This is a genomic window from Streptomyces sp. NBC_01463, assembly GCA_036227345.1.
Classification (GTDB): Bacteria; Actinomycetota; Actinomycetes; order Streptomycetales; family Streptomycetaceae; genus Streptomyces.
Genome location: CP109468.1, coordinates 1,783,018 through 1,839,162, shown reverse-complemented (window position 1 = coordinate 1,839,162; position 56,145 = coordinate 1,783,018). Strand labels below are relative to the sequence as shown.

General features: G+C 71.7%; 57 protein-coding genes (1 of these 57 only partly in view). 26 read left to right on the top strand and 31 right to left on the bottom strand.

From position 1 onward, the window contains the following. Positions 1-136, top strand: the final stretch of a protein-coding gene (locus OG521_08040; protein ID WUW20744.1) for a TerD family protein. 449 nt of this gene lie to the left of the window's left edge; the window shows 136 of its 585 coding nt (coding positions 450-585); its start codon lies beyond the left edge, outside the window; its stop codon occupies positions 134-136. 90 nt (positions 137-226) lie between these two features. Here the strand turns inward: OG521_08040 and OG521_08035 are convergent, their stop codons facing one another. Beyond that, positions 227-1,108 carry a DMT family transporter gene (locus OG521_08035; GenBank protein WUW20743.1) on the bottom strand — a complete coding sequence of 294 codons (882 nt, stop codon included), beginning with the start codon at positions 1,106-1,108 and terminating at the stop codon, positions 227-229. A 131-nt stretch (positions 1,109-1,239) separates the two neighbouring features. Between OG521_08035 and OG521_08030 the strand changes: the two genes are divergently transcribed. Beyond that, the gene (locus OG521_08030; GenBank protein WUW20742.1) at positions 1,240-2,397 is read left to right on the top strand and encodes a winged helix DNA-binding domain-containing protein; all 1,158 of its coding nucleotides are present in this window, start codon (positions 1,240-1,242) and stop codon (positions 2,395-2,397) included. A gap of 57 nt (positions 2,398-2,454) precedes the next feature. Here the strand turns inward: OG521_08030 and OG521_08025 are convergent, their stop codons facing one another. Continuing rightward, positions 2,455-3,297, bottom strand: a complete 843-nt coding sequence (locus OG521_08025) for a helix-turn-helix transcriptional regulator (protein ID WUW20741.1) — start codon at positions 3,295-3,297, stop codon at positions 2,455-2,457. A 130-nt stretch (positions 3,298-3,427) separates the two neighbouring features. Between OG521_08025 and OG521_08020 the strand changes: the two genes are divergently transcribed. Beyond that, a complete protein-coding gene (locus OG521_08020; protein WUW20740.1) occupies positions 3,428-5,104 on the top strand; it encodes an AMP-binding protein in 1,677 nt (558 codons plus the stop codon). After that, positions 5,101-6,708, top strand: coding sequence for an AMP-binding protein (locus tag OG521_08015; GenBank protein ID WUW20739.1), 1,608 nt, complete (start codon positions 5,101-5,103; stop codon positions 6,706-6,708). The genes OG521_08020 and OG521_08015 overlap by 4 nt, the downstream gene beginning before the upstream one ends. A gap of 69 nt (positions 6,709-6,777) precedes the next feature. On the opposite strand, the gene OG521_08010 is transcribed toward OG521_08015, so the two are convergent. The 3 genes from OG521_08010 to OG521_08000 form a co-directional block, all read right to left on the bottom strand. Beyond that, positions 6,778-6,957, bottom strand: a complete 180-nt coding sequence (locus tag OG521_08010; protein ID WUW26607.1) for a hypothetical protein — start codon at positions 6,955-6,957, stop codon at positions 6,778-6,780. Between the two features lie 157 nt (positions 6,958-7,114). Continuing rightward, a complete protein-coding gene (locus OG521_08005; GenBank protein WUW20738.1) occupies positions 7,115-7,651 on the bottom strand; it encodes a GNAT family N-acetyltransferase in 537 nt (178 codons plus the stop codon). 46 nt (positions 7,652-7,697) lie between these two features. Further along, on the bottom strand, positions 7,698-8,420 hold the full coding sequence (locus OG521_08000) for a hypothetical protein (GenBank protein ID WUW20737.1): 723 nt from the start codon (positions 8,418-8,420) through the stop codon (positions 7,698-7,700). 295 nt (positions 8,421-8,715) lie between these two features. On the opposite strand from OG521_08000, the gene gcl reads away from it, so the two are divergent. Then, entirely contained in the window at positions 8,716-10,491 is a 1,776-nt protein-coding gene (gene gcl / locus OG521_07995; GenBank protein ID WUW20736.1) for a glyoxylate carboligase, read from the top strand. A gap of 531 nt (positions 10,492-11,022) precedes the next feature. Here the strand turns inward: gcl and OG521_07990 are convergent. The 8 genes from OG521_07990 to OG521_07955 all read right to left on the bottom strand — a co-directional run bounded on the left by OG521_07990 (position 11,023) and on the right by OG521_07955 (position 20,942). Continuing rightward, positions 11,023-12,480, bottom strand: a complete 1,458-nt coding sequence (locus tag OG521_07990; GenBank protein ID WUW20735.1) for a catalase — start codon at positions 12,478-12,480, stop codon at positions 11,023-11,025. A gap of 269 nt (positions 12,481-12,749) precedes the next feature. Beyond that, positions 12,750-13,649 (bottom strand): 2-hydroxy-3-oxopropionate reductase, encoded by a 900-nt coding sequence (locus OG521_07985; GenBank protein WUW20734.1) that lies wholly within the window; start codon positions 13,647-13,649, stop codon positions 12,750-12,752. Positions 13,650-13,693: 44 nt separating this feature from the next. After that, entirely contained in the window at positions 13,694-14,536 is an 843-nt protein-coding gene (locus OG521_07980; protein WUW20733.1) for a TIM barrel protein, read from the bottom strand. Positions 14,537-14,706: 170 nt separating this feature from the next. Further along, positions 14,707-16,149: a hydrolase gene (locus OG521_07975; protein WUW20732.1), complete on the bottom strand. Its 1,443-nt coding sequence runs from the start codon at positions 16,147-16,149 to the stop codon at positions 14,707-14,709. Between the two features lie 40 nt (positions 16,150-16,189). Next, positions 16,190-17,782, bottom strand: a complete 1,593-nt coding sequence (locus OG521_07970; protein ID WUW20731.1) for a beta-N-acetylhexosaminidase — start codon at positions 17,780-17,782, stop codon at positions 16,190-16,192. 30 nt (positions 17,783-17,812) lie between these two features. Next, a complete protein-coding gene (locus OG521_07965) occupies positions 17,813-18,652 on the bottom strand; it encodes a carbohydrate ABC transporter permease (protein ID WUW20730.1) in 840 nt (279 codons plus the stop codon). Next, positions 18,652-19,632 (bottom strand): sugar ABC transporter permease, encoded by a 981-nt coding sequence (locus tag OG521_07960; GenBank protein WUW20729.1) that lies wholly within the window; start codon positions 19,630-19,632, stop codon positions 18,652-18,654. The genes OG521_07965 and OG521_07960 overlap by 1 nt, the downstream gene beginning before the upstream one ends. Before the next feature lie 41 nt (positions 19,633-19,673). Beyond that, positions 19,674-20,942: an extracellular solute-binding protein gene (locus OG521_07955; protein ID WUW20728.1), complete on the bottom strand. Its 1,269-nt coding sequence runs from the start codon at positions 20,940-20,942 to the stop codon at positions 19,674-19,676. A 258-nt stretch (positions 20,943-21,200) separates the two neighbouring features. Here OG521_07955 and OG521_07950 point away from each other — a divergent pair, with 258 nt between their 5' ends. From OG521_07950 to OG521_07905, 10 genes are all read left to right on the top strand, one after another. Beyond that, a complete protein-coding gene (locus OG521_07950; GenBank protein ID WUW20727.1) occupies positions 21,201-22,040 on the top strand; it encodes a GntR family transcriptional regulator in 840 nt (279 codons plus the stop codon). Positions 22,041-22,195: 155 nt separating this feature from the next. Further along, entirely contained in the window at positions 22,196-23,368 is a 1,173-nt protein-coding gene (locus OG521_07945; protein ID WUW20726.1) for a lactonase family protein, read from the top strand. A gap of 72 nt (positions 23,369-23,440) precedes the next feature. Then, the gene (locus tag OG521_07940; protein ID WUW20725.1) at positions 23,441-23,692 is read left to right on the top strand and encodes a hypothetical protein; all 252 of its coding nucleotides are present in this window, start codon (positions 23,441-23,443) and stop codon (positions 23,690-23,692) included. Beyond that, on the top strand, positions 23,689-24,066 hold the full coding sequence (locus OG521_07935) for a helix-turn-helix domain-containing protein (GenBank protein WUW20724.1): 378 nt from the start codon (positions 23,689-23,691) through the stop codon (positions 24,064-24,066). Before OG521_07940 ends, OG521_07935 begins: the two co-directional genes overlap by 4 nt. Before the next feature lie 176 nt (positions 24,067-24,242). Then, positions 24,243-24,752, top strand: coding sequence for a 2-oxo-4-hydroxy-4-carboxy-5-ureidoimidazoline decarboxylase (uraD, locus tag OG521_07930; protein ID WUW20723.1), 510 nt, complete (start codon positions 24,243-24,245; stop codon positions 24,750-24,752). A 29-nt stretch (positions 24,753-24,781) separates the two neighbouring features. Beyond that, complete coding sequence (uraH, locus tag OG521_07925; protein ID WUW20722.1) at positions 24,782-25,174, top strand: hydroxyisourate hydrolase; 393 nt, start codon at positions 24,782-24,784, stop codon at positions 25,172-25,174. Between the two features lie 7 nt (positions 25,175-25,181). After that, a complete protein-coding gene (pucL, locus tag OG521_07920) occupies positions 25,182-26,105 on the top strand; it encodes a urate oxidase (GenBank protein ID WUW20721.1) in 924 nt (307 codons plus the stop codon). Between the two features lie 67 nt (positions 26,106-26,172). Next, on the top strand, positions 26,173-27,570 hold the full coding sequence (locus OG521_07915; GenBank protein ID WUW20720.1) for a purine permease: 1,398 nt from the start codon (positions 26,173-26,175) through the stop codon (positions 27,568-27,570). A 42-nt stretch (positions 27,571-27,612) separates the two neighbouring features. After that, entirely contained in the window at positions 27,613-29,010 is a 1,398-nt protein-coding gene (locus tag OG521_07910) for an 8-oxoguanine deaminase (GenBank protein ID WUW20719.1), read from the top strand. Positions 29,011-29,237: 227 nt separating this feature from the next. Beyond that, a complete protein-coding gene (locus OG521_07905) occupies positions 29,238-30,686 on the top strand; it encodes a purine permease (GenBank protein ID WUW20718.1) in 1,449 nt (482 codons plus the stop codon). Positions 30,687-30,770: 84 nt separating this feature from the next. Here OG521_07905 and OG521_07900 read toward each other — a convergent pair whose 3' ends face one another. The 3 genes from OG521_07900 to OG521_07890 all read right to left on the bottom strand — a co-directional run bounded on the left by OG521_07900 (position 30,771) and on the right by OG521_07890 (position 33,092). Further along, on the bottom strand, positions 30,771-31,634 hold the full coding sequence (locus tag OG521_07900) for a chitosanase (protein WUW20717.1): 864 nt from the start codon (positions 31,632-31,634) through the stop codon (positions 30,771-30,773). A gap of 172 nt (positions 31,635-31,806) precedes the next feature. Continuing rightward, positions 31,807-32,118: an SH3 domain-containing protein gene (locus tag OG521_07895; protein ID WUW20716.1), complete on the bottom strand. Its 312-nt coding sequence runs from the start codon at positions 32,116-32,118 to the stop codon at positions 31,807-31,809. Positions 32,119-32,306: 188 nt separating this feature from the next. Beyond that, on the bottom strand, positions 32,307-33,092 hold the full coding sequence (locus tag OG521_07890) for a chitosanase (GenBank protein WUW26606.1): 786 nt from the start codon (positions 33,090-33,092) through the stop codon (positions 32,307-32,309). Between the two features lie 120 nt (positions 33,093-33,212). On the opposite strand from OG521_07890, the gene OG521_07885 reads away from it, so the two are divergent. After that, positions 33,213-33,896 carry an alpha/beta hydrolase gene (locus OG521_07885; GenBank protein WUW20715.1) on the top strand — a complete coding sequence of 228 codons (684 nt, stop codon included), beginning with the start codon at positions 33,213-33,215 and terminating at the stop codon, positions 33,894-33,896. Between the two features lie 19 nt (positions 33,897-33,915). Here OG521_07885 and OG521_07880 read toward each other — a convergent pair whose 3' ends face one another. Together OG521_07880 and OG521_07875 are read right to left on the bottom strand one after the other, a co-directional pair. After that, positions 33,916-34,521 carry a TIGR03086 family metal-binding protein gene (locus OG521_07880; protein ID WUW20714.1) on the bottom strand — a complete coding sequence of 202 codons (606 nt, stop codon included), beginning with the start codon at positions 34,519-34,521 and terminating at the stop codon, positions 33,916-33,918. A 37-nt stretch (positions 34,522-34,558) separates the two neighbouring features. After that, the gene (locus tag OG521_07875; GenBank protein ID WUW20713.1) at positions 34,559-35,620 is read right to left on the bottom strand and encodes an amidohydrolase family protein; all 1,062 of its coding nucleotides are present in this window, start codon (positions 35,618-35,620) and stop codon (positions 34,559-34,561) included. A 129-nt stretch (positions 35,621-35,749) separates the two neighbouring features. On the opposite strand from OG521_07875, the gene OG521_07870 reads away from it, so the two are divergent. Further along, on the top strand, positions 35,750-36,742 hold the full coding sequence (locus OG521_07870; protein ID WUW20712.1) for a fibronectin type III domain-containing protein: 993 nt from the start codon (positions 35,750-35,752) through the stop codon (positions 36,740-36,742). 174 nt (positions 36,743-36,916) lie between these two features. Beyond that, positions 36,917-39,205, top strand: coding sequence for a glycoside hydrolase family 18 chitinase (locus OG521_07865; GenBank protein ID WUW20711.1), 2,289 nt, complete (start codon positions 36,917-36,919; stop codon positions 39,203-39,205). A 64-nt stretch (positions 39,206-39,269) separates the two neighbouring features. Here the strand turns inward: OG521_07865 and aceB are convergent, their stop codons facing one another. From aceB to OG521_07850, 3 genes are read right to left on the bottom strand one after another with little or no spacing between them, the layout of a single operon-like run. After that, the gene (gene aceB / locus OG521_07860; GenBank protein ID WUW20710.1) at positions 39,270-40,889 is read right to left on the bottom strand and encodes a malate synthase A; all 1,620 of its coding nucleotides are present in this window, start codon (positions 40,887-40,889) and stop codon (positions 39,270-39,272) included. 38 nt (positions 40,890-40,927) lie between these two features. Then, positions 40,928-41,131 (bottom strand): hypothetical protein, encoded by a 204-nt coding sequence (locus OG521_07855; protein ID WUW20709.1) that lies wholly within the window; start codon positions 41,129-41,131, stop codon positions 40,928-40,930. Then, on the bottom strand, positions 41,124-41,756 hold the full coding sequence (locus OG521_07850) for a nucleotidyltransferase family protein (GenBank protein ID WUW20708.1): 633 nt from the start codon (positions 41,754-41,756) through the stop codon (positions 41,124-41,126). Before OG521_07850 ends, OG521_07855 begins: the two co-directional genes overlap by 8 nt. Positions 41,757-41,974: 218 nt before the next feature. Here OG521_07850 and OG521_07845 point away from each other — a divergent pair, with 218 nt between their 5' ends. Further along, positions 41,975-42,277, top strand: coding sequence for a DUF5955 family protein (locus tag OG521_07845; GenBank protein WUW26605.1), 303 nt, complete (start codon positions 41,975-41,977; stop codon positions 42,275-42,277). A gap of 18 nt (positions 42,278-42,295) precedes the next feature. Here OG521_07845 and OG521_07840 read toward each other — a convergent pair whose 3' ends face one another. Both OG521_07840 and OG521_07835 read right to left on the bottom strand, forming a co-directional pair. Continuing rightward, a complete protein-coding gene (locus tag OG521_07840) occupies positions 42,296-42,940 on the bottom strand; it encodes a response regulator transcription factor (protein ID WUW20707.1) in 645 nt (214 codons plus the stop codon). Beyond that, entirely contained in the window at positions 42,937-44,151 is a 1,215-nt protein-coding gene (locus OG521_07835; protein WUW20706.1) for a sensor histidine kinase, read from the bottom strand. Before OG521_07835 ends, OG521_07840 begins: the two co-directional genes overlap by 4 nt. 110 nt (positions 44,152-44,261) lie before the next feature. On the opposite strand from OG521_07835, the gene OG521_07830 reads away from it, so the two are divergent. Both OG521_07830 and OG521_07825 read left to right on the top strand, forming a co-directional pair. Beyond that, positions 44,262-45,353, top strand: coding sequence for an ABC transporter permease (locus tag OG521_07830; protein ID WUW20705.1), 1,092 nt, complete (start codon positions 44,262-44,264; stop codon positions 45,351-45,353). Next, positions 45,350-46,030, top strand: coding sequence for an ABC transporter ATP-binding protein (locus tag OG521_07825; GenBank protein ID WUW20704.1), 681 nt, complete (start codon positions 45,350-45,352; stop codon positions 46,028-46,030). Before OG521_07830 ends, OG521_07825 begins: the two co-directional genes overlap by 4 nt. Before the next feature lie 78 nt (positions 46,031-46,108). On the opposite strand, the gene OG521_07820 is transcribed toward OG521_07825, so the two are convergent. Then, positions 46,109-46,909 (bottom strand): IclR family transcriptional regulator, encoded by an 801-nt coding sequence (locus OG521_07820; GenBank protein ID WUW20703.1) that lies wholly within the window; start codon positions 46,907-46,909, stop codon positions 46,109-46,111. A gap of 326 nt (positions 46,910-47,235) precedes the next feature. On the opposite strand from OG521_07820, the gene allB reads away from it, so the two are divergent. The 3 genes from allB (at position 47,236) to OG521_07805 (ending at position 50,120) form a co-directional block, all read left to right on the top strand. Beyond that, positions 47,236-48,585 carry an allantoinase AllB gene (allB, locus tag OG521_07815; GenBank protein WUW26604.1) on the top strand — a complete coding sequence of 450 codons (1,350 nt, stop codon included), beginning with the start codon at positions 47,236-47,238 and terminating at the stop codon, positions 48,583-48,585. Next, positions 48,582-49,697, top strand: coding sequence for an allantoicase (alc, locus tag OG521_07810; protein WUW20702.1), 1,116 nt, complete (start codon positions 48,582-48,584; stop codon positions 49,695-49,697). The genes allB and alc overlap by 4 nt, the downstream gene beginning before the upstream one ends. Positions 49,698-49,790: 93 nt before the next feature. Next, complete coding sequence (locus tag OG521_07805) at positions 49,791-50,120, top strand: antibiotic biosynthesis monooxygenase (protein ID WUW20701.1); 330 nt, start codon at positions 49,791-49,793, stop codon at positions 50,118-50,120. A 31-nt stretch (positions 50,121-50,151) separates the two neighbouring features. Here OG521_07805 and OG521_07800 read toward each other — a convergent pair whose 3' ends face one another. The 3 genes from OG521_07800 to OG521_07790 all read right to left on the bottom strand — a co-directional run bounded on the left by OG521_07800 (position 50,152) and on the right by OG521_07790 (position 52,083). Continuing rightward, positions 50,152-50,982: an aldo/keto reductase gene (locus OG521_07800; GenBank protein ID WUW20700.1), complete on the bottom strand. Its 831-nt coding sequence runs from the start codon at positions 50,980-50,982 to the stop codon at positions 50,152-50,154. Positions 50,983-51,043: 61 nt separating this feature from the next. Beyond that, on the bottom strand, positions 51,044-51,283 hold the full coding sequence (locus tag OG521_07795) for a hypothetical protein (protein ID WUW20699.1): 240 nt from the start codon (positions 51,281-51,283) through the stop codon (positions 51,044-51,046). A 53-nt stretch (positions 51,284-51,336) separates the two neighbouring features. Beyond that, positions 51,337-52,083 (bottom strand): 3-oxoacyl-ACP reductase FabG, encoded by a 747-nt coding sequence (locus OG521_07790; GenBank protein WUW20698.1) that lies wholly within the window; start codon positions 52,081-52,083, stop codon positions 51,337-51,339. Between the two features lie 186 nt (positions 52,084-52,269). On the opposite strand from OG521_07790, the gene OG521_07785 reads away from it, so the two are divergent. After that, complete coding sequence (locus tag OG521_07785; protein WUW20697.1) at positions 52,270-52,893, top strand: dihydrofolate reductase family protein; 624 nt, start codon at positions 52,270-52,272, stop codon at positions 52,891-52,893. A gap of 25 nt (positions 52,894-52,918) precedes the next feature. Here the strand turns inward: OG521_07785 and OG521_07780 are convergent, their stop codons facing one another. The 3 genes from OG521_07780 to OG521_07770 form a co-directional block, all read right to left on the bottom strand. Further along, positions 52,919-53,521 (bottom strand): TIGR03086 family metal-binding protein, encoded by a 603-nt coding sequence (locus tag OG521_07780; protein ID WUW20696.1) that lies wholly within the window; start codon positions 53,519-53,521, stop codon positions 52,919-52,921. Positions 53,522-53,571: 50 nt separating this feature from the next. Continuing rightward, positions 53,572-54,009, bottom strand: a complete 438-nt coding sequence (locus OG521_07775) for a hypothetical protein (GenBank protein ID WUW20695.1) — start codon at positions 54,007-54,009, stop codon at positions 53,572-53,574. 125 nt (positions 54,010-54,134) lie between these two features. Further along, the gene (locus OG521_07770; GenBank protein WUW20694.1) at positions 54,135-54,779 is read right to left on the bottom strand and encodes a TetR/AcrR family transcriptional regulator; all 645 of its coding nucleotides are present in this window, start codon (positions 54,777-54,779) and stop codon (positions 54,135-54,137) included. A gap of 151 nt (positions 54,780-54,930) precedes the next feature. On the opposite strand from OG521_07770, the gene OG521_07765 reads away from it, so the two are divergent. Then, positions 54,931-55,848: a DMT family transporter gene (locus tag OG521_07765; protein WUW20693.1), complete on the top strand. Its 918-nt coding sequence runs from the start codon at positions 54,931-54,933 to the stop codon at positions 55,846-55,848. A gap of 5 nt (positions 55,849-55,853) precedes the next feature. On the opposite strand, the gene OG521_07760 is transcribed toward OG521_07765, so the two are convergent. Then, positions 55,854-56,057 (bottom strand): hypothetical protein, encoded by a 204-nt coding sequence (locus OG521_07760; protein ID WUW20692.1) that lies wholly within the window; start codon positions 56,055-56,057, stop codon positions 55,854-55,856. Positions 56,058-56,145: the final 88 nt, after the last annotated feature.

Genomic DNA, 56,145 nt, shown 5'->3' with positions numbered 1-56,145 from the left:
CAGCAACGACAACGGCTGCGCCGTGGCCAAGGCCATGCGGGCCGGTGCGAGCTGGAAGCTCGAGGTGATCAACGAGACGGGGAAGATCAAGCAGGGCGACGAGCAGGCCCTCATGCGCTTCGCGGTCAGCAAGTAGTACGCAGACGGCGGCCACCGGCCACGAACAGGCGGCAGGCAGCAGCGGCACGGTGCGAGTGCATCCGCCCCGGCCCGTACGCGCGGCGTTTCAGTCGACCCGCCGCGTACGGCCCGGGGCCGTCGCGTTCCCGGACGCCAGCGGCGAACGCGCCAGCTCCACGCACCCCACGGCGATCAGCCCGAGCGCCAGCAGTTCGGGGAGCAGCCACCAGCCGGTGCGCAGACCCTCGCCGAACAGGGTCACCCCGTACAGGACGCTGATCAGCGCGTCGCCCAGGGTCAGACAGGGCTGGACCGCGACCAGCGTGCCTGCCTGGAGGGCGTTCTGAAGGAGGAACAGGGCGCCGACGCCCGCCGCCGCGGTGGCGTACAGCTGCCAGGACGTGAAGAGCGCCACCACACCGTGGCCGTCGCTCAGCCGGGCCATCGCGTCCTTCATCAGGGCGGCCGTGAGCGCGTACGCGCAGGCCGCCGCGAGCCCCAGCAGCGCCGCACGCGGATTGCCGCGGGTGGCCAGCGCGCCCGCGATCAGGGCCGCCTCGAACAGGGCCGTCAGGATCAGGGCCGGAATCCACGCCGCCCCCCGCACCATGTCGCTGCCGCCGCCCGGCGCGGCCGAAGCCATCCCGAGGGCCAGGCCGGCCGTCACCGCGGCCACCCCGAACCAGACCGGCCGCGGCAGCCGCACCCGCATCACGAACCCGGCCATCAGCAGCGTCGCCGGAAGCTCGATGACGAAGATCGGCTGCACCACCGCGATCGGCCCGGTGGCCAGCGCCACGGCCTGGCAGACGGCCGCGACGATCACCAGGCCGATCCCGGCCAGCCACACCTTCTGGCGCAGCAGATGAGCGATCAGCGACGGCCGCATCGCCTTGCTGTCGGGCACGGTGAGGGCCGCGCGGCGCTGGAGGACGGAGGCGGCGCCGTTGCTGAGAGCGGTCAGGACGGCGAACAGGACGCTGATCACCGGTCCATGATGCGGGCGGCCGGTGCGTAGTCCCGGGTCCCGCCGCCCGACGGCATGGCGTCGGCGGACGGGCCGCGGCAATCGTCCCGTCAGGATCGATGCCGGCCGCACGGCCGCGTAGCGTGCCGTCCATGGCCGTGAAGAAGAAGACCTCCGCCGCCGCACCGCCGGCCGTGCTCTCGCCGCGCGCGCTGGGCCGCGCGACCCTGGAGCGCCAACTCCTGCTCCGCCGCGCGGAGATGAGCGCCGGGGACGCCGTCAGGCACCTCGTCGGCCTCCAGGCGCAGAACACCAAGCCGCCGTACTACCAGCTCCTCGCGCGGCTGGAGGGCTTCGAACCGGCCGAGCTCGCCGGGCTGATGGAGTCGCGCGAGGTCGTCCGCATCGTCACCCTGCGCTCCACGATCCACACCCACACGGCGGACGACGCCCTCACCCTGCGCCCCCTCGTCCAGGAGGCCCGCGACCGGGAACTCAGGATCTTCCGCAAGGGCCTCGTGGGCGTGGACCTGGACCGGCTCAGGGACGTCAGCAGGGCGTACGTCGAGGAGGAGCCCCGCACCCCGAAGGAGATCCGCGAACGGCTGCTCACCGAATGGCCCGACGCCGACCCGCAGGCGCTGGGCACGGCCGCCCGCTGTCTGCTGCCGCTGGTCCAGGTCACCCCGCGCGGCGTGTGGGGACGGAGCGGCCAGGTCGCGCTGACCACCGCGGAGCACTGGCTCGGCAGACCCTCGGCGCAGGTCCCCGCACCCGACGCGACGGTGCTGCGCTACCTCGCCGCCTTCGGCCCCGCGTCGGTCAAGGACCTTCAGGCGTGGGCCGGGCTGACCCGGATGCGGGAGGTCTTCGACCGGCTGCGCCCGCGGCTGCTCACCTTCCGCGACGAGAACGGCGTCGAGCTCTTCGACCTGCCCGACGCCCCGCGCCCCGACGAGGACACCCCCGCACCGCCGCGCTTCCTGCCCGAGTTCGACAACGTCCTGCTCGGCCACGCGGACCGCACCCGGGTCATCCCGCCACGGTTCAAGGGGCGCAACGGGGTGGGCAACCAGGCGTACGGATCCGTCCTGGTCGACGGATTCCTCGCCGCGGTCTGGCGGCTGGAGACCGCGCGCGGCGGCGGCCCGACGACGGTCACCGTGCAGGGGCTGCGCCCGCTCACCCGGGCGGAGCGGGACGCGGTGACGGACGAGGCGTCGGCCCTGCTCGCCGTGATGACGGACGAGGCCGCCGACGGCCACGGCCACGACGTCAGGTTCGCCGCGTTCATCGACTTCGACAGCTGAAGGGCTCGCACGCCCCGGAAGGGCCGGGTACGGGTACGCCCCACCCGTGACCCGCGACTACGGCAGCAGCCCCGCCCGCCGGGCCGCGACGACGGCCTCCAGCCGGGTGTGCGCACCGAGCTTGCGCATCGCGGAGCGCAGATAGCCCTTCACGGTCTCCGGCCGCAGCCCCAGCCGGTCCGCCGCCACCGCGTTCGTGGCGCCCGCCGCCACACACGCGAGGACGTCCAGCTCACGCGGGGCGATCTGGACCCCGCGGTCCCGGGGCACCCGCGCACCGGCCGCCGCGGCGAGCCGCCCGCACACCGCGAGCAGCTCGTCGCGCAACGCCGGATCGACGACCTTCGGCGCCAGGGCGCGCAGCTCGCGGTGCGCCTCCCGGACGTCCTCCCACGCCCCGGGCACGGCCCTGGGGTCGGTGACCTCCTCCCGGGTCACGGCGAGCAGTTGCTGCACCTCGTCCCGGACGGCCAGGGCCTGCTCCACGTCCCGGGCCGCGGCGACCGCCGCGTCGAACGTGCGGTCCCCGAGCGTGAGCGGCTCACGCAGCGCCCCGTACAGCACGCCCCGGACCTTGCGGCGGACGACGACGGGCACGGCGACCACCGAGCGCAGGCCCTCCGCCGCCACGGCCGTGTCGTACTCGTGGCTGATGTGGCGCGAGGAGTGGTAGTCGGTCACCGCGCACGGCCGGGACAGGGCGATCGACTTGCCGCCGAGACCGCTGCCGGCCGAGATCACGAGGCCGCGCAGGGCCGTGGTGTGCGCCCCGTTCAGCTCGGCGATCCTGGCGTGCCGGGTGTCGGAGAGCAGTCCCCCGAACGCCACGGGCAGCCCGCTCGTCCGGCGCAGCCGCAGCAGCGCCGCTTGCATCTCGACCGCATCGACCGATTCCGGCACGCTGACGCCTCTCCGCCCGGCTCCGCGGAACACGGCATTCCCCGCATCACCCCCGTTCGGGGGTGGTGAGAGCTGGGTCACTGTTTACATCATGTTAAGAGACCGGTCCGGTCCGCAATGAGGAGGGCACATGTCGGCATCCAGTGCGACGGAGACGTTCCGGGCCGCCCGGGACTTCCTGCTGCAGCACCGCGAGGACTACACCGCGGCCTACGAGGGCTTCCGCTGGCCCCGGAGCGCCCACTTCAACTGGGCGCTCGACTGGTTCGACGTCATCGCGGAGAACAACGACCGCACCGCCCTGCACATCGTGGAGGAGGACGGCGGGCGCACCGAGGTGTCCTTCGCCCGGATGTCCGCCCGCTCGAACCAGGCCGCGAACTGGCTCCGCGCCCAGGGCGTACGGGAGGGCGACCGCATCCTCGTGATGCTCGGCAACCAGACCGAGCTCTGGGAGACCGCCCTGGCCGCGATGAAACTGCGGGCCGTCGTCATCCCCGCGACCCCGCTGCTGGGCCCCGCCGACCTGCGGGACCGGGTCGAGCGCGGCCGGGTCCGGCACGTCCTGGTCCGGGACACCGACACCGCCAAGTTCGACGAGGTGCCCGGCCGCTACACCCGGATCTCGGTCGGCGCCGAGACCGACGGCTGGCTCTCCTACTCCGGGGCCGACGAGCAGCCGGAGACCTTCACCGCGGACCGCGAGACCGACGCCGACGAACCCCTGATGCTCTACTTCACCTCGGGCACCACCGCCAGCCCGAAGCTCGTCGAGCACACCCATGTCTCCTACCCCGTGGGCCACTTGTCGACGATGTACTGGATCGGGCTCAAGCCCGGCGACGTCCACCTCAACATCTCGTCGCCCGGCTGGGCCAAGCACGCCTGGTCCAACCTCTTCGCCCCGTGGAGCGCCGAGGCGACGGTCTTCATCTTCAACTACACCCGCTTCGACGCCGGCCGGCTCATGACCGAGATGGAGCGCTCGGGCATCACCAGCTTCTGCGCCCCGCCCACCGTGTGGCGCATGCTCATCCAGGCAGACCTGTCCCAGCTGAAGACCCCGCCGCGCGAGGTCGTCGCGGCCGGCGAACCGCTCAACCCCGAGGTCATCGAGACCGTCAGGCGCGCCTGGGGCGTCACCATCCGCGACGGCTTCGGCCAGACGGAGACCGCCGTGCAGGTCGCGAACACCCCCGGCCAGGTGCTGAAGACCGGTTCGATGGGCCGCCCCAGCCCCGGCTTCCAGGTGGTCCTGCTGGACCCCGTCAGCGGCGAGCCCGGCGCGGTCGAGGGCGAGATCTCGCTCGACCTGTCCGGCCACCCGGTCGGTCTGATGACCGGCTACCACGGCGATCCGGAACGCACCGCCGAGGCCATGGCGGGCGGCTACTACCGCACCGGCGACATCGGATCCCTCGACGAGGACGGCTACATCACCTACGTCGGCCGCGCCGACGACGTCTTCAAGGCCTCCGACTACAAGATCTCGCCCTTCGAGCTGGAGAGCGCCCTGCTGGAGCACGAGGCCGTCGCCGAGGCGGCTGTCGTACCGGCCCCCGACCCGGTGCGGCTCGCCGTCCCGAAGGCGTACGTCGTGCTCGCCGAAGGCTGGGAGCCGGGACCGGACACCGCCAAGGTGCTCTTCGCCCACTCCCGGGCCGTGCTCGCCCCGTACAAACGGGTCCGCAGGCTGGAGTTCGCCGAGCTGCCCAAGACCGTCTCGGGGAAGATCCGCCGCATCGAGCTCCGCGAGCGCACCGCCCGGGGCACCGGCACCGAGTACAGCGAGGGGGACCTGACATGACCGAGCCGTCCTACGCCCACGGCACCGGCACCACCCCGCTCCTCGGCGACACCATCGGCCGCAACCTCGACCGGGCGGTCCAGGCGTACCCGGACCGCGAGGCGCTCGTCGACGTGCCGTCCGGGCGGCGCTGGACGTACGCGGAGTTCGGCGCGGACGTCGGGGAACTGGCCCGCGCGCTGATGGCATCGGGCGTGGCCAAGGGCGACCGGGTCGGCATCTGGGCGGTCAACTGCCCCGAGTGGGTGCTCGTCCAGTACGCCACGGCGCGCATCGGCGCCGTGATGGTCAACATCAACCCCGCCTACCGGGCGCACGAGCTGGAGTACGTGCTCAAGCAGGCCGGGATCTCGCTGCTGGTCGCCTCGCTCGCGCACCGCACCAGCGACTACCGCGCCCTGGTCGACCAGGTCCGGGCCGACTGCCCCGCCCTGCGGGCCGTCCACTACATCGGCGACCGCTCCTGGGACGAGCTGCTCGCCGCCGCCGGACCGGTGACCGCCGCCGAACTCGACGCCCGCGAGGCCGGGTTGTCCTGCGACGACCCGATCAACATCCAGTACACCTCCGGCACCACCGGCTTCCCCAAGGGAGCCACCCTCTCCCACCACAACATCCTCAACAACGGCTACTTCGTGGGCGAGCTGGTCGCGTACACGGAACAGGACCGGGTCTGCCTGCCGGTGCCCTTCTACCACTGCTTCGGCATGGTCATGGGCAACCTCGGCATCACCTCGCACGGCGCCTGCATCGTGATCCCGGCCCCCGCCTTCGAACCCGCCGCGGTGCTCGCCGCCGTCCAGCGGGAACGCTGCACCTCGCTGTACGGCGTCCCCACCATGTTCATCGCGGAGCTGAACCTCCCCGCCTTCGCCTCGTACGACCTCTCCTCGCTGCGCACCGGCATCATGGCCGGATCGCCCTGCCCGGTCGAGGTGATGAAGCGGGTCGTCGCCGAGATGCACATGGACGAGGTGTCCATCTGCTACGGCATGACGGAGACCTCACCCGTCTCCACCCAGACCCGCCGCGACGACGACCTGGAGCGCCGTACCGGCACCGCCGGCCGGGTGCTTCCGCACCTGGAGGTCAAGGTCGTCGACCCGGCGACGGGGGTGACGCTGGAGCGCGGCACCTCGGGCGAACTGTGCACCCGTGGCTACAGCGTGATGCTCGGTTACTGGGACCAGCCGGAGCGGACCGCGGAGGTCATCGACGCGGGGCGCTGGATGCACACCGGGGACCTCGCGGTGATGCGCGAGGACGGCTACGTGCAGATCGTCGGCCGGATCAAGGACGTGATCATCCGCGGTGGCGAGAACGTGTACCCGCGGGAGGTCGAGGAGTTCCTCTACCGGCACCCCAAGATCGCGGACGTGCAGGTGGTGGGGGTGGCGGACGAGCGGTACGGCGAGGAGATCCTGGCCTGCGTGATCCCGGCCGACCCCGCGGACCCGCCGAGCCTGGAGGAGGTCCGGGCGTTCTGCCATGAGCAGCTCGCGCACTACAAGGTCCCGCGCCTGCTGCGGATCATGGAGACGTTCCCGATGACGGTCAGCGGCAAGGTCCGGAAGATCGAACTGCGGGAGACCTACGCCCGGTAGGCGAAGATCCCCCGCGGGGAACGAGCGAGAGGTCCGGCGAGGACGAAGGAGACGGGCGCCGGGGCGCTGTCAGGCGGCTTCGATGATGTCGCCGGCGGTGCCCTGGGTCGCGGCCGCCCACTCGATCAGCAGGACCTCGTACGCGGCGGACTCGGTCGGGGACCAGTCCTGGCCGGCGCGCGCGTCCACGAGTGCGCGGATGGCCTCGTTCGCCGAGACGGCCGCGGGGTGGGCCGGCTGGGCGGGAATGCTGTGCGACGCGGAGACGGTCGCGGATGCTGCGGGTGCCACAGGTGTCGGGGGTGGAGAAAGCCGTGGAGTTAAGACCATGCGCCCCACTCTAGGCCCCGCCACTGACAAGGGACCGAACATCTGTGGCCCCTGGCTCGAACGTGACCGATACCACTCACTGTGGCCGGACGGTTTCTGTGAGGTGCGGCACGTCGCGGCGCATACAGACCCGCGGCCACCGGTCCAGGCCGTGCTGCGCCTCCTCGGCGCGAATCCTGCGCAGCCCGTCGGTGAGCCCTGAATCCGTCAGCACCTGGAAGCCGAGCCGGGTGTAGTACGGGGCGTTCCACGGGACCTGCGAGAACGTCGTCAGGGTCAGCGAGGTCAGCCCTTCGCGCGCGGCCCAGCGGTCTACGTGGTCGATGAGCGCGCTGCCCAGTCCGCGCCGGGCAGCCGACGGATGGACGGAGACCTGCTCGATGTGGGCGGCGCCGTCGACCGGATCGGCGATCAGATAGCCGAGCGGCCGGTCGTCGGGGCCGGCGGCCACCCAGGCCCGGCCGGCCCCGCGGTAGCCGTCCAGGAGCTCCAGGGGCGGTGGGTCGTCGTCGGCCACGCAGTTCATGCCGAGGGTGCGGAAGGGTTCGCCTGCGGCGCGCTCGATGTCCTGGAGCAGCGGAAGATCCGAGCGGCGGGCGGGACGGATACGCATAGCTCAGTATGCCGCGCTCCGCCCGTCCCGGGGCGGGCCGGTGGGGTCAGGCGCCGGTGCTGATCAGCTCGTTCGCCGGGCTGTTCACCGGCTGCGGGGTGCCGGTGAGGTCCATGACGAACAGCGGGATGCCGAGTCCGTCGGCCCGCTCCCTGGCGTCCCGCGCGTAGCCCGCGAGCGAGAAGAACACGCTCGCCACCGAGGCGCTGAGCGCGTTGAGCCACAGGCATTCGACGTCGCGCAGGCTGGTCGGGCGGGTGGTGGAGTCGACCTGGGCGATCAGCCCGGCCGCCCGCAGGTCGATCCGGGACGCGGGGCGTTCGGCGGGCTGCACGACCTCGCGGTAGCCCAGCCACTTCAGGTAGAGGGCGGCGGCGGCGACCGCGTCGCGCGCGGTGCGGATCGTCAGCGGCCGGAACGCCGGCCGCGGCACCGCCGCGGTCCGCGGCAGCGGTATGTGTGCCGGGCGCACCGGCCGGGACGCCGGTCCGGCCGCGCGGCCGGACGCCGTCACGGGGCGGACCGGGATGCGCAGCACGGCCCCGCACGGGCAGCACAGCTCGGGCTGCGGCCACTGGTCGTGCCGGCCGCAGCCGCGGCAGCGCACGGTCACCCAGTCGTCGTTCCAGGTGCGGTGGGTGATCGGCACGACCGGGGCGCCGCGCAGCAGCGGCGGGGCCGTCGGGGCGCCGCAGGGGCACGGGTAGACGGGCGTGACGTACGCGTGGTCGCGGCGGCAGGCCGGGCACCGTACCGGCACTGACTCCACCTCGGACTCCTTCCGGCCCACCGGGATGCGGCCGCCCCTGTTCACCGGGCCGACTCCGCTCCGTACCCCCATGCTCCACCAAGAGCGAGGCCAGGGGGAGCGACTTGGGGTACTTCGGGGTTTCCCCTCCGCTTGTTCCGCCCCCGGGACCGCCTCTCTTGACGGCTGTCCGGCCGCACTTTAGATTTGCTTCCGTATAGCAGAATCAATTTTCCGCAATACGGAATTGGTGCTCTCAGGTGGCGCGACAGAGCCCGACTCCTCCAGGTTCGAGCAGGAGCACTCAATGCCTCGTATGACCGCTGCCCGAGCGGCAGTTGAGATCCTCAAGCGCGAAGGCGTCAGCAACGCGTTCGGTGTGCCGGGCGCGGCGATCAACCCCTTCTACGCGGCCCTCAAGGCCGCCGGCGGGGTTCATCACACGCTCGCCCGCCACGTCGAGGGCGCCTCCCACATGGCGGAGGGCTACACCCGGGCCACCCCCGGGAACATCGGCGTCTGCATCGGTACGTCCGGCCCGGCCGGCACCGACATGATCACCGGCCTGTACTCGGCCATCGCGGACTCGATCCCGATCCTGTGCATCACCGGCCAGGCGCCCACCGCGGCCCTCCACAAGGAGGACTTCCAGGCCGTCGACATCTCGTCGATCGCCAAGCCGGTCACCAAGGCGGCCACCACCGTGCTGGAGGCCGCGCAGGTCCCCGGCGTCTTCCAGCAGGCCTTCCACCTGATGCGCACCGGCCGTCCCGGCCCGGTCCTCATCGACCTGCCGATCGACGTGCAGCTCACCGAGATCGAGTTCGACCCGGAGCTGTACGAGCCGCTGCCGGTGCACAAGCCCGCCGCGAGCCGCAAGCAGATCGAACGCGCCGTGGAGATGCTGAACGCCTCCGAGCGGCCGCTGCTGGTCGCGGGCGGCGGCATCCTCAACGCCGACGCCTCGGACCTCCTGGTGGAGTTCGCCGAGCTGACCGGCGTCCCGGTCGTCCCGACCCTGATGGGCTGGGGCATCATCGCCGACGACCACGAGCTGAACGCCGGCATGGTGGGCCTGCAGACCTCGCACCGCTACGGCAACGCGACGTTCCTGGAGTCCGACTTCGTCCTCGGCATCGGCAACCGCTGGGCCAACCGTCACACCGGCAAGCTCGACGTCTACACCCAGGGCCGTAAGTTCGTCCACGTCGACATCGAGCCCACACAGCTGGGCAAGATCTTCGCCCCCGACCTCGGCATCGCCTCCGACGCCAAGGCCGCGCTGGAGCTGTTCGTCGAGGTGGCGCGCGAGCTGAAGGACGCCGGCAAGCTGAAGGACCGCTCGCAGTGGGCCGCGTCCGCGCAGGAGCGCAAGGCGAAGCTCCAGCGCCGTACGCACTTCGACAACGTGCCGCTGAAGCCGCAGCGGGTGTACGAGGAGATGAACCGGGCGTTCGGCCCGGAGACCCGCTACGTCACCACGATCGGCCTCTCCCAGATCGCGGGCGCGCAGATGCTGCACGTCTACCGGCCGCGCCACTGGATCAACGCCGGTCAGGCGGGCCCGCTCGGCTGGACCATCCCGGCCGCGCTGGGTGTCGCCACGGCCGACCCCGAGGGCTCGGTCGTCGCCCTGTCCGGTGACTACGACTTCCAGTTCATGCTGGAGGAGCTCGCGGTCGGTGCGCAGCACCGCATCCCGTACGTGCACGTCCTGGTGAACAACTCCTACCTGGGGCTGATCCGCCAGGCGCAGCGCAACTTCGACATCGACTTCCAGGTCAACCTGGAGTTCGAGAACATCAACTCCCCGGAGCTGGGCGTCTACGGCGTGGACCACGTCAAGGTCGTCGAGGGCCTGGGCTGCAAGGCGATCCGGGTCACCGAGCCGGACCAGCTGCTGCCGGCCTTCGAGGAGGCCAAGAAGCTGGCGGCGGAGTTCCGGGTGCCGGTGGTGGTCGAGGCGATCCTGGAGCGGGTCACGAACATCTCGATGAGCGGTTCGGACATCGCGTCGGTCAACGAGTTCGAGGACATCGCCTCGGACCCGTCCCACGCCCCGACGGCGATCCGCCCGTTCACGTCGGCCTGACCCCCCGGGCCCACGGCCCCGGCCCCCGTCTCCCGTTCAACGGGGGGCGGGGGCCGGGTCGTTGTGCGTCAGGGTGTGCCGAGGTGAGGGCGTCCTCAATCGCCGGACGGGCTCGGATGTGCGCCCGCCCTGGCAACCCCAGCCCGTCCGGCGTTTGAGGACGGAACCCTCAGGGTGGGGGTCCGGAACCGGGAAGGGCCGGCTTCGGGCAACCCCAGCCCGTCCGGCGTTTGAGGACGGAAGCGGGCGCCCCGGACATCCGCGAACGTGAAAGGGCGTGGAGTACGGGACCGTAATCCGTACTCCACGCCCGGTTCGGGGAAAGACAAGGGAAGAAAGACAGGGGCCGCGGCGGGGCGCGAAGGGGGCGGCAGGTGCGGGCTCCTTCAGGTCAGGAACCGGCACCGCCACCCACACCACCGCACTGGCATCACGCCACCGCCACGGCCTCGTCCTGCCCGCGCCCCGCGCAACCCCTCATCCGGGTGGGCGCGACGGCGCGGGCAGGGCTTGGGGGCCCAACGGGAGGGGTCAGTCCTCGCGCAGGGCGCGGACGGCCTCCTCCACGCGCTTGCCGTACTCGGCGTCCGCGGCGTGGAAGTGGGCGAGGTTCTTCTCGATCACGTCGTCCCGGGTGACCTGCGACAGGCCGCCCGCGATGTTGGCGATCAGCCGGCCCTGCTCGTCGTCCGACATCAGCCGGTACAGCTCACCGGCCTGGAAGAAGTCGTCGTCCTTGGTGTGGGCGGGCGCCTCGTGCGTGCCGGTCCAGCCCTGGACGGCGATCGGCGCGGAGAACGCGGCGTCCGTCTGGGCCGGTCCCGCGTACGAGTTGGGCTCGTAGTTCTTGTCGTGGCGGGCGCCGTTGCGCGTGGCGTGCAGCCCGTCGCGGCTGTAGTTGTCGACGACGGCGGTGCGCGGCGCGTTCACCGGCAGGTGGGTGTGGTTGACGCCCAGCCGGTAGCGGTGCGCGTCCGCGTAGGCGAACAGCCGGCCCTGGAGCATCTTGTCCGGGGACGGACCGATGCCGGGCACGAAGTTGTTCGGGGAGAACGCGGCCTGCTCCACCTCGGCGAAGACGTTGTCCGGGTTGCGGTCCAGGACGAGCCGGCCGACCCGCTGGAGCGGGTAGTCGCTGTGCGGCCACACCTTGGTGAGGTCGAACGGGTTGAAGCGGTAGTCCGCGGCCTCGGCGGCCGGCATGACCTGCACGTACAGCGTCCAGGACGGGTTCACCCCGCGCTCGATCGCCTGGAGCAGGTCCGTCTGGTGGGAGCTGGCGTCCTTGCCGACGAGCTCGGCGGCCTGCTCGGCGGAGAGGGAGCGCACGCCCTGGTTCGTCTTGAAGTGGTACTTGACGAAGAAGGCCTCGCCGGCGGCGTTCGTCCACTGGTAGGTGTGCGAGCCGTAGCCGTTCATGTGACGGTACGAGGCGGGGATGCCGCGGTCGCCCATCAGCCAGGTCACCTGGTGCGTCGCCTCGGGCGCGTGCGCCCAGAAGTCCCAGACGTTGTCCGCTTCCTGACGGCCCGTGAACGGGTCGCGCTTCTGGGAGTGGATGAAGTCGGGGAACTTGATCGGGTCCTTGATGAAGAACACCGGGGTGTTGTTGCCGACGAGGTCGTAATTGCCGTCGTTCGTGTAGAACTTGAGCGCGAAGCCGCGCGGGTCGCGCACCGCGTCCGCACCGCCGAGCGAGTCGGCGACCGTGGAGAACCGGATGAACGTCTCGGTGCGGCGGCCGACCTCGGAGAGGAAGTCGGCGCGGGTGAAGCCGGTGACGTCGTCGGTCACCTCGAAGTAGCCGTACGCGCCGGAGCCCCGTGCGTGCACCACGCGCTCCGGGATGCGCTCCCGGTTGAAGCGGGCGAGCTTCTCCAGGAGGTGACCGTCCTGGAGGAGGATCGGGCCGCCGGCGCCGGCGGTGGCGGAGTTCTGGTTGTCGGCGACCGGGGCGCCGGACTCGGTCGTAAGCACGCGCTGCGTCATGGTGTCGGGGCGACCTTCCGTACGGGAGCTGCTGAACTGCGACGGCCTGGGGGCTCCAGGAGCGTAAGTACGCTCCGAACCTGACGTCAACAGTTTGTTGAAATTCTTGGCGAAGGTGGTGCGTGAAGGGGTGTTCCGGACGGCGCCGGCGCCTGGGCGCGACAGGACAGGTGTCAGCGCCGACGCCGCCCGGAAGTCTGTGGGGCCGGGGGATACGCACCCGGCGGGGTGGTGCCGGCCGGGCCCGCGACGGGGCCCGGCCGCGTCGGTCAGTCCTGGACGGGCTGACCGGAGAGACGCTCGACCGAGCGCAGCAGCGCCGAGTGGTCCAGGCCGCCGTCGCCCTGGGCGCGCAGCGAGGCGACGAGCTGGGCGACGACACCGCCGACGGGCAGTGCGGCACCGACGTTGCGGGCGGCGTCCGTGACGATGCCCATGTCCTTGTGGTGCAGATCGATCCGGAAGCCGGGAGCGAAGTTCCGGTTCAGGAAGTTGTCCTTCTTGCGGGTCAGCACGGTCGAGCCGGCCAGTCCGCCGTTGAGGACGTCGAGCGCGGCGGCGAGGTCCACCCCGGACTTCTCCAGGAAGACGACGGCCTCGGCGCAGGCCTGGATGTTGACGGCGACGATCAGCTGGTTGGCCGCCTTCACCGTCTGGCCCGAGCCGTGCGGACCGCAGAGCACGATGGTCTTGCCCAGCGCGTCGAGCACCGGCTTGGCGGCGTCGAAGTCGGCCCGCTCGCCACCGACCATGATCGACAGCACGGCCTCGATGGCGCCCGCCTCACCGCCGGACACGGGGGCGTCCAGGACGCGGATGCCCTTCTCGGCGGCGTTCTTCGCGAGGTCCACGGAGGTCTGCGGGGTGATCGAGGACATGTCGATCAGCAGCGCGCCGCGCTTCGCGTTCTCCAGGATGCCCTCGGAGCCGTACGCGATCGCCTCGACCTGCGGGGAGGCGGGCACCATCGTGATGACCACGTCCGCGTCCTTGACCGCTTCGGCGATCGAGGAGGCGCCGGTGCCGCCGGCCGCGGCCAGCCGGTCGACCTTGTCCTGCTCCAGGGTGTAACCGGTGACGTCGTAACCGGCCTTGATCAGGTTCTCGGACATGGGCGAACCCATGATGCCGAGCCCGATCCACGCAACCTTGGGGAGGTTGTTGCTCATGAGGGTGCCTTCCGATAAACGTGTGTGCGAGTGACGGTCCGCCGCTACCGGCGGGCGGCCCGTGCGGTGGCCGGGAGCCACTCGAAGGACTCGGCGCTCGGCCGGTCGCCCGGCTTGTACTCCAGGCCGACCCAGCCGTCGTAACCGGCCTTCGTCAGCTCGTCGAGGAGCTGCTCCAGCGGGAGCGAGCCGGTGCCGGGTGCGCCGCGGCCCGGGTTGTCCGCGATCTGGACGTGACCGGTCCTGTCGGCGTAGGCGCCGATGACCTGGCTGAGGTCCTCGCCGTTCATCGACAGGTGGTACAGGTCCAGCAGGAACTTCGCGTTGCCGAGGCCCGTCGCCGCGTTGATCCGGTCGACGACCTCGATCCCGGCCGGTGCGCTCACCAGCGGGTAGCGCGGGGACTCCGGCGCGTTCAGGGTCTCGATCAGCAGGACCGCCCCGATCCGGTCGGCCGCGTGGGCGGCGGTGACCAGGTTCTCCAGGGCGAGTGCGTCCTGCTCGGCGGGGTCGGCACCGTCGACCCGGTTGCCGTAGAGCGCGTTGAGCGCCCTGCAGCCGACCGAGGCGGCGAAGCCGGCCGCCACCTCGATGTTGGCCCGGAAGCGGTCCGACTCCGTGCCGGGCACGGAGAGCGCGCCGCGGTCGGGGCCGGGCAGCTGTCCGGCGTAGAAGTTCAGCCCCACCAACTGGGTGCCCGCGTCGTCGAGCGCCTTCTTCAGCGCGTCGAGTTCGGCCTGCGGAGGGGTGGGGGTCTCGATCCATGGCCACCACAGCTCGACCGCCGTGAAGCCCGCCGCGGCGGCTGCCGCGGGTCGCTCCAGGAGCGGGAGTTCCGTGAAGAGGATCGAAAGGTTCACATCGAAGCGCTGGTCCGGGTAGCCCATGAGGGTTTCGGCGCTCCTTCCGTATTGCGGAAGTTAGTTTCTGCTTAACGGAAGATTGCCCGGAGGGTGGGGGCGATGTCAAGGGGGTGCCCGGAAATCGGACCCCGGACATGACGAAGGCGGGGCGGAGGGCCATCGCCCTCCGCCCCGCCCGCCGTACCGCTACCGGCTCACCCGGCAGGAACCGTGTCCTGGAACGTCGTCCCCGCCGTGCGGAACGCGCTCACCTTGGCGCTGACCTGCGCCGGGGTGAGAACCTGGTCCTTCACGTGCAGGACGTAGTCCACCTGCTGGTCGTACGAGCGCGGCGTCGTGCTCGTCTGGCCGGCCAGGTCGATCAGCCACTGGTTGAAGTTGATCGACATGCCCCGCTCCGGCAGATACGCCGCCCCGTGGGTGCCGAACAGCTGACCGTCGATGTAGTAGGTGATCGCGCTGCCGTCGATCGTCACGACCAGGTCGTGCCAGCCCGCGTAGCTCTGCCGGGACTCGGTGTGCGCGTTGACCGCCTCCCAGGGGTCGGGCCGGTAGGTCTCCCACGAGGTCGTGTAGAGGATGTTGCCGCTCTCGCCCCAGCCGCCGTTCGGCAGGTACTCGAAGTCGTACTCCGCGTAGTCGTCCGCCATCGGCGCCTTGAGGTCGTTGATGGTGAAGAACGTCTGGACGAGGTGGTCGCCGTCGGGGCCGGAGACCGGCGCGTCGTTGAACTTCACCCGGGCCGCATAGGTGCCGTTGCGGAACTTCATCGACTGGGTCAGGATCTCGGTCTGCTTCGTCGACTCACCGCTGCCCGCGGTCGACGTCTCCAGGTTCATCACCGAGTTCCCGCTCTGGGCGGCGAACGTCACGTTCTCCGGTGCCCAGGTGGCGCCGGGCACCCCCGGTCCGCCGGAGTTCGAGCGGACGCTCCAGCCGTGCGCGGCGATCTGCGGGTCGGTGTGCCCGCTGTAGTTGAAGTCGTCGAAGAGCGTGGGCGCGCCCTCCGGCGGATCGGTCGGATCCGTCGGGTCGGTCGGATCCGTGGGGTCGGTCGGGTCATTGCCCTCCGGGGCCCGGCCCCAGACCGTGGCGCCGCCGAGCTGCGCGGTCACCTTCGACCAGTCTCCGTACGCCGTCCGGCCCGCGTCGAAGGAGTAGTCGTCGCTCTGCAGCAGCGTCTGCCAGCTCGACCGGTAGAAGCGCAGCTGCATGTCTCCGGTGTCGGCCCCCGGTGCGAGCGATCCCGCGCCGGCCGTGAAGCCGATCTCCAGATAGCGGTCGGCGGTGGCGGTCGGGGAGGCGAGCGTGCCGAACGTCCCGGTGATGTTCCCGCAGCCCTTCACCGCCCAGGAGCAGGCGAACCGGTAGGCATCGCCCGCCGCCTCGCCCTTGAAGTAGTAGCGGACCTTGACGGCACTGAGCTGCACGGCCGCGCTGCCCGTGTTGCGCACCTTCAGCCAGGGCTCGCTCTGGTCGGCCGTGGCCCCGGACGCACTGGTGCGGTACTGCACGGCGAGCGGTCCGTCGGCGGCGCTCGCCGATGACGGGACGGCGGCCAGTGCCGTACAGCCCAGTGCCAGGGTGGCAGCGGCCGAGGCCGCCGCACGGATCCGGGTCTTCGTGATCGACTTCATGAACCTGTTCCTCTCCGGAACGGTCGTGGGGGAGTGGTTCCTACCGAGGTGGCGCTGTTCCTGGGGCAGCGGTCTGGAGCGACCGCGGGTTCAGGGGGCGGTAGCCGACGCCGAGGGCGTCGAGCCGTGCCGTGTGCCGGCCGAGGCGGCTCAGGAAGCCGGGCCAGTCGCTGCGCCCGCCCGACCAGGCACGGTCAGCGAGGGCGCACAGCCGCGGATACGTCAGGTACTCGATCTGCTCCGGCGTGCTCGCGTACTCGGTCCACAGCTGGGCCTGGGTGCCCAGCACCCGGCCCGCGTCCGCCGCCTCCCAGCCGTCCGGTACCGGCCGGTTGCCGTGGACGGCCCGCAGACCGACGGGCGGTCCCGGCTGCGCGGCCGGTTCGCCGGGATCGGCGGACTGGGCGTAGTCGAGGTACGTGGCCCGGTGGTGCGCGGTGACCACCTGGTGGCCGCGGCGGGCGGCGGCGAGCGCGTGGGCCGGGTCGCGCCAGGTCATCACCGTGAATTCGGGAGGCAGTTCGGTGCCCGTCTCGGCCCAGCCGACCGGACGCCTGCCCTGCTCGGCGAGGAACGACCCGATCCGGCCCATGAACCAGCCGTGCAGTGCCCGGGCGTCGGGCAGCCCCTCGGCCGCGGCCCGCGCCAGCGCCGCCGGGCTCGTCTCCCACTCGGTGGTCGGGCACTCCTCGCCGCCGATGTGGATGTACGGGGACGGGAAGACGTCCATGACCTCCTCCAGCACCGTCCGGCAGAAGTCGAAGACCTCCTCGTGGACGCCGAACACGGTGTCGCAGACACCCCAGCGGGTCCACACGTCCAGCCGCCGCGACGGATCGTTGCCCAGCTCGGGGTGGGCGGCCAGGGCCGCCCGCACATGGCCCGGCATCTCGATCTCCGGCACCACCCGCACCCCGCGCGCCGCCGCGTACCGGACCAGGTCCCGCAGTTCCTGCCGGGTGTACGCCCCCGAGTGCGCGATCCCGTCATAGGTCTCGTCGCCGCGCCCGGGCGGGCCGGACATCGACTGCCGGCGATGACCGCCGATCCCGGTCAGCCGGGGATAGGCGGCGACGGGCATCCGCCATCCCTGGTCGTCCGTGAGGTGGAGGTGGAGCGTGTTGAGTTTGTGCAGCGCCATCAGGTCCACGTACCGGCGCAGGTACGACACCGGCTGGAAGTGCCGGGCGACATCCAGCATCGAGCCGCGCCACGGGTACGCGGGCACGTCGCTGATCTCGACACAGGGCAGCATCCAGGGCGCTGCCCGCTGCGCCGTGCCCGAAAGGGCCTCCGCGGGCAGCAGCTGACGGATCGTCTGGACGCCCCTGAGCAGGCCCGGCAGCCGCGCGGCCCGCAGCAGCAGGGCGTCCGGGCCGATGGTCAGCCCGTACCCCTCCTCGCCGAGGCCGCCCAGCTGCGGGTCGAGGGCCAGCACGATGCGGCCTTCGGCGGAGAGGGCCAGGGGCAGGCCCGTGGCGGGTGCGAGCAGGGTGCGCAGCAGGTCGGCGGCGCCCTCCGCTCCGGGATAGGCCCGCACCGAGGTGTCCTGGTCGAGGGTGAACCGGCCGGGGCGGGCCGAGACCTTGCGGGGGCGGGGGACGAGGGACTGTTCGGGGCGTGATGCGGGCACGAGGAGCCTCCGGGTTCGGATCTCGGGCGGTCAGCCCTTGACGGCGCCGGCCGCGAAGCCGGAGGTGACATGGCGCTGGAGCAGCAGGAAGACGACCAGCGCGGGCAGGGCGAAGAGGGTCGAGGCGGCCATGGTGGCGCCCCAGTCGGTGCCGAAGGTGTTCTGGAACGACGACAGCCAGACCGGCAGCGTGCGGCTGTCCTGGTGCTTGATGATCAGGAAGTTGGCGTACGCGAACTCGTTCCAGGCGGTGATGAAGCCGAACAGCGAGGTCGCCATCAGCCCCGGTGCGAGCAGCGGCAGCGCCACCCGCCGGAAGGCACCGGTCCTGGTGCAGCCGTCGACCTGCGCGGCCTCCTCCAGCTCCGGCGGGATGGTGGCGATGAAGCCGCGCAGCACCACGATCGAGAACGGCAGCGTGACCATGAAGTAGACGAGCGTGAGCGTCGGCAGCCGGTCGAGCATGTCCGTGTCGCGGGAGATGATGTAGATCGGGATGATCAGCGACTCCCAGGGCGCCATCTGCGCGACGAAGACCATGAGCATGAACTGCCGGCGCCCCTTCCAGCGCATCCGGGCCACCGCGTAGGCGGAGCCGATGGCGACGAGCAGGGCCAGCAGGATCGAGCTGAGCGTCACCAGGATGCTGTTGCGCCAGAACAGTTCGAAGCCGTCGGCCTGCACGGCCGTGCGGAAGTGGTCGAGCGTCCAGGTGTGCGGGAAGAGCTTCGGGTCGGCGGACTGGATGTCCCGCGACGGTTTGAACGCGGTCGAGATCATCCAGTAGACGGGGAACAGACAGACCAGGACGGTCAGTACGGCGGCGGCGTTCAGCGGGAGCCGCCGGGCTCTCGGGCGCAGCAGGGTCATCAGGACTCGTCCTCCTGTCGGAACATCTGGCGGAAGTAGAGGACGAGGACCCCGGACATCAGGACCACGGTGAGCATCGAGGCGGCCGAACCCAGGTCGTAGCGCTGCCCGGCGAGCGCCTTCTGCACCGCGTACACCGGCAGGATCGTCGTGGCGTCGCCCGGGCCCCCGCGGGTCATCACCCAGATCTGGACGAACGCCTTGAACGTCCAGATCACTTCGAGCGAGAACACCAGCAGGAAGATCGGCCGGAGCATCGGGAAGGTGACGGAGCGGAAGATCCGGGAGCCGGACGCCCCGTCCAGCCGGGCCGACTCGTAGAGCTCCGCCGGGACCGTGGTGAGCGCCGAGTAGAGCGTGATCGCCGCGAACGGCACCGACTGCCAGACGATCAGCAGGACCAGGATCGAGAAGGCCGCGGTGCCGTGCGCGAACCACGGGTAGCGGTCGAAGGAGGAGAAGCCCGCCTCGGTCAGCAGCCGGTTGACGATGCCGAACTCGGAGTGGAACAGCCACTGGAAGACCGTGGTGGCCGCGACCACCGGCATCGCCCACGCCAGCACCAGCGAACTGAGCACCGCCGCGCGGCCGAACCGGCCCAGCCGCTCGGTCATCAGCGCGACCAGGGTGGCGATCACCATGATCAGGACCACGTTGACCGCCATGAACAGGAAGGTGCGCCGCACCACCTCCCAGAACCGCGGGTCGGACAGTAGCGTCCGGTAGTTGCGCAGTCCGACGAACTCCGCGTCGCCCACGATCAGCTGGCGCAGCCTGAAGTCCTGGAGCGAGATGAGCACGGCCCGCAGGAGCGGGTAGAGCAGCAGGTAGATCATCCCGCCGACTGCGGGTGCGATCAGGATGTACGGCCACAGGCCGCGCGGCTCCCCGGACCGCCGCCGGCGCGGCGGTGCCGGCGTGCCGGCCGCCGGGCGGCGCAGGCGGCTGGGGGGTGCGGTCCGTTCCCGGATGACCGACACGGCACGCCTCCTCTCGGTGTTCGGGCGGATGGACGGAGGGATCAGGACGTGGTGTTCATGGCCCGGGTGATGTCGGCGGAGGCCTTGGCGGCCTCCTTCGCCGGGTCGCCGCCGGTCAGGACGGCCGCCATGTAGTCCTTGATCGGGTTCTCCGCCTCGACGGCCGCCCAGCCGGGCGTGTTGGGCGTCGCGTGCCCGTTCGCCGCGCCGACCGCCATCGCGGCCGCCCCCGGATCGCCCGCCACCGCCGAGGCGAGCGACGTCCGGTTCGGTACGTAGCTCATGGCCACGGCCAGCTTCTTCTGCCAGGCGTCACCGGTGAGCTCCTTGATGAAGGTCAGTGCCGCCTCCTGCTTGCCGGACGCGGTGGGGATGACCAGGTCGGAGCCGCCGGTGAAGACGGCGCCCGGGGTGTCCGCGCTCTTGCCCGGGATCGCGAAGAAGCCGAGCTTCCCCTTCAGCTCCGGGTTCTTCTCCATGACGACGTTGGCGCCGCCCGGGGTGGAGATCACCTGGGCCACCTTCCCCTGGGCCATCACGTCGGCCTGGGGAGGGGAGTCCTCGTCGGAGTCCTTCGGCCCCTTGCCGAGCGCCTGGAGCTTTCCGTAGAACTCCAGCCCGCGCAGTGCCTCCGGGGTGTCCAGCGCGCCCTTCCACTTCCCGCCCGACTCGGTGGCGAGGTCGCCGCCCTCGTCCCAGACGAAGCCGGCCAGCGCGTACCACATCTGCCCGGGCAGGTAGATGCCCTGCGTGCCCCCCTTGTTGAGCTTGCCGGTGGCCTCGATCCACTGGTCGCGCGTCTTGATCGCGGACGCGTCGACCCCCGCCTTCTTGAACAGGTCGGTGCGGTAGATGACGACACGGTTGGCCGCGTAGTACGGGATGCCGTACTGCTTCCCCTCGTACGCCCCCGGCTCGGCGAGGCCCTTCAGCCAGTCCTTGCCGTTCAGCTCGTCGACCTTGTCGCTGAGGTCGAGCAGGCCGCCGCTCTGTGCGAACTGGGCGACCTGGGTGTTGCCGCTCTCGATCACGTCCGGGGCGTCGTTGCTGGCCAGCGCGGCGGTGATCTTCTCGCCGATGCCGTCCCACTCCTGGATCTGCACCCGGACCCCGATCTTGGGGTGGGCGGCCTCGAAGCCCTTCACGAACTCCTTCTGGAACTCGGCGGAGACGCTGTCGCGCATCAGCCACACGTCGATGTCCGTCCGCCCGTCGCCGGACGTGCCGGCCGAGTCGGGGGAGGAGCTGCAAGCACTGAGAACGGCGGCCATCACGAGCGCGGACCCACCGGCAAGCAAGCGGTACTTCACGGTTCACCTCTGGGAGACAGGACCTGACCACCTGACCAGTGAAGCCCACTGGACAGCTCACCTCTTGATGGTGGATGAAGGTGGCATAGACCAATGAGGCCGTCAACCCCCTTGGTGGTTACGGGTTTTAGTGATCTCACGGAAATGTGGACCGGGATGTTTGCCTGGAGTGCGGTTACACTTCCCTTGACCAGTAGCCGAGTTGGTTCCACTGGTTGCTCAACTGGTAAGTCAGGGAAAGGTCGGGAGGGGCAGCGCATGGACGCCGACGCATCGGGGACGGTGCTCAAACGGGAACGGGCCCGCGACGCCGTACTGGAGCTGATCGAGTCGCGCCGCCCGGGTGACGCCATCCCGTCGGAGCGCGCCCTGTGCGCCACCCTCGGCGTCTCCCGGCCCACGCTGCGCGCCGCGATCGACGAGCTGGTGGCCGCGGGCCTCCTGGTGCGCGAGCACGGCCGCGGCATGTTCGTCGCACCCGCGAAGATCACCCAGGAGCTGGTCTCGGCCGACCTCGCCCTGTCGGTCCCGCAGGCGGCGGGGGCCTGGTCGAGCCGGCTGCTGGAGTTCACCACCCTCCAGGCCGGCGCCCGGGTCGGCCGCAAGCTGCGCATGTCACCGGCGGCGGAGATCGTGTACGTCGCCCGGCTGCGGCTCGTCGACGGCGCCCCGATGGCCATCGAGCACCTGCACATCAGGGCCGAGATGGTGCCCGGCCTGTCGGCCCAGGAGCTGGAGAGCGGTGACCTGTACGAGCATCTGCGCGAGCGCCACGACGTCCACGTCCACGAGGCGGTCCAGGCGATCGAGCCCACCGTCGTGACCCGCGCCGAGGCCCGCCTGCTCGACGTCCCGGAGCTCTCCCCGGCCCTGCTCTTCGAGCGGCTGACCTCGGACACCACCGGCTGTCCCGTGGAGTACGTGCACTCGCTCTACCGCGGCGACCGCTACCGGATCGTCTCCCGGCTGGCCCTCGGTCCGGCTGCCGCCGTGGAGCCCGTCGAGGGCGGCCACCACCCCGGCATCCCGCCCGGGGACTTCGCCCACCGGGACCCGATCACCTCCTCCACCCGCGGCGACATCCAGTCCGGCGGCTGACCGCCGGTGCCGCGGCCCCGCACGGAACCCGCCCCGCGCAGCGCTTCGCCGCCGTTGCGCCCTGCGCAATGGCCGGTGCGTCTCTTGCGCGGGTCATCGGGGAAGGCCACTGTGGCTGACACATCCGACGTCACCGACCCCACGAGGTGCCTCGCATGACCACCCCCACCAGCCGCCGCACCGTCCTCGGCGCCCTCCTGGCGGGCGGCGCGCTCGCCGCCGCCCCCGGCCTGCCCCGGGCCGGACGCCGCGCCGCCCCGGCGCCGCACCCCGGGACCCACGGGGCGCTCCGGACCGGGACGCTCTTCCTGGGCACGTACACCTCGACCAGTCCGGGCGGCACCGGCATCGGCGTCGCCGCGTACGACCCGGTGGCGGGGAGCATCACCGCCCGCACGGTCGTCACCGGCGTCGAGAACCCCTCGTACCTCGCGCTGCACCCCACCGGCAGCACGCTGTACGCGGTCGACGAGCAGAGCGACGGCGGGGTCACGGCCGTCGCGCTCGCCGACGACGGCACCTTCCGGGTGCTGGGGACACGGTCCACCGGGGGCGCCGGTCCCTGCCACCTCTCGGTCCACCCGGGCGGACAGTGGCTGCTCAGCGCCAACTACACCTCCGGCAGCGTCGCCGTGCACCCCCTGGCCGCCGACGGTTCGGTGGGGGAGCGCACGGACCTGGTCGCCCACACCGCGCCCGCTCCCGGACCGGGCCAGGACGGCCCGCACGCCCACCAGATCATCACCGCCCCCGGCGGCGGACACGTCCTCGCCGTCGACCTGGGCAACGACACGGTGTACACGTACCGGCTCGACGAGGACCGCGGCACCCTGGAGCAGCTCTCGTACGCCGCACTGCGCCCCGGTGCGGGCCCGCGCCACCTCACCTTCCATCCGGACGGCCGCCACGCCTACCTCGCCTGCGAGCTCGACAACACCGTCGTCGTCTGCGGTTACGACCCCGCCACCGGCGTCCTGACCCCCGGCACCCCGCAGTCCACCGGGACCGGCGAGGGCACCAGCTACCCCGCCCAGCTCCTGGTCACCGGGGACGGCCGCTTCGCCTACCTGGCCAACCGCGGGCACAACAGCCTCACCCGGTACGCCGTCGAGGACGGCGGGGCCGCGCTGCGGCTGCTGGACACCGTGCCGGTCGGCGGTGACTTCCCCCGGCACACCGCCTTCTCCCCGGACGGCTCGCTGCTCTTCGCCGCCAACCAGCGGTCCGGGACCGTCACGGTCTTCCGGGCCGACGCGGACACCGGCGCCCTGAGCGCGGCCGGGACCCCCTTCGCCGCCCCGGCTGCGGTCTGCGTGCTGCCGCTGTAGAGCGCGCGCGGGTTAGGGTCGTGCCCGAGCCGCGGGTCGCCCCGGACGCGGTGCGAGCATGAGGGAGAGACAGTGCGCCTGAGAGTGGAGTTCACCACCGAGCCCTTCGATCTCGACGAGGCACCGGCCCACGCGGTCGTGGCCCGCGAGGTCATCCAGTCCGCGGAACTGGACGCGGTCGACGTCGGCCCCTTCGGCAACACGGCGGAGGGCGGCGCCGACGAGGTGCTCACCGCGGTGGACTCCCTGCTGCGCAAGGCCCTGGCATCCGGTGCCACCCGGGTCTCGCTCCAGGTCAACGTCATCGGGGAGGACCCGAAGTGACCGCTCCCGCGGACCACCCGCTGGTCACCGCCGTCAAGCCGCTCGTCGACGCCATGGGCGCCGAGCTGCTCGGACCCGACCAGGCGCAGGCCGACGACGTCGTCCTGGCCTGGGAGGGCGAGGACGTCATAGCGGTCCGTCTGCCGCAGCTCTCGGACTCGCTGGACCACATCCTGGCCGCGATGGAGCGCCGGCACGGCAAACCGCTCGCCGAGCTGGACCGCAAGGCCAAACAGGAGGCGGTGCGGCTGCTGGAGGCACGCGGTGCCTTCTCGGTGCGGCACGGCGTCGAGACGGTGGCGGGGGCCCTGGGGGTCAGCCGGTTCACCGTCTACAACTACCTGAACAGGGAAAACGGCGCCAAGGGCGAGTAGTTGGACCCATGGGTAGATGTAAACGGCACATGAACGTGCGAGCCGTCGTCCGGATCACCGGGCGACGGCTTTTTACATGAACGGAATTTCAACAAAGTGTTGACGTGGTGTTGTGGAGGGCGTTAGCTATCCGCAGCCCGACCAACGCACAGCGAAAAACAGCCACGGAGGCTCCCGTGACTTCGAGCTCCACGCCGGGCCTCGCCCGGTTCAACACCCTGGCGGACGACGAGGCGGCCACCGCGCTGCACGAGGTCTGTGCCAGTGCGGCCTGGGGAAGAGCGATCCTCTCCCGTCGCCCGTACGCCACCGCGGACGCCCTGTTCTCCGCGAGCGACACCGCCACGGCGGCGCTCGACGCGCAGGACCTGGCCGAAGCGATGGCCGGTCACCCGCCGATCGGCCGCCCGAAGCCCGGGGACCCGACCTCCTCCCGCGAACAGCGGGGGATGGCCGGCGCCACCGAGGAGCTCAAGGCCGAGATGCTCGAACTCAACCTGGCCTACCAGGAGCGGTTCGGACACGTCTTCCTGATCTGCGCCACCGGTGCCACCGGTGAACAGATGCGCGACGCGGTGAAGTCCCGGACCGGGAACACGCCCGAGCAGGAGCGCGCCATCGTGCGCACCGAACTGGGCAAGATCAACCGCATCCGTCTCACCCGTCTCGTCACGGACGACTCGTAAGAACTCGTCACAGAAGGAGAGTGAAGGTCTTGAGCACCTTCGCCACCGCATCGGTGTCCACCCACATCCTGGACACCAGCATCGGCCGCCCCGCCGCAGCCGTCGCCATCTCGCTCGCCGCCCGCTCCGGCGGCGACGCGCCGTGGGTGACGCTCGGCGGATCCGCGACCGATGCGGACGGGCGCTGCAAGGACCTGCCGGCCCTGCCGGAAGGCACCACCCACGTACGGCTCGACTTCGAGACCGAGCAGTACTTCACAGCCAAGAAGCAAGCCGAGGCGCAGCAGGACGCCCCCCGCGTAAGGGACAGCGGTGCGTTTTTCCCCGAGGTGACGATCACGTTCGCCGTCACCCCGGGCGAGCACTATCACGTACCGCTGCTGCTCAACCCGTTCGGCTACTCCGTATACCGAGGGAGCTAGCAGACACATGCCCACGATTCTCGGCCAGAACCAGTACGGCAAAGCAGAGAACCGCGTCGTCAAGATCACGCGGGACGGCGACACCCACCACATCAAGGACCTGAACGTCTCGGTCGCGCTCTCCGGCGACATGGACGACGTCCACTACTCCGGCTCCAACGCGAACGTCCTGCCCACGGACACCACCAAGAACACGGTGTTCGCGTTCGCCAAGGAGTACGGCATCGAGTCCGCCGAGCAGTTCGGCATCCACCTCGCCCGTCACTTCGTGACGACGCAGGAGCCGATCAAGGTCGCCCGCATCCGCATCCAGGAGTACTCCTGGGAGCGCATCGCGACCTCGGACAACAGCTCCAGGTTCATCGGATCGGACGAGGTCAACCACTCCTTCGCCCGCAAGGGCCAGGAACTGCGCACCACGCAGATCACCTACGACGGTGAGAAGTGGGAGATCATCTCCGGCCTGAAGGACCTCACGGTCATGAACTCCACCAACTCGGAGTTCTGGGGCTACGTCAAGGACAAGTACACGACGCTCAAGGAGGCGTACGACCGCATCCTGTGCACCGACGTCGCCGCCGCCTGGCGCTACAACTGGACCAGCGACGACGACCGGATGCCCAACTGGGAGAAGTCGTACGAGCAGGCCAAGAAGCACATCCTCCAGGCCTTCGCCGAGACGTACTCGCTCTCGCTCCAGCAGACCCTCTACCAGATGGGTTCGCGGGTCATCAACAGCCGCAGCGAGATCGACGAGATCCGCTTCTCGCTCCCGAACAACCACCACTTCCTGGTGGACCTGGAGCCGTTCGGCCTCAAGAACGACAACGAGGTCTACTTCGCGGCCGACCGTCCGTACGGGCTCATCGAGGCCACCGTACTGCGCGACGGCATCGAGCCGCAGATCCCGGTCGACATGACCAACCTCTGACGCGGCGCCGCGCCGGTTCCCGTCCGTCCACAGCGGACGGGGGCCGGCCGGACCGGAGGGAACTTCCATGGCACAGCCTGCACTCGGGCCGGCAGAAGCAGAAGGCCCCTGTTCCACCCCGCCGGCCGGTTCGGTCCATCCGGTGGACGAGAAGCTCGCCCCTTCGCGGCTCCTGCCCGCCGCGCTCCAGCACATCGCCGCCATGTACGCGGGGGTCGTCACCCCTCCGCTCATCATCGGGCAGGCCGTAGGCCTCGACCAGGCCGGCATGACCCGCCTGATCGCGGCAAGCCTGCTGATCGCCGGCTGTGCCACCATCCTCCAGACCCTCGGGATCGGCGGCTTCGCCGGCAACCGGCTGCCGTTCGTCAACGCCGCCTCGTCCGCGGGCATCGCCCCCATGCTCGCCATCGCCGAGACCAGCGCCCCCGGCCACCAACTGCCCGCGATCTACGGGGCGGTGCTCGTCGCCGGAGTGTTCTGCCTGGCCGTCGGACCGTTCTTCGGCCGGCTGCTGCGCTTCTTCCCGCCGCTCGTCACCGGCGTCGTCATCACCCTCATCGGCGTCACCCTGATGCCGGTCCCGGTCTCCTGGGCGCAGGGCGGTGACCGGACGGCAGCCGACTTCGGTGCGATGAAGTACCTGGCGCTGGCCGCCTTCACCCTGGCCGTCATTCTGACCGTCCAGCGCTTCGGACGCGGCTTCCTCAGGCAAGTGGCACTGCTCATCGGCCTGTTGGTCGGCACGCTGGCCGCTGTCCCGTTCGGGCTCGCCGACTTCTCCGCCCTGCGCTCCGCGCCCGTCGCCGCGCTCCCCGCCCCCTTCGCCTTCGGTGCCCCGGAGTTCCAGCCCGCCGCGATCCTCACGCTCTGCATCGTGATGCTCGTCCTGATGACCGAGTCGTCGGCCGGCATGCTCGCGCTCGGCGAGATCTGCGACCGGCGCACGGACGGCCGGACCATCACCCGCGGACTGCGCACCGACGGCATCGCGACCCTCATCGGACCGGTCTTCGGCGGATTCCCCACCAGCGCCTTCGCACAGAACGTCGGCGTGGTCTCGCTGACGAAGGTCCGCAGCCGGTACGTCGTCGCCGCCGCGGGCGGCGCCCTGATCATCCTCGGCGTCTTCCCGGTCCTCGGCGCGGTCGTCTCGCTCGTCCCGATGCCCGTGCTCGGCGGCGCCGGCATCGTCCTGTTCGGCTCGATCGCGGTCAGCGGCATCCGTACGCTCTCCGAGGCCGGGCTCGACGACAGCTCCAACATCATCCTGGTCGCCGTGGCGCTCGGCGCGGGCATCATCCCGCTCGCCGCGCCCGGCTTCTACGCGGGATTCCCGTCCTGGGCCCAGACCGTCCTGGGCTCCGGCATCAGTGCCGGAGCGCTCGTCGCGGTCCTGCTCAACCTGTTCTTCCACCATCTCGGCACCCACGGCCGCACGGCCGTGGCACTCAAATCCTCCTAGGGTCCTGCCGTGCCCACATCGCAGATGAGAGAAGGAAGCACCATGGCAGCACCGGCAGCGCACGACCGAGTGGAACGCATCGTCATCGAGAACTGTTCGATCGCGACCGTCGACGCCGACGACACCGAGTACGCCTCGGGTCACGTCGTCGTCGCGGGCAACCGCATCGAGTCCGTCGGCGCCGGCCGGGCACCGGAGGGTCTGGACAACGTCGTACGCCGGATCGACGGCACCGGGCACCTCGTCACGCCCGGTCTGATCAACACGCACCACCACTTCTACCAGTGGATCACCCGCGGCCTGGCCACGGACCACAACCTCTTCGAGTGGCTGGTCGCGCTGTACCCGACCTGGGCGCGCATCGACGAGCCGATGGCCCGTGCCGCCGCACAGGGCTCGCTCGCCATGCTGGCCCGCGGCGGAGTCACCACCGCCATGGACCACCACTACGTCTTCCCGCAGGGCTCCGGCGACCTGTCCGGCGCCATCATCGGCGCCGCCGCCGACATGGGCGTACGGTTCACCCTCGCCCGCGGCTCCATGGACCGCAGCGAGAAGGACGGCGGGCTGCCCCCGGACTTCGCCGTGGAGACCCTCGAAGGCGCCCTCGCCGCCACCGAGGCGACCATCGACGCGCACCACGACGCCTCCTTCGACGCGATGACCCAGATCGCCGTCGCGCCCTGCTCCCCCTTCTCCGTGTCCACCGAACTGATGCGGCAGGGCGCCGAGCTGGCGCGCCGGCGCGGAGTGCGGCTGCACACCCACGGCTCGGAGACCGTGGAGGAGGAGAAGTTCTGCCACGAGCTGTTCGGCATGGGCCCGACCGACTACTTCGAGTCGACCGGCTGGCTCGGTGACGACGTGTGGATGGCGCACTGCGTCCACATGAACGACTCCGACATCGCCGCCTTCGCCCGCACCGGAACCGGTGTCGCGCACTGCCCGTCCTCCAACGCCCGCCTCGCCGCCGGCATCGCCCGGGTCCCGGACATGCTCGCCGCCGGCGTCCCGGTCGGTCTCGGCGTCGACGGCACCGCGTCCAACGAGTCCGGCGAACTCCACACCGAACTGCGCAACGCCCTCCTCATCAACCGCCTCGGCCCGCACCGCGAACGCGCCCTGAACGCCCGTCAGGCCCTGCGCCTGGGTACGTACGGCGGCGCCCAGGTACTCGGCCGCGCGGACCAGATCGGCTCCCTGGAGCCGGGCAAGCTCGCCGACCTCGTGCTCTGGAAGCTGGACACCCTCGCCCACGCCTCCATCGCCGACCCGGTGACCGCCCTGGTCTTCGGCGCCGCCGCCCCCGTCACCCTCTCGCTCGTCAACGGCAAGCCCGTCGTCGAGTCCAGCCGCCTGATCACCGTGGACGAGGACGCCATCGCCCGCGCCACCCGCGACGAGGCCCGCCGCCTCGCGCAGATCGCCGCCGGGGCCTGACGCCCGGCACCCCCCGATACCGGCCGGCCGAGGGGGACGGCCCTCGACCGGCCGCCGTGGACCCGAGCGGGGTCCACGGCAACCGGTGCGGGAAGCGCGTACCTCTGCGTACGTGCCTCCCGCACCGGCGAACCGAGCTGCCCGCACCAGCTGCACGACCTGAACCAACGCACCACCTCCATGACACCCACGTCACCGCAGATGTGTACCCGACCGGAGGAACCGCCGTGGCAGCTACGCCCAGGTTTCGCAATGACGCAGTCGCAGCACCCGACCCCGGCACCGAGCCGGCCCCGTCCGACCGGAGCCATCCGGTCGACGAGACCCTCCCCCCACTGAAGATGTTCACCAGCGGCCTCCAGCACGTGGCCGCGATGTACGCGGGCGTGGTGGCCCCGCCCATGATCGTGGGTCCCGCTGTGGGACTCACCCCCAAGGAGACCGCCTTCCTCATGGGGGCGAGTCTGTTCACCGCGGGGATAGCCACCCTGCTCCAGACCCTCGGGTTCTGGCGAATAGGCGCCAGGCTGCCCTTCGTCAACGGCGTCTCGTTCGCCGGTGTGACGCCCATGGTGGCCATCGGCAAGGACCGCGGACACGACGGCATCGCCGTCATCTTCGGCGCGATCATCGTCGCGAGCCTCCTCGGCTTCGTCCTCGCCCCCTACTTCTGCAAACTGGTCCGCTTCTTCCCGCCCGTCGTCACCGGCACGGTCATCACGCTGATCGGTGTCTCCCTGCTGCCGGTGGCCTTCAACTGGTCCCAGGGCGGCAACGCCACGGCGGACGACTACGGTTCGACCACCAACATCACGATGGCGGCGGTCACCCTGGTGATCGTCCTCGCGCTGCGCAAACTCCTGCGCGGCTTCCTCCAGCAGATCGCGATCCTGCTCGGACTCGTCGTCGGCACACTCATCGCGATCCCGGTCGGCATCACCGACTTCGGCGCCATCAAGGACGCCGACGTGGTCGGCTTCCCCACCCCGTTCCACTTCGGGGCGCCGCAGTTCGAGATCGCCGCCATCGTCTCGATGTGCATCGTGATGCTGGTCTGCATGACCGAGTCGACCGCGGACATGCTGGCCCTCGGCAAGATCGTCGACCGGCCGGCCGACGAGCGGACCATCGAGGGCGGGCTGCGCGCCGACACCCTGGGCAGCGCGATCAGCCCGCTGTTCAACGGCTTCATGTGCAGCGCCTTCGCCCAGAACATCGGGCTGGTCGCGATGACCAAGGTGCGCAGCCGCTTCGTCGTCGCCGCGGGCGGCGGCATCCTCATCCTGCTCGGCCTGTGCCCGGTGGCCGCCTCGGTCATCGCGCTGGTTCCGCTGCCGGTGCTCGGCGGCGCGGGCATCGTGCTCTTCGGCTCGGTCGCCGCGAGCGGCATCCAGACGCTGGCGAGCGCGGCCCTGGAGAAGGGCGAGAACGCGCTGATCGTGGCCGCCGCGGTCGGCATCGGCCTCATCCCGATCGCCGCGCCGGAGTTCTACCACGCGTTCCCCAAGGACCTGCTCGTGGTCCTGGACTCCGGGATCTCCACCGGATGCGTCGTGGCGATCGTCCTCAACCTGGCCTTCAACCACCTGGGCCGCAAGCCGGACCCCGACACCGGTGTGGATGCGGAGCCGGAGACCGGTGAACCGGTCAAGGCCGCTGCTGTGGGCGCACACTGACACTCCGTCACAGCACTGTGGCGCGTACGGCTCCGCCCGCGAGGGCGGCCGTACGCGCCACAGCCGTGTCCGGCCCGGAGGGCGTCAGCCGATGTGGAAGCTGTCGCCGTAGACCTTCCAGTCGAGCGGCGGATCCAGGTTCAGATTGCCCTCGTTCAGGAAGACCCGCTGGGCGGTGTCCACCCGGCTGGTGTCGGAGTGGGCCTCCTCCTGCTTCATCGCCCAGACCCGCGCGTCCAGGAAGGCGTTGAGGTAGGTGACCTCGTCGCCGCCCTGGGCCGGCGGCTTCGCCTGCGCGAGGGCCCGCTGCCGGATGGATCCGAAGCTCGTGCTGTCGCCGCCGTCGCCGTGCATCACGATGGCGTCGTAGTACGCGAACTGCCCGAGCGTGCCCAGCCCGTCGCTCTTGCCCCGGCCGACCGCCGGGTCGAAGTACACCCGGTCGCGCTCGTCGTTCTGCGCCTGCTGGAACGCCGGATCGCCGGCCGCCGTCTCCCAGGCCTCGCTGAAGCCCGGGTCGAGGCCGTCGTGCGAGTCGGTGCCGTCCACCTCGCGCAGGGCGGGCAGGTACTCCGCGAGCGGATTGCCCGGCTCCCGCTGGGTGTACAGCTCCACCAGGTCGAGCATGTCGCCGGTGCCGGAGCAGAAGCCGATGATGCCCGCCGTGTAGCCGCGGCCGTCACCTATGTCCTCGATGTAGCCGTACTGCGCCTTCCAGTCCAGCGAGGAGTTCTCCGCGCTGGAGACCAGTTGCATGGCGATGTCCTTCTTCGCCGGATCGTCGAGCCCGCTCGCGGCTGCCTCCTGCTGATGGACCGCCGTGGGGGCGGGCGCGGTACCTGCGAAGGCCGTGGCCGGTATCGCCGTGAGGGTCAGACCGAGCGCGACGAGGGCGACGCGCACGGATCGGGTGTTGCGACGTGCGGTGCGCTTGTGGGGAGCGTGCACCAGTCCTCCAAGGGAGTTCGTCGTTCCGATGGTTCTGTTAGGAAGCTTTCCTATCAGAGTCGAACGAATGTCGTACACCCCTGTGACGCATGCGAGTTGGCCGCGGCCGGGAATCGCGAAGGCCCCGCACCGGGCGCCGGGGCGCTCGGTGCGGGGCCGTGGTGCGGCCGGCTCAGCAGTCCAGGTAGGCCACGTGGATCCAGACGCCGGTGGGGCCGCCCCACAGGTCACCCATCACCCAACTGCCCTCCTGGCCGCGTGCGTCGAGGTTCTGGCCCCGGTTCACCTGGCCCAGCACCGGGTAGTCCGTGCCCGGCCCGCCGCGGAAGTTGACCCCGTTGTCGTTGACCGTGCAGACCAGGGCCGGGGCCGCCTCGACACGGTGCGCGGCGACCGTGCCCGGGGCGGCCTGGGCGGCGGGCGAGACGGCCAGGCCGAGACCTGCGGTCAGCATCGCCGCGGCCAGCAGAATCTTCTTGATCATGTCGCGTGCTCCTCGGTAATCCGGCCCGCGACGTGCGGGCCGTCCGTCCGCCTCAACGGACCGGCAGAGCCTCGGGACACGGCCGGGAACCCGCTGTCACGCGGGAGTGAAAGCGCAGGTCACATGCGGTGCGCACCGGCGCACCCGGGCGTTGCGGTGAACGCCGCGCGCGCCTGTCGATCACGGGTTTACGAACCCCCGGAACCCTTGATCAGATAACTGTCGCCGTACACCTTCCACCGCAGTGGAGTGTCCAGGCCGAAGTTCCCCTCGCGCACGAACACCCGCTGGGCGGTCTCGACCCGGCTGGTGTCCCGGTGCGAGGGCTCCTCGCGGATCGCCGCGACCCGGGCGTCGAGGAACGCGTCGAGGTACTCCGCCTCGTCGCCGCCCTCCGCCGGGGGCCGGGCCTCGGCCAGGGCCCGGCGGCGCATCGTACGGAAGCCGACGTTGCCGTCCGTGTCGCCGGCCCCGTGCATCACGTACGCGTCGTAGTAGATGAACTGGCCCAGCGCGCCCAGCCCGTCCTCCTTCCCCTGCCCGACCGCAGGGTCGAAGTAGGACCGGTCCCGCTCGGCGTCCTGCGCCGAGCGGAACGCGCTGTCGCCCGCCGCCTTCACCCAGGCCCCGGTGAACGGGCGGCCGAGTCCCGTGTGCGCGTCGGTCCCCTTCACCGCGCGCAGCGCCGGCAGGAACCGTTCCAGGGGATTTCCGGGCCGGGCCTTCGTGTACCGCTCGACCACGCTCAGCATGTCGCCGGTGCCGGAGCAGAAGCCGATGATGCCCGCGGTGTAGCCGCGGCCGTCGCCGATGTCCTGGATGTACGCGTACTGCGCCTTCCAGTCCAGCGAGGAGTTCTCGGCGCTGGAGACCAGCTGCATGGCGATGTCCTTCTTCGCCGGGGCGTCCAGCCCGGGCCCGGAGGAACCCTTGCCGGAGGAGGAGCCGTCGGCCCCCGCGCACCCGGACAGCACGGCGACGGCCAGGACGAGAGCGGTGAGGGAGGTGACCAGGGAACGCGGGGTGAGCTTCACCTCTCCACCCTGCCAGGCCGTGGGAGTGATCTTCGCTCATTCGGCTGTAGCGTCAGGGGTATGGATGATCAGTCTGTTGTGGATGTCGGCGACGTACGACTGGCGTACCGGACCTGGGGCGACCCGTTCGGCTCGCCCGTCGTGCTGCTGCACGGCCTCGGCGGGTCCGCCGCGAGCTGGGAGGCGGCCGGGAGTCTGCTCGGTCAGGAATGGCGGGTGTACGCCCTGGACCTGCGGGGGCACGGCGAGAGCGACTGGCCCGACGCGTACGACTTCGAGGCGATGCGGGACGACGTCCTCGGCTTCCTCGACGAGTGCGAGCTCGACCGGGTCGGCCTGGTGGGCCACGACCTGGGCGGCGTCGTCGCCCACCTCCTCGCCCAGGAGCACGCGGACCGGGTGGAGCGGCTGGTGCTGGTGGAGACCCCGCCGCCGTTCCCCGGCGCCGCTGGCCCGGTGGCCGGCCCCGAAGGGCCGGTCGACTACGACGAGGCCGTGATCGCGGCCGTACGCACCCAGCTCGCCGACCCCGACCCGGCGTGGGAGGAGGGCCTCGGCGAGATCGTCGCCCCGACGCTGATCCTGGCCGGCGGCCCGGCGAGCACCATGCCGCAGGCCCGGCTCCAGGACATGGCCTCCCTGATCCCGGACTGCCACCTCCTCACGATCGGCGGCGGCCACCGGCTCCACGAGGTGCACGCCGACCAGGTCGCCCAGCAGATCACGGAGTTCTTCACCAGCTGACGGGCGGTGGTGCGGCGGCTCAGCTCGACGGCCGCCAGTCCGGGCGCCGGCCGCTGCGTGCGACCGCCCGGTCCAGCAGCGGCGCGTCGTCCGGGACGGGGACCGGCGGGCCGAACGGGGAGTCGGGCGACGGCTCGTCGCCCGCGTCGGCCAGCAGCGCCAGCGTGTTCCTCAGATGCGCCTCCTCGGCCCCGTACGGCTGCCCCGTGGACCGCGCCAGGTCCCATCCGTGCAGCACCAGCTCGTTGAGCGCGACCATCCCCGCCACCTCGCCCGGCAGGTCCACGCTGCCGGCCCTGGTCATCCCGGCCCAGGCGTCCGGGGAGCGCCAGGCGGCCACCATCTCGTCGAGCGCCACGGGCAGCGTGGAGCGCCAGCCGTCGGCGAGCACCCCCGACTCCACGGAGGGCGCCGTGTCGGTCGTCGCCCCCAGCTTCTTGCCCGCGGCGTCCCGGAAGGCCACCGCCAGCCCTTCGACGTGGGCGAGCAGGGCGCCCACGGTCACATCCGGACAGGGGGTCGGGCCGGCCAGCCGGCCGTCGTCGATGGTGTCGAGCATTCCGGTGATCCGCCGGGCCGCGGGTCCGAGGTCGAGGAGGGGCGCAGGGTTCGTCTGGGTGTCCATACCTGTGCAGACTGCCCGAGCGCCCCGGAATCATCGCTCAGCGCACCACGCGTCCCCGGAGAATGATCCGGCTCGGGTGACCGAGGGCCGCGGGATCGGCCGTCGGATCGGTGGCGTAGGCGACGAGGTCGGCGGGGGCGCCGTCGACCAGACCCGGCAGCCCCAGCCAGGCCCGCGCCGTCCAGGACGCCGCGCCCAGGGCGGCCTCGGCGGACAGCCCCGCCCGCACCAGCCAGGCGGCCTCGCCCGCGACCGTTCCGCAGGGGAACGAGTCGGTGCCGGCCAGCACCGTGACCCCCGCCTCGTGGGCGGCCCGCACGTTGCCGAACATGGTGTCCCACCCGGCCAGCCACAGATCGCGCCGCAGCCCGGGCTCCCGCGCACGCATCGCGTCGGCCTTCGCACCGAAGATGCCCAGGGTCGGCACGAACGCCGTGCCCTGCGAGGCCATCCGGTCCAGCAGCGCGGGATCCAGATGCATGCCGTGTTCCAGGCTGTCGGCGCCCGCCAGCACCGCGTTGCGCGTGCCCTCGGCCGTCTGGCAGTGCACCGCCACCTTGCCGCCCGCCCCGTGCACGGCGGCCACCACCGCGGTCAGCAGGGCGAGCGGTACCGCCGGCTCGTCCGCGCGCCAGTCGCCGATGACCTTGCACCACCCCGAAGAGGCGGCCGCCTCCTCCAGCGCCGCCCGGACGAGCTCGTCCTCGCCGACGTCCCGGCCGAAGCCGGGGAAGAACCTGCCGGGCGTCGCGAGCCAGCGCCCCGCCGACGTGACCCGCGGCAGCTCCGGATCAGCGTCCACCCACGCGGGCATCCGCGCGGCGGTCCCCGGGGTGCGTACCGCGAGCACCCCGGCGTCCCGGTGCTCGGCCAGCTGTTCGCGCAGCAGCTTCTCGTCGAAGGGTGTGCCGGGGTCCGTTGACCCCGGATGCGTGTGCACGTCGACGAGGCCGGGCAGCAGCCAGCCACCGTCCACGACCGTCCGGGCGCCCCGGCCCGGGCGTCCGCCCGGCGGCGCCCCGGCCCGGAGCACCTCTCCGTCGGTCCAGAACGAGCGCTCCTCGCGCTCCGGCAGCACCACGCCTCGTATGCACAGCATCCGCCGACGGTACGTCAGGCGGCGCAGCGCACCCCCGGTGCACACCGGCACATTGCGGAAGGTTCGGCTCCGGCCCCTTGTCGGCGGCCCCCACACCATGCGATACAGGTCTGGACCAATTGCTGTCGGATGGAAGGCAACACCGTGCAACGCCCCCACGCAACCGCCGCGTTGGCCTGCTCCGCCGCCCTGCTCCTCGCCACGCTCACCGCCTGCGGCTCCGAAGCCGAGGCGGACACCAGGAAACCGACCGCGCCGCACGGAGTGACCGCCCAGGCGAGCAGTGCCACCTCCGCGCACGTCATGTGGGAACCGGCCACCGACGACAAGGCCGTCACCGGGTACGAGGTCTACCGCCAGGGCAGGAAGGTGAAGTCCGTGCCCGCGGCCAAGGTGATGATCGACGTCGACGGGCTGGCCGCCTCGACCGCGTACACCTTCACCGTCCGCGCCCGGGACGCCGCCGGGAATCTCTCCACGCCGAGCGCCGCCGCGGCCGTGACCACCCCGGCGCCGACCCCGGCCGATCACGAGGCCCCGACCCGGCCGGTGAAACTGCGCGGCAAGGCCGACGGCGGCCGGGCCGCGACGCTGTCCTGGGGCGGCTCCACGGACGACATCGGTGTCACCTCGTACGACATCTACCAGGAGGGCTCCCGCATCCACAGCGTGCCCGGTACGCGGACCACGGCCCGGCTGACGGGGCTGCGGCCCGGCACCGTCTACACCTTCACCGTCCGCGCCCGCGACGCGGCCGACACCTCGTCGGCCGACAGCAACACCTTCGACCTCACCACCGCGACCGCCCCCGGCGCGCCCGCGAGTACCGCCCCCACCGACCTGCGGGTCACGAGCACCGCCCAGGGCCGGGAGTACGCCGTGGACCTGGACTGGAAGCAGCCGGAGACCGGCGGCGAGATCCCCGCGTACCAGCTCTACCTCGACGGCCGGCTGACCACCACGATCGTCTGGGGCGGCGAGCCGCCCGCGGGCCGGGCGAGCTACCGGCTGACGGTCACCGACCCGCGCGGCACCCGCTACTCGATGAAGATCCGCGCCAAGCTCCCGGACGGGAAGTGGGGCGACTTCTCGGCGGCGCGCACCGTCGTGCTCGGCGGCTGAGCGGTGAGCTCCGGGGCTCCTCGTGATGCGGGCGGGGAGCCCCGACGGCCTCAAGTGGTCTGTACCTATTGACGACTTGGTCCAGACCAATTAGCTTCCCCTGTGCTCCATGGAACGACATGAACCCGCTCCCCCCGAGGACCGCCTCACCGGTCCCAGCCGCAAGGGAGAACCATGTTCGAGCACACGCCCCTCAGACGGAGAACGGCGACCGCCCTCCTCGCCGTTCTCGCGCTCCTTCTCGCCCTGCTGTCCCTGCAGACGGCCCCCGCGCACGCCGCGGGCAAGCTGACGGCGACCTTCACCTCGGCCGACAACGGCCCGTGGTGGAAGGGCACCTACGTCCTGCGCAACGACACCGACACGGCCGTCACCGGCTGGAGCCTCGAGTTCGACCTGCCGGCCGGGGTCGCGCTCAGCTCCTCGTACAACGGCACCGTCACCGCCCGGGGCAGCCACATCACCGCGGTCAACGCCCACTACAACGGTACGGTCGCCGCGCACAGCACCACCGAGCCGTACAGCTACTGGTTCGTCGCCACCGGCCCGATCACCGCACCGACCGGCTGCCGGATCAACGGCGACAAGTGCGACGGCTCCGCCGACGCCCCGCCCGGCGCACCCGGCGGGCTCAAGCGGACCGATGTGACCGCCCGCACCGCCTCGCTGTCGTGGACGGCCGCCGCCGCGGGGGACTTCCCGGTGGCCTCGTACGACATCCTGGCGGGCGGCAAGGTGGTCGGCTCGGCGACCGCGGCGACCTCCGCCACCGTCACCGGTCTCACCCCCGCCACCGCCTACGCCTTCACCGTCCGGGCCAAGGACACCCGCGGCAACACCTCCGCCGAGAGCGCCCCCCTGACCGTCACCACGGTCGACCCGGCCACCGACACCTCCCCGCCGACGGCCCCCGGCGCCCTGCACGCCACCGCGACCGACTCCTCGTCCGTCACGCTGTCCTGGACCGCCGCGACGGACAACCAGCGGGTCGCCGCGTACGACATCCACCGCGGCTCCGCCCTCGCCACGACGGTCTCCGGCACCACGACCACCGCCACCATCGGCGGCCTGTCCCCCTCGACCTCGTACACCTTCACCGTCAGGGCGCGTGACGCGGCCGACAACGCCTCGCCGGCGAGCAGCACCCTCACCGTGAAGACCGACGACATCGTCGGCGCGGGCAACTACGCGAAGGTCGGCTACTTCGTCCAGTGGGGGATCTACGGCCGCCAGTACTTCGTCAAGAACCTCCACGACTCCGGCGCCGCCGGCAAGCTCGACATCGTCAACTACGCCTTCGCCAACGTCGATCCCGCCAACCTCACCTGCCTGAACGGCGTCACCAAGGGCACCACCGCCGACCCGCAGGACCCCGAGCAGGGCACCGGTGCGGGCGACGCGGACGCCGACTACGCCCGCCCGTTCAGCGCCGCCCAGTCCGTGGACGGCGTCGCGGACGACGGCTGGGGCAAACTGCGCGGAAACTTCAACCAGTTGAAGAAGCTGAAGCAGCTCCACCCGGACCTCAAGATCGTGGTCTCGCTCGGCGGCTGGACGTACTCGAAGTACTTCTCCGACGTCGCCGCCACCGACGCCGCGCGCAAGAAGTTCGTCTCCTCCTGCATCGACATGTACATCAAGGGCAATCTGCCCGCGTACGGCGGCGCGGGCGGCCCCGGCACCGCGGCCGGCATCTTCGACGGCTTCGACATCGACTGGGAGTGGCCCGGCACCGGCACCGGACACCCCGGCAACCACTACTCACCCGACGACAAGGGCAACCTCACCCTGCTGCTCGCCGAGTTCCGCAAGCAGCTGGACGCCCTCGGCGGCGGCCACCGCCTGCTGACCGCCTTCACTCCCGCCGACCCGCAGAAGATCGGTGAGGGCTGGGACCTGTCCAAGGTCTTCGACTCGCTGGACGTCGCCAACGTCCAGGGCTACGACTTCCACGGCTCCGGCAGCGACAACTCCTGGGAACCGAACCGCACCGGCCACCAGGCCAACCTCTACTCGGACGCCCAGGACCCGTACGGCTTCCACTTCAGCGCGGACGCCGCCATCAAGGCGTACACGGACGCGGGCGTCGAGCCCCGGAAACTGACCCTCGGCATCCCGTTCTACGGCCGCGGCTGGCAGAACGTCACCGAAGGCGGCGCGGCGGGCGAATGGCAGCCGGCGGGCGGCGCGGCCCCCGGCCAGTTCGCCGAGGAGGCCGGCACCCGGGGGTACTCCAACCTCATCGGCGCGTACCCCACGATGGCGGTCCGTCACGACGAACAGTCCGTATCGACTTACGGATACACCGGCAACCAGTGGTGGTCCTTCGACGACACCTGGTCCATCGGGAAGAAGACCGCGTACGTGAAGGACAAGGGCCTGCTGGGCGTCATGGTCTGGGAGATGTCGGGTGACACCCCGCAGGGGACGCTGATGGGCGCGCTCGACTCCGGGCTGAAGTAGCCGCGGACACGCCTCCGCCCCCGGTGCTGTGCGGTACCGGGGGCGGAGGCGCACGCGAGTCGCGTCAGCGCAGCTGCTCGTACGCGGGCAGCGTCAGGAAGTCCGCGTAGTCCTGGTCCAGGGAGACCTGGAGCAGGAGGTCGTGGGCCTGCTGCCACTTGCCGGCCGCGAAGGCCTCGTCGCCGATCTCGGTGCGGATCGCGGCCAGTTCCTCGGCCGCGACCTTGCGGGCGAGATCCGCCGTGGCGTGCTCGCCGTTCTCGAAGACGACGTCCGCGTTGATCCACTGCCAGATCTGCGAGCGCGAGATCTCGGCGGTGGCCGCGTCCTCCATCAGGTTGAAGATGGCGACCGCGCCCATGCCGCGCAGCCACGCCTCGATGTAGCGGATGCCGACCGCGACGGCGTTGCGCAGACCGTCGTACGTGGGCTTGGCGTGCAGGGTGTCGATGGCGATCAGGTCGCCGGCCGCCACCGAGACGTCCTCGCGCAGGCGCTCCTTCTGGTTCGGCTTCTCGCCGAGGACCGCGTCGAAGGAGGCCATGGCGATCGGGACCAGGTCGGGGTGGGCGACCCAGGAGCCGTCGAAGCCGTCGCCGGCCTCGCGGTCCTTGTCGGCCTTGACCTTCTCGAAGGCGACCTTGTTGACCTCGGCGTCGCGGCGCGAGGGGATGAAGGCCGCCATGCCGCCGATCGCGTGGGCGCCGCGCTTGTGGCAGGTGCGGACGAGGAGTTCGGTGTACGCCCGCATGAACGGCGCGGTCATCGTCACCGCGTTGCGGTCCGGCAGGACGAACTTGGAGCCGCCGTCACGGAAGTTCTTGACGATGGAGAAGAGGTAGTCCCAGCGGCCCGCGTTCAGCCCGGAGGCGTGGTCGCGGAGCTCGTAGAGGATCTCCTCCATCTCGTACGCGGCGGTGATCGTCTCGATCAGGACCGTGGCGCGGACGGTGCCCTGCGGGATGTCGTTGTAGTCCTGGGCGAAGACGAAGATGTCGTTCCAGAGGCGTGCCTCCAGGTGCGACTCCGTCTTCGGCAGGTAGAAGTACGGGCCCTTGCCGAGGTCGATCAGGCGCTGGGCGTTGTGGAAGAAGTAGAGGCCGAAGTCGACCAGCGCGCCGGGCACCGGGGTGCCGTCGAGCGTGAGGTGACGCTCGTCCAGGTGCCAGCCGCGGGGGCGGGTGACGACGGTGGCGAGCTCGTCGGCGGGCTTCAGGGCGTACGACTTGCCGGACTTCGGGTCGGTGAAGTCGATGGCGCGGTTGTACGCGTCGATGAGGTTGAGCTGGCCGAGGACGACGTTCTCCCACGTGGGGGCGGACGCGTCCTCGAAGTCGGCGAGCCAGACCTTCGCGCCCGAGTTCAGGGCGTTGATGGTCATCTTGCGGTCGGTCGGACCGGTGATCTCCACCCGGCGGTCGTTCAGCGCCGCCGGCGCCGGTGCGACCTTCCAGGAGTCGTCCGCGCGGATCGCGGCGGTCTCCGGCAGGAAGTCCAGCGTGGAGGTGCGGGCGATCTCGGCGCGGCGCTCACCGCGCCGGGCGAGCAGCTCGTCGCGCCGGGGCGTGAACCGGCGGTGCAGCTCGGCCACGAACGCGAGGGCCGCGGGGGTGAGGACCTCGTCCTGCCGGGGCAGGGGCTCGGCATCGACGATGGCCAGCGAGGACGGCGCTGGTGCGGACATGAGCTGTCACTCCTTCAGCGGGCGGTGCGGGCGGCGTCTCACGGCCGCCGGGTCGCCTGGAACGGCACGGCGTGCCATGGCTCCGGGATACGGCCGTGGTCGCCGTCTGAGGTGCAGAGGGCTTCTGACCAGTGGATAGTAGTTTCCTCATGGTGGAAGTTCAATGGTTTGTTGATGTCGAGATTCTCCGGGTCGACAGAAAAGGGCGGTTGCTGGCGCAGCGTGCCAGTGCGTTCACTCAAGGTGCGCCAGGTCCTCCGCCGTGTCGATGTCGTACGCCTGAGCCACATCGGAACACTCGACGAGCGTGATCGCATCGCGGTGCGCCCGCAGGTATGCCCGGGCGCCCTGGTCTCCCACCGCCCCCGCCGCGATCTCTGCCCACAGGTCGGCCCCGAACAGCACCGGATGGCCGCGTTCCCCCTCGTACGAGGCCGCTGCCAGACTCGTCCGCGAGCGGTACGCCGACCGCACCCGCGCCACCGCCGCGGCGGTGATCCCGGGCTGGTCCACCAGGAGGACGAGCACCGCGTCCGCGCCCGCCCCGGCGAGGGAGGCGAGACCCGCCCGCAGCGAGGACCCCATGCCCTCGGTCCACTCCGGGTTGACGGTCACCGTGACGTCCGAGAGGTCCGCACGCGCCCGCACCTCGTCGGCCGCCGCACCCAGCACCGCGTGGACCGGTCCGCAGCCGCCCTCCCGGAGGGTGTTCACCGCGTGGTCGGCCAGCAGGCCGCCCCGGTGCTCCAGCAGGGCCTTCGGACGGCCGCCCAGCCTGCGTCCGCCGCCCGCCGCGAGGAGCAGTCCGGCGATCACGGGGGAGGTGGAAGGGACAGGTGAGGAGGGAGCGTGCGGTGTGCTTGTCATTCCGCCTGGATACCCCAGACGGGCGGTTCGCGCACGGACCGGGCCGCGCCGCCCGTACGCGTCAACGCCCGGGACACTCCGAGTTCCGTCCGCGGAGTGGCGCACGACACCTGTCATGGCGTTAACTTGCCCGCATCCCCGGACACTTGACCACGGTCCGGGGCCTGGTCGAAACACCGGCACAAAGATGTGCGAGGGGGAGTGCTTTGTTGAAGAGCGTGGGGCAGGCGCGGGTGACCAGCAGCGGTGAGGACCCGAGAGTGACGGAGCTGCGTGCGGCCGTCTCCCGGCTCCGCAGGGAGCTGGCCGGACATCCCGCGGAGTTCCCGGACCGCGCGATCGCCGAGGACGAGCTGGCGGCGCTGGACGCGATGGCGGCCGGCGGCGGTCCCGAGATTCCCCGGCTCCGCAGGTCGCTGCTGCTGATCGCGGGGGCGGTCGGTTCGGTGAGCGCCCTGGCGTCGGCACTCAGGGACGTACGGATCGCGGTCGATCTCTTCGGCGAGCCGCCGCGCCGCTAAGCCACCGGGGGGCGTGCGTCAGCGGCGGATGAGTCTGCGGGCCGTCGCCGCTGCCACGGCCGCGGTGCGCGAGTCCACGCCCAGCTTGGCGTAGATGTGCACCAGGTGGGACTTGACCGTCGCCTGACTGAGGAACAGCTTCTTGCTGATCCGGAGGTTCGACAGTCCCTCGCCGACCAGTTGCAGGACCTCCAGCTCGCGCTTGGTGAGCGCCTGCGCCGGGGTCCGCATCCGGTCCATCAGCCGGTGCGCGACGGCCGGTGCGAGGGCGGAGCGGCCCGCCGCGGCCGTACGGACCGCTGCGGCCAGCTCCTCCGGCGGTGCGTCCTTGAGCAGATAGCCGGCCGCACCCGCCTCGACCGCCGCCAGGATGTCCGCGTCGGTGTCGTACGTCGTCAGGATCAGCACCCGGGGCGCGTCCGGCGCCGCGGTGATCGCCGCGGTGGCCTCCGAGCCGTGCAGCCCCGCACCGAACTGCAGGTCCATCAGGACGACGTCGAACGCACCGGTCGCGGCCAGGGCGACCGCCCGTTCGGCGGTCGGTGCCTCGGCGACGACGCGGAAGTCCGGCTCGGTGTCGAGGACGGCCCGCAGGCCCGCCCGTACCACCGGATGGTCGTCGGCGAGCAGGAGCCGGATCGGATCGGGCGGCGGCGCGCTCATGCGGCGTCCTGTCCGGTACGGGCGGCGGTGAGCGGCAGCGGCAGGGTGAGGGCGACGGCCGTGCCCTGCTCGGGCGCCGACTCCACGCTCAGCGTGCCGCCCAGCGAACGGGCCCGGGACCGCATGGCCGGCAGACCGAACCCGCTCGTCCCGGTGGCCGGGCCGGTACCGGCCCGGGTGCCTTCCGCGAAACCGCGGCCGTCGTCGACCACGTCAAGCGACACCGAGGTGTCCATGAAGCTCAGGGTGATCTCGGCCCGCCGCGCCCCGGCGTGCTGCACCGTGTTGGCCAGTGCCGACTGAGCGGTACGCAGCAGCGCCACCTCGTACGGTGTGGGCAGCTCCACCGGGGTGCCGCTGACGGCGAACTGCACCGTGAGCGCGGGCGTGGTGGTCCGGGCCGTGAGCCGTTCCAGGGCGGCCGCCAGTGAGCCGTTCTCCAGATCGGGCGGGGTCAGGGCGCGCACGAAGCGGCGGGCCTCCGCGAGATTGTCCTGGGCGGCCTCGCGGGCCCGCCGGACGTGGGCCGTGGCCGGTGCGTCCGCCGGCAGGGTGCGCTCGGCGGCGCGCAGCAGCAGCTGGATGCTGGAGAGCCCCTGTGCGAGCGTGTCGTGGATCTCCCGGGCCAGCCGCTCGCGCTCGGCGAGCGTCCCGGCGGCGCGCTCCGCGTCGGCCAGCTCCGCACGCGTAGAGACGAGCTCCTCGATGAGCTCCCGGCGCCGCTCGCTCTCGCGGAACAGCGCGTCGTAGCCGACGACCGTCGCGACGGCGACCGCCGCGCCCAGCAGCGGGCCGATGAACGTGCCGGGGGTGACCTCGGCGCCGTGCAGCAGGAAACTGGCGATGGCGGCCGCCGCCGTCGCCGCCACGGCCGGCAGGCTCCAGCGCATCGGCAGCAGGTGCAGCTGGAGGAAGTAGAGCGGGAAGGCCACCCACAGCGCGTCCGGCGACAGCACCAGCAGCACCAGCCAGAGCGCCCCCAGCACCGCCAGCCAGAGCGCCCCGGCCCGGGTCCGCGGCTGCACGGCGGGGGCCAGCGCCCCGGCCGCGTACACCGCGGCCAGCACGCAGGAGGCCGCGACGACGGCGCCGGCGCGCGGCTCCCCGCCGCTGACTGCCTTGACGGCGGCGAGCGCCAGCAGGCCCAGCAGCAGGGCGTGCAGACACAGCCGCAGTGCGGCGGCGACCGGGGGATGGACACGCGTTTCCATGATTCGTCCAGCGTAGACGCGGGGCGCGCGGGGCCGGTCAATCGAAAGGTTGATGTCGGGACCGGCCCGCGGGCGATGTCCCGGCGGCCGGGAAACACGAGCCTGGAGTCATGTTCGTCGCATGGAGAGATCTTCGGTTCGCCAAGGGCCGGTTCGCGCTCATGGGCACGGTCGTGGTGCTGATCACGCTGCTCGTGGGTCTGCTGTCCGGCCTCACCGCCGGGCTGGCCCGGGAGAACACCTCGGCCGTCACCGGGCTGGACGCCGACCACCTGGCGTTCGCCGCCCCGCCCGACGGCCGGTCGGTGTCCTTCACCGATTCGGCCGTCCGGGAGCCCGCCTGGCGGAGCTGGGCGAAGCAGCCCGGAGTCGAGTCGGCGCAGCCGCTCGGCATCCGCACGCTGAACGCCGCCGCGGTGGCGGGGGAGCGGACGGCGGCCGTCTCGGCCTTCGGCGTCGAGCCCGGCAGCGGCCTCGCGCCCCGGGGCGCCCCGGTCGGACCCGGCGAGGTCGTGCTCTCCGGGCAGGCCGCCGAGGACCTGGCGGCCGGTACCGGTGACCGGCTGCGGATCGGCGGCGCCGAGGTGACCGTCGCGGCGGTCGCGGGCGACGCCTCGTACAGCCACACGCCCGTCGTGTGGACCGCGCTCGCCGACTGGCAGCGCTTCGGGGGCGACGGCGCGGACGGTGCCGCGCACGCCACCGTGATCGCGCTGACCACCACCGGCGGCGCCGATCTCGCCGCCGGTGACCGGGCGGCGGGCACCAGCACGCTCACGCTCGACGACTCCCTCACCGCCATCGGCTCCTACCAGGCCGAGAACGGCTCCCTCCAGCTGATGCGCGGTTTCCTCTTCGCCATCTCCGCCCTGGTCATCGGCGCCTTCTTCACCGTCTGGACGATCCAGCGCAGCGGCGATGTGGCCGTCCTCAAGGCACTCGGTGCCTCCACGCCGTATCTGCTGCGGGACGCACTGGGCCAGGCCGTGGTGATGCTCGCCATCGGCACCGCACTGGGGACGGCACTCGCCTCCGGCATCGGTGCGCTCGTCAGCGGCGGGGCGGTGCCCTTCGTCCTCGACACGGCGACCGTCCTCGTCCCGGCGGCCGTGATGATCGCCCTCGGTGCGGTCGGGGCGGCCCTGTCCATCCGGCGGATCACCGCCGTCGATCCGCTCACCGCGCTGGGAAGTGCCCGATGACCCTCACCCTCACCGATGTCACCCTCACCTACCCCGACGGCGACGGACGCCTCACCGCCCTGGACCGGGTCGCGCTCGACGTGCCCGCGGGCACGCTCACCGCGGTCGTCGGCCCGTCCGGCTCCGGCAAGTCGAGCCTGCTCGCCGTGGCCGCCACCCTGGTCACCCCGGACGAAGGGGCCGTCGTCGTCGCCGGCACGGACACGGCGGGGCTCGGCGGCGCGGACAAGGCGGCGCTGCGCCGCGAGCGGATCGGCATCGTCTTCCAGCAGCCGAACCTGCTGCCGTCGCTGACCGCAGCCGAACAGCTCCAGGTCATGCGGCACCTGTCGGGAGGCGCGGCCCGGGCCGCGCGGGCCCGGGCGCTGGAGCTGCTCGACGCCGTCGGTCTCGCCGACAAGGCCGACCGCCGCCCGCACCAGCTCTCGGGCGGGCAGCGCCAGCGGATCAACATCGCGCGTTCCCTGATGAACGACCCGGCGGTCCTGCTCGTCGACGAACCGACCAGCGCACTGGACCACGAGCGGGGCGCGGCGGTCCTCGATCTGCTGGTCTCGCTGACCCGGCAGCGTTCCACGGCCACGGTCCTGGTCACCCACGACCGGACCCATCTGGACCGGATGGACCGGACCGTCACCATGCAGGACGGCAGGCTGACCGCCCCGGCCCTGGCCTGAGTGCGGAGGGGCGGATACGGGGAGGGGGCGGCCCGGAGCACCTGCGCTCCGGGCCGCCCCCTCCCCGTATCCGTCGCGTCAGCCGGCCGAACCGCTGCTGGCCAGCACCTCGGAGAGTTCCTTCGCGGCCTGCTGGAGGATCGGCACGATCCGCTCGGTGGCGGCCTCGGTCACCCGGCCGGCCGGGCCGGAGATCGAGATCGCGGCGGAGGTCGGGGAGTTGGGGACGGAGACCGCCAGGCAGCGGACCCCTATCTCCTGCTCGTTGTCGTCCACCGCGTAGCCGACCCGGCGGACCTGCTCCAGGGCGTCCAGGAAACCGTCCGGCGTGGTGATCGTCTTCTCGGTGGCGGCCGGCATCCCGGTCCGCGCGAGCAGGGCCCGCACCTCGTCCGGCGGGGTGTGCGCCAGCAGCGCCTTGCCGACGCCGGTGGAGTGCGGCAGCACCCGGCGGCCGACCTCGGTGAACATGCGCATCGAGTGCTTGGAGGGCACCTGCGCCACGTACACGATCTCGTCGCCGTCGAGCAGCGCCATGTTGGCCGTCTCGCCGGTCTCCTCGACCAGCCGGGCCAGATACGGGCGGGCCCAGGTGCCGAGCAGCCGGGCGGCGGACTCGCCGAGGCGGATCAGGCGCGGGCCGAGCGCGTACCGGCGGTTGGGCTGCTGGCGCACGTATCCGCAGACCACCAGCGTGCGCATCAGCCGGTGAATGGTGGGCAGCGGGAGTCCGCTGCTCGCGGAGAGCTCGCTCAGACCGACCTCGCCCCCGGCATCGGCCATCCGCTCCAGCAGATCGAAGGCGCGCTCAAGGGACTGCACACCGCCGCTGGAACCGGCGGGCTTGGAGTCGGAAGTGCTGGCGTGGGACGGCGGCACGTCAACGGTCCTTTCGAAGCGGAAGAGCAAGGCAGCAGCCTACCGGGCACTTCCCGATCGGCCCACTGTCGCAGGGGCACCGTCCTGGCCGGTCAGGGCTCGTTTGTCCGGGTGTCCGGTGCTGGGCCGCCGGTCGGTGGGGCGCCGCGTATGGCCCATTCTACGTTCCACCCTGCGAAATTAGACTTTTACTTTGTGGAAATCTCCAGTCGGCCTCCCGCGTGGTCGGCTGGACGGCCGGAGCGGAGGATGGGGTCTTGACGGGTCGCATTCCCGAGTGAAGACTCCTTCAACAGTTCGTTGAATTCATGAAGTGGGGAGCACGGGTGTCCGGTACGGACGTGAAGCTGGTACTGCGCTCGACGCGCGTCGTCACACCGGGGGGAACACGCCCCGCCGCGGTGCACATCGCGGGCGGGACGATCGACGCCGTCCTGCCGTACGACGCCGAGGTGCCGCAGGGCGCCCGGGTGGAGGACTTCGGCGACGACGTCCTGCTGCCCGGACTCGTGGACACGCACGTCCATGTGAACGACCCCGGCCGCACCGAGTGGGAAGGCTTCTACACGGCCACCCGCGCCGCCGCGGCCGGCGGGATCACCACCCTGCTCGACATGCCGCTCAACTCCCTCCCGCCGACCACCACCGTCGAGAACCTGCGCGTCAAGCAGCAGGTGGCCGCCCCCAAGGCGCACATCGACACCGGCTTCTGGGGCGGTGCGATCCCCTCGAACGTGAAGGACCTGCGCCCGCTGTACGAGGCCGGGGTCTTCGGGTTCAAGTGCTTCCTCTCGCCCTCCGGCGTCGAGGAGTTCCCCGAGCTGGACCAGGAGCAGCTGGCCCGGTCGATGGCGGAGATCGCCGGCTTCGGCGGACTGCTCATCGTCCACGCGGAGGACCCGCACCACCTGGCGGCCGCCCCGCAGCGCAGCGGCGCGAAGTACGCCGACTTCCTCGCCTCCCGGCCGCGCGACGCCGAGAACACCGCGATCGAGGGGCTGATCGCCCACGCGAAGCGGCTGAACGCCCGCGTCCACGTACTGCACCTGTCCTCCAGCGACGCGCTGCCGCTGATCGCCGCCGCCAAGGCCGAGGGCGTCCGGGTCACCGTCGAGTCCTGCCCGCACTTCCTCACCCTGACCGCCGAGGAAGTACCGGACGGCGCCACCGAGTTCAAGTGCTGCCCGCCCATCCGTGAGGCCGCCAACCAGGACGCGCTGTGGCAGGGGCTCGCCGACGGCACGATCGACTGCATCGTCTCCGACCACTCGCCCTGCACCACCGACCTCAAGACGCCGGACTTCGCGTCCGCCTGGGGCGGCATCTCCTCCCTCCAGCTCGGCCTGCCCGCCATCTGGACCGAGGCCCGCAGGCGCGGCCACTCCCTCGACGACGTCGCCCGCTGGATGTCGGCCGCCCCCGCCGCACTGGCGGGACTGACCGCGAAGGGCGCGATCGAGGCCGGCCGCGACGCCGACTTCGCCGTCCTGGCACCCGACGCGACCTTCACCGTCGACCCGGCCGAGCTCTTCCACCGCAACCAGGTCACCGCCTACGCCGGCCGGACCCTGCACGGCGTCGTGCGGTCGACCTGGCTGCGCGGTGTGCGGATCGCCGCCGAAGGCACCCTCGCCGAGCCCACCGGCCGGCTCCTCGAAAGGAACACCTCACGATGACGGCGACCACGCACTTCACCGGCGACGCGAACCCCTACGGCGGCGGCGACCCGTACGCCGACTACCGCACCGCCGACTTCCCCTTCACCCACCTCGTCGACCTCGCCGACCGGCGGCTCGGCGCGGGCGTGACCGCCGCCAACGACGAGTTCTTCGCGGAGCGCGAGAACCTGCTGAAGCCGGAACCCGCCCACTTCGACCCCGAGCACTTCGGGCACAAGGGCAAGATCATGGACGGCTGGGAGACCCGCCGCCGGCGCGGCGTGAGCGCCGCTCAGCCCCACCCCACGGCCGATGACCACGACTGGGCCCTGGTCCGCCTCGGTGCGCCCGGCGTCGTGCGCGGCATCGTCGTCGACACCGCCCACTTCCGCGGCAACTACCCGCAGGCGGTCTCCGTCGAGGCCGTCGCCCTGCCCGGCTCGCCGTCGCCCGAGGACCTCCTCGCGCCCGACGTGAAGTGGACGACGCTCGTGCCGCGTACGGCCGTCGGCGGCCACGCGGCCAACGGATTCACCGTCGACGCCCCGCAGCGCTTCACCCACCTGCGGGTCAACCAGCACCCCGACGGCGGCATAGCCAGGCTCCGGGTCCACGGCGAAGTCGCCCCGGACCCCGCCTGGCTGACGGCGCTCGGCACCTTCGACCTCGTCGCGCTGGAGAACGGCGGCCGGGTCGAGGACGCGTCCGACCGCTTCTACTCCCCGGCGACGAACACCATCCAGCCCGGCAGGTCCCGCAAGATGGACGACGGCTGGGAGACCCGGCGCCGGCGCGACCGGGGCAACGACTGGATCCACTACCACCTCGTCGAGGAGGCGGAGATCCGCGCAGTCGAGATCGACACCGCCTACCTCAAGGGCAACTCGGCCGGCTGGGCGAGCCTTTCGGCACGCGGGACGGACGGCGGCGACTGGTCCGAGGTACTGCCCCGCACCCGGCTGCAGCCCGACACCAGCCACCGCTTCGTCCTGCCGGAGGCCGTGCGGGCCGGCCAGGTCCGGATCGACATCTTCCCGGACGGCGGCATCTCCCGCCTGCGCCTCTTCGGCTCGCTGACCGAACAGGGCGCCGCGCGGCTGACCGCCCGCCACATCGAGCTGGGCGGCTGAACCGGCCCAGCCACCGGACTGTCCGTATTCGATGGATACGGCAGGGATGTGGGAGCCTTCCGGGGTTGCCGTACGCCCCGACCAGGAGTTGCCATGATCTTCATCGCCGTCAGGTTCACCGTCCGCAGCGCCGAGCGCGACAACTGGCTCCCGGCCGTCGAGGACTTCACCCTCGCCACCCGCCAGGAGCCCGGCAACGTGTTCTTCGACTGGTCCTACAGCGTGGAGAACCCGGACCAGTTCGTGCTGCTGGAGGCGTTCGCGTCCGCCGAGGCCGGTGCCGCCCACGTGCAGTCGGCGCACTTCGCGGCGGCGATGGAGACGATGGCGGACCTGGTCGCGGAGGTGCCCGAGATCATCAACGTCGAGGTGCCCGGCGAGGGCTGGTCCCGCATGGCCGAGGTGCAGCCCCGCACCGGCTGAGACCGGCGGGCGGCGTGCGGCCGCCCGCCCCTCAGAACTCCTCGTGCACCTCGGGGTCCCCGCCGAACCGCTGCTGCGGACCGGCCGAGATGCGGGCCAGCTCGTCCGGCGTCAGGACGAAGCCGAACAGATCGAGGTTCTCCCGCTGCCGCCCCGGATCGGCGGACTTCGGGATCGGCACGGCACCCAGCTGGGTGTGCCAGCGCAGCACCGCCTGACCGGGCGTCGCCCCGTGCGCCGCGGCGATCGCCACGAGCTCCGGATCGGCCAGCAGATCGCGGCCGCGCCCCAGCGGGCTCCAGCTCTCCGTGACGATGCCCTTGGCCGCGTGCACGGCCCGCAGTTCCTCCTGAGGCAGCCGCGGATGCATCTCGATCTGGTTGACGGCGGGCAGCACGCCCGTCTCCTCCTCCAGCCGCGCCAGGTGCTCCGCGGTGAAGTTGGAGACCCCGATCGACCGCACGAGCCCGTCGTCGCGCAACGTGATCAGAGCCCGCCAGGTGTCCACGTAGAGATCGACGCGGGGCAGCGGCCAGTGGATGAGGTACAGGTCCACCTGGTCGAGGCCGAGGTTGCGCCGGGACTCCTCGAACGAGGCGAGGGTCTTCTCGTAACCCTGGTGCCGGCCCGGCACCTTGGTGGTGACGAAGACGTCCTCCCGCGGCACGCCGCTGCGGGCGATGCCGCGCCCGGTGCCGGTCTCGTTGCCGTAGTTCAGCGCGGTGTCGACGAGCCGGTAGCCGCGCCCCAGTGCTCCGGCGACGGCCTCCTCGGCCGCGTCGTCGTCCAGGGGCCAGGTGCCGAGCCCCACCGCGGGGAGCGAACGGCCGTCGTTGAGGGTGTGCACCGGGGTCGCGGGCATGATCGTCCCTTCCGTTGGATCACTGCCCGGCCAGCCTAGGGCGTGATCGGGACGGCAGCCCTCAGGGCTGCCCGCGCCGCCCCGACGCCTCCCGGTGCAACCGGGTGATCACCTCGTCGACCCCGCCCCGCTCGTAGCCGCGGCGGACCAGCTCGAAGGCGACCGTCCGGTCGGGCGGGGCGCCCCCGAGGAGCCGGGTGAGGTAGGCCTCGACCTGGTCGCGGTCGTATCCGCGCCGGGCGATCCGGAGTCCGAACCGTTCGTACAGCGGGCGGTCGTCCTCGTCACCCGGTGCGGACATGAGGCCTCCTCGGAACGGAACCCAACGGGGTCGTTCCCCTCACCCTGCCACGCTCAGGCCGCGTGGCCACCGTCCACGGCCAGTTCCGTACCCGTGATGTACGCCGCCTCGTCACTGGCCAAGTAGGCGATGAGCGCGGCCACTTCGGCGGCCGTACCGAACCGGTCCAGTGCGGTCGCGGCGCGCTGTCCGGCGGCGAACGGGCCGTCGGCGGGGTTCAGATCGGTGTCCACCGCACCGGGCTGGACCAGATTGACCGTGATGCCGCGCGGGCCGAGCTCGCGGGCGAGCGGCTTGGTCAGTCCGGACAGCGCCGACTTGCTCATCGCGTAGAGCGTGCCGCCCGGGCCGCCGGCGTACCGGCTGAGTGCCGTGCCGACGGAGATGATGCGGCCCCCGCGCTCCAGGACCCCGGCCGCCGCCCGGCAGGCCAGGAAGACCGCCCGTACGTTGACGGCGAGCACCCGGTCGACATCGGCGTCGGTGAGTCCCTCGATCGGGCCGAGGACGCCGATGCCCGCGTTGTTGACCAGGATGTCGAGCCGGCCGAAGGTCTCCGCCGCCCGGTGCACGGCCGCGGGGACCGCCTCCGGGTCGGCGGAGTCCGCGCGCAGGGCGACGGCGCGGCGGCCGCCCGCCTCGATCTTGCGCACGACCTCGTGGGCGGCGTCCTCGTCCCGGACGTAGGTCAGCGCCACATCGGCGCCGTCCCGGGCGAGCCGCAGCGCGGTCGCGGCGCCGATGCCGCGGCTGCCGCCGGTGACGAGTGCGGTGCGGTTCGTGCTGACGGTGCTGTTCATCAGGGGTTCCTGTCCGTTGCCGGTCGTGCTGACAGGACCAAGCAAAGCCCTCGGCCGCACCGGATACCGGCGGGAAACGGACGCCCACTCCGGTTCGGCGGCGGGCCGGGACCGATGAGTTCCGGGCGGCGGCGGGGTCGGAACATGTGCACGCCCGACCGGCGGGTGTTCCGAAGGAGCAGGACCATGGCACAGCTGACGCTCACCACCTTTCTGACCCTCGACGGCGTCATGCAGGCCCCCGGCGGGCCCGAGGAGGACCCGAGCGGCGGGTTCGCGTACGGCGGCTGGGTCGCGCCGTTCCTGGACGAGGGCATGGGGCAGTTCATGACCGAGGTGTTCGACCGTGCGGCGGCGTTCCTGCTGGGCCGGTGCACGTACGACATCTTCGCCGCGTACTGGCCGGGAGTCACCGACCCCGACGACCCGATCGCCTCCCGCCTCAACGCCCTTCCCAAGTACGTCGTCTCGACCACGCTGGAGAAGGCCGGCTGGGAGAACACCACAGTGATCTCCGCCGAAGCCGCCGCTGAGGTGGCCCGGCTCAAGGAGGCCACGCAGGGCGGCGAACTGCAGATCCACGGCAGCGGCGTGCTCGCGCAGTCCCTGATGGCGCACGACCTGATCGACACGTACAACCTGCTGGTGTACCCGGTCGTGCTCGGCCGCGGACGCCGGCTCTTCCCCGACGGCGGGCTGCCGACCGCGTTCGAGCTGACCGGCTCCCGGACGACGACCAGCGGCATCGCGATCCAGACCTACCGGCCGACCGGACGCGCCGCCTTCGGCTCGGTCCCGGACGGCACCTGAGCGGGCCGGACCGCGGCTCCGCGGGTCAACTGTCTTGCGGAGGGCTCCAGTCCGCCGACCGGCCGAGCGCCGACAGGACGAGGCGCAGGGTGTCGTCCCCCGGGGCGGGATCCAGTGCGGGCCGGAACGCCGCCCCCGGCAGCTCGCGCCGCGCCCCGCACGGCACGCGCAAGGCGACGGGCAGCGCGGCGTCGAGCACGGCCGCCGGGAATGCCGTACGCACCCCGAGCGAGGCCGCCACGTCCCAGGAGTGCACCACGTAGTCGATGAAGTGGAACCCGATCGCGGTGCTCGCGGCGAACGTCGCCTCCGTGTCGATCTCCGGGAGCGCGAACCTCCGCTCCAGAACGCCCGGTTGGGCGAACGCGTCCAGGACGGCGTGGGCCGTTCCGCGGTACCACCCGGCCGGGTCGTCACCGGACGGACGGGGTTCCCAGACGTCCGGATCGGCCCCTTCGCCCCGCGCCGCGGCGGCGAAGCCGAGGTGCTGGACGCCCATGTGCTCCACGAGGAGACGCAGCGTCCAGCGGTCGCAGGGGGTGGGCCGGTCCCAGTCGCTGGGGCCCGCCAGTTCCACGACGCGGACCGACTCCCGTACTGCGGTGCGGTCGAGTTGCACGATGTCCATCGTCCGGATTCCTTTCGTGGGTCGTGCCGAGCGGGTGTGGCCGGGCCGGTTCAGGAGGTTGCCCCGGGCCAGGGGTCCGCGCCCGTGAGCAGGCGCCGGGCGGACGCGTGCAGGGCGCCGCGGCCGGTGAACGGGGTGTCCCAGGTGGCCGAGCGCAGGGTGCCCCGGTCCCGGTAGGCGTCGACGATCCGCCGGTGGTCGGGGCGCGCGACGAACCCCAGCAGGTGTTCGCGGGCGGTCCAGACCGTGATGGATCCCGTGCGGTTCATCCGGGGGCCGATCTCCGCCCACAGCCACATGCCGACCGCGCCGGGCGTGCGCGGCCAGGTGCGGCGCAGCCGCACACCGGCCGCTCCGACGGAGAGGGTGGTCCAGGGGCGGTGCGTGACGAACTCGGTGACGGAGACGACTACTTCGGTGCCGCGGCCGGGCGGCCCGGCGGCCGGGCCGGCCTGCCAGGCCGTGCTCCAGAGGGTGTTGTGCGGCACGAGTGACCCCTTCCGTGGCGCGGCACGGCCGTCCGCGCCGGATACCCACCACACTACAACTGGACGAACGATCGTGCTGTTTGTTTCGCGCGATGTGTCAGCCGTATTCCCGAAGGCGGCCCGCGTCAGGGTGCGGCCGGCAGCGACGAGGCGTCCACCGCCACCGCCCGCAGCCGTCCCAGGATCGCGCGCGCCGCCCTCGGGTAGCTCTCGGGGCTGTCGCGGAGCACGGAATCGCCGTTGGCCAGTTCCAGGAAGGCGATGATCTCGAAGGCGAGCTGGGCGGCGTCGCAGTCCTCGCGGATCTCACCCAGCGTCCGCGCCTCCTCGATCCGCCGCTCCACGAAGGTGACCCAGCCGGCCTGCGCGGCCACCAGCGCGTCGTGCACGGCACCCTCGCGGGCGTCGAACTCGGCGAGGGCCGCGTAGAAGAAGCAGCCACCCGGGAAGACCCGCTCCCGCGAGTACGCGATCCAGGACTCGTACATCCGCAGAACGCGCCCCAGCCCGGCAGGCGCCGCGCGGGTCGGCCGCACAACGTGTTCGTCGTAGACGGCGACGGCGGTCCGCACGGTCGCCAGCTGGAGCTCCTCCTTGGAGCCGAACAGCGCGAACACGCCGCTCTTGCTCAGCCGCAGGTCCGTGGCCAGCCGGCCGAGGGACAGGCCGTCGAGGCCCTCGACCGACGCGACCGCGGCGGCCCGGGCGAGGACCAGCTGACGGGTGCGATTGCCCCGTTCGACCCTTCCGTCCCGGCGTTCTCCGGCCATCTGGCGACTCCGTGCTCCATAGGTGCGGGCGGCTGCCGTCGGGGCCGGTCCCGGGGCTCGCCATTGTAGGAGGACGCCCGGTAGCGTGATCGCTCCGCGTGCGAGCCAGTGAGGTCTCCACACCAGTCCTGTGGAGAACCAGGAGATCCGGGTGTCCTCTGTCGCCGTGCCCTCCCTCGCCCCGCCGCGCCGGGCGTGGCTGACCGATCTGCCCGTGCTGCTCGTCGCGGTGGTGTGGGGGTCCAGCTATCTCGCCGCCAAGGGCATCACCACTCCGCAGACCGTCATCGCCGTCCTCGTGCTGCGGTTCGCCGTCGTGCTGCCCGTCCTGGTGATCGCCGGACGGTCCCGGCTGCGGGCGCTGAGCGCGGCCCAGTGGCGGGGCGCGGGGCTGCTGGGCCTGGTGCTCAGCGGGATCTTCCTGGTGGAGACGTACGGCATCGTGCACACCTCGGCGACCAACGCCGGGCTCATCATCAGCCTCACCATGATCTTCACCCCGCTCGCCGAGGCCGTCGTGACGCGGACCCGGCCCACCGGGACCTTCCTCTCGGCCGCCGGACTCTCCGTCGCCGGAGTGGTGCTCCTGACCCAGGGCGGCGGATTCACCAGCCCCTCGGCGGGCGATCTGCTGATGCTGGTCGCCGCGCTCGCCCGTACCCTCCACGTGCTCCTGATGGCACGCATCAGGTCCGTGCAGTCGGCGGACTCGCTGTCGCTGACGACCGTCCAGCTCGGCAGCGCGGTCGCCGTGTTCGCCCTGCTCGCCGCCGCCCCCGGCACCGGGGATTCCCCGTGGTCGGTCGCCGCCGGGTTCGGGGTGCGGGAATGGGGCGGGCTGCTGTTCCTGTCGGTCTTCTGCACGCTCTTCGCGTTCTTCGTGCAGATGTGGTCCGTACGCCGCACCTCACCGTCCCGGGTCAGCCTGCTGCTCGGTACGGAACCGCTCTGGGCCGCGGCCGTCGGCATCGCGATCGGCGGCGAACGGCTGGGCGTGCTCGGGGCGGCGGGCGCGGTGCTGGTGCTCGCCGGCACGGCGTGGGGGCGCCGCAGCGCGGACGCCCCCTGACCGCCTCACTCCTTGACCGCGTCCGAGGCGATCATGATCGCGACCCCGGTCACCACCAGCACGATGCAGGCGAACAACGCGTGATCGCCGAGGAACGGCAGCCGCCGCACCAGACCGAAGAAGCTGAACCAGTCGAGCCATTCGTGCAGCAGCCCCGCGGCGCCCTGCACGAAGACCAGGAAGCCGACCGTCTCACAGAGTTTCTTCATGGGGACGAGCCTGGCGGGCCGCGCACGGGTGCCGCGTCGGCCGGTGGTCTGCGCGGCCGGTCCGAAAGTCTCCGCTTCCACGACTTTG

What these genes read in the sequence shown, in the direction of transcription:
- OG521_08030 (WUW20742.1), top strand. Translation starts at nt 1,240, where the DNA reads ATGGCCGTGAAGAAGAAGACCTCCGCCGCCGCACCGCCGGCCGTGCTC.
- OG521_08020 (WUW20740.1), top strand. Translation starts at nt 3,428, where the DNA reads ATGTCGGCATCCAGTGCGACGGAGACGTTCCGGGCCGCCCGGGACTTC.
- OG521_08015 (WUW20739.1), top strand. Translation starts at nt 5,101, where the DNA reads ATGACCGAGCCGTCCTACGCCCACGGCACCGGCACCACCCCGCTCCTC.
- OG521_08005 (WUW20738.1), bottom strand. Translation starts at nt 7,651, where the DNA reads ATGCGTATCCGTCCCGCCCGCCGCTCGGATCTTCCGCTGCTCCAGGAC.
- gcl (WUW20736.1), top strand. Translation starts at nt 8,716, where the DNA reads ATGACCGCTGCCCGAGCGGCAGTTGAGATCCTCAAGCGCGAAGGCGTC.
- OG521_07990 (WUW20735.1), bottom strand. Translation starts at nt 12,480, where the DNA reads ATGACGCAGCGCGTGCTTACGACCGAGTCCGGCGCCCCGGTCGCCGAC.
- OG521_07985 (WUW20734.1), bottom strand. Translation starts at nt 13,649, where the DNA reads ATGAGCAACAACCTCCCCAAGGTTGCGTGGATCGGGCTCGGCATCATG.
- OG521_07980 (WUW20733.1), bottom strand. Translation starts at nt 14,536, where the DNA reads ATGGGCTACCCGGACCAGCGCTTCGATGTGAACCTTTCGATCCTCTTC.
- OG521_07975 (WUW20732.1), bottom strand. Translation starts at nt 16,149, where the DNA reads ATGAAGTCGATCACGAAGACCCGGATCCGTGCGGCGGCCTCGGCCGCT.
- OG521_07965 (WUW20730.1), bottom strand. Translation starts at nt 18,652, where the DNA reads ATGACCCTGCTGCGCCCGAGAGCCCGGCGGCTCCCGCTGAACGCCGCC.
- OG521_07950 (WUW20727.1), top strand. Translation starts at nt 21,201, where the DNA reads ATGGACGCCGACGCATCGGGGACGGTGCTCAAACGGGAACGGGCCCGC.
- OG521_07945 (WUW20726.1), top strand. Translation starts at nt 22,196, where the DNA reads ATGACCACCCCCACCAGCCGCCGCACCGTCCTCGGCGCCCTCCTGGCG.
- pucL (WUW20721.1), top strand. Translation starts at nt 25,182, where the DNA reads ATGCCCACGATTCTCGGCCAGAACCAGTACGGCAAAGCAGAGAACCGC.
- OG521_07915 (WUW20720.1), top strand. Translation starts at nt 26,173, where the DNA reads ATGGCACAGCCTGCACTCGGGCCGGCAGAAGCAGAAGGCCCCTGTTCC.
- OG521_07910 (WUW20719.1), top strand. Translation starts at nt 27,613, where the DNA reads ATGGCAGCACCGGCAGCGCACGACCGAGTGGAACGCATCGTCATCGAG.
- OG521_07895 (WUW20716.1), bottom strand. Translation starts at nt 32,118, where the DNA reads ATGATCAAGAAGATTCTGCTGGCCGCGGCGATGCTGACCGCAGGTCTC.
- OG521_07885 (WUW20715.1), top strand. Translation starts at nt 33,213, where the DNA reads ATGGATGATCAGTCTGTTGTGGATGTCGGCGACGTACGACTGGCGTAC.
- OG521_07880 (WUW20714.1), bottom strand. Translation starts at nt 34,521, where the DNA reads ATGGACACCCAGACGAACCCTGCGCCCCTCCTCGACCTCGGACCCGCG.
- OG521_07875 (WUW20713.1), bottom strand. Translation starts at nt 35,620, where the DNA reads ATGCTGTGCATACGAGGCGTGGTGCTGCCGGAGCGCGAGGAGCGCTCG.
- OG521_07870 (WUW20712.1), top strand. Translation starts at nt 35,750, where the DNA reads ATGGAAGGCAACACCGTGCAACGCCCCCACGCAACCGCCGCGTTGGCC.
- OG521_07865 (WUW20711.1), top strand. Translation starts at nt 36,917, where the DNA reads ATGTTCGAGCACACGCCCCTCAGACGGAGAACGGCGACCGCCCTCCTC.
- aceB (WUW20710.1), bottom strand. Translation starts at nt 40,889, where the DNA reads ATGTCCGCACCAGCGCCGTCCTCGCTGGCCATCGTCGATGCCGAGCCC.
- OG521_07850 (WUW20708.1), bottom strand. Translation starts at nt 41,756, where the DNA reads ATGACAAGCACACCGCACGCTCCCTCCTCACCTGTCCCTTCCACCTCC.
- OG521_07840 (WUW20707.1), bottom strand. Translation starts at nt 42,940, where the DNA reads ATGAGCGCGCCGCCGCCCGATCCGATCCGGCTCCTGCTCGCCGACGAC.
- OG521_07835 (WUW20706.1), bottom strand. Translation starts at nt 44,151, where the DNA reads ATGGAAACGCGTGTCCATCCCCCGGTCGCCGCCGCACTGCGGCTGTGT.
- OG521_07830 (WUW20705.1), top strand. Translation starts at nt 44,262, where the DNA reads ATGTTCGTCGCATGGAGAGATCTTCGGTTCGCCAAGGGCCGGTTCGCG.
- OG521_07825 (WUW20704.1), top strand. Translation starts at nt 45,350, where the DNA reads ATGACCCTCACCCTCACCGATGTCACCCTCACCTACCCCGACGGCGAC.
- alc (WUW20702.1), top strand. Translation starts at nt 48,582, where the DNA reads ATGACGGCGACCACGCACTTCACCGGCGACGCGAACCCCTACGGCGGC.
- OG521_07805 (WUW20701.1), top strand. Translation starts at nt 49,791, where the DNA reads ATGATCTTCATCGCCGTCAGGTTCACCGTCCGCAGCGCCGAGCGCGAC.
- OG521_07800 (WUW20700.1), bottom strand. Translation starts at nt 50,982, where the DNA reads ATGCCCGCGACCCCGGTGCACACCCTCAACGACGGCCGTTCGCTCCCC.
- OG521_07795 (WUW20699.1), bottom strand. Translation starts at nt 51,283, where the DNA reads ATGTCCGCACCGGGTGACGAGGACGACCGCCCGCTGTACGAACGGTTC.
- OG521_07790 (WUW20698.1), bottom strand. Translation starts at nt 52,083, where the DNA reads ATGAACAGCACCGTCAGCACGAACCGCACCGCACTCGTCACCGGCGGC.
- OG521_07785 (WUW20697.1), top strand. Translation starts at nt 52,270, where the DNA reads ATGGCACAGCTGACGCTCACCACCTTTCTGACCCTCGACGGCGTCATG.
- OG521_07780 (WUW20696.1), bottom strand. Translation starts at nt 53,521, where the DNA reads ATGGACATCGTGCAACTCGACCGCACCGCAGTACGGGAGTCGGTCCGC.
- OG521_07770 (WUW20694.1), bottom strand. Translation starts at nt 54,779, where the DNA reads ATGGCCGGAGAACGCCGGGACGGAAGGGTCGAACGGGGCAATCGCACC.
- OG521_07760 (WUW20692.1), bottom strand. Translation starts at nt 56,057, where the DNA reads ATGAAGAAACTCTGTGAGACGGTCGGCTTCCTGGTCTTCGTGCAGGGC.